This window comes from Actinomyces sp. oral taxon 849 str. F0330 (genome assembly GCF_000239715.1).
GTDB lineage: Bacteria > Actinomycetota > Actinomycetes > Actinomycetales > Actinomycetaceae > Actinomyces > Actinomyces johnsonii.
Window position 1 is genome coordinate 221,568 of the sequence record NZ_JH470350.1, and the last position, 57,671, is coordinate 279,238.

Consider the following 57,671-nt stretch of genomic DNA (forward strand, 5'->3'; position numbering starts at 1 on the left):
CGACGCTCACCCGCAGCGACATGAGCCCTCCCAGGCTGTGCGCCACGACGACCGGCGGCTCCGAGAACAGGGCCAACGTCTTCTCAAGGTCCTCTTGCATGGTCTGCGGCGCCCGGGCCAGGGTCTCGTCATCCCACCGCGGGGATGCCCCGTGCCCCCGCTGATCGATCGCGAGGACGTGATACCGGGAGGACCAGCGGGCCACAGCGTCAGGCCATGCGGTAGCCGATTCAGTCAGGCCGTGGACTAAGAGCAGCGGCGGATCCGCCGGAGCGCCCCACTCGTGCAGCGCAAGCATCGTCACCTCATCGAGTGTAGGCGAAGAGCGCGCACGAACTCCGTGCTCACGTCGGTCCCGGCTGAGTTCATCGATTCCGATGAGGGCAAGTCTTCTTGGGCCTGAGGCGAAAGTCGTCGAGTTCGGTGCTTCCCGGGGGCCGAGGCCCCCGGGAGCATCCGCGACGCCGGGATCAGCACCCCATCCGCAAGTCTCAACCTGACGACGCGACCTCCGAACTCAGCTCTGCTTCATCCCGTCCTCTTTGCCCTGCACCGCAGAGCCGGACTCGTCGTCCGGGACGGCGTCGACCCCGGCCTCCTTGCGCTGCTCGGGCGTGATCGGGGCGGGAGCCTCGGTCAGCGGGTCGAAGCCGCCGCCGGACTTGGGGAAGGCGATGACGTCGCGGATGGAGTCGGCCCTGGTCAGTAGGGAGACGATGCGGTCCCAGCCGAAGGCGATGCCGCCGTGCGGCGGGGCGCCGAACTTGAAGGCGTCCAGCAGGAAGCCGAACTTCTCTTGGGCCTCCTGCTCGCCGATCCCCATGACGTTGAAGACGCGCTCCTGGACGTCGCTGCGGTGGATACGGATAGAGCCGCCGCCGATCTCGTTGCCGTTGCACACGATGTCGTAGGCGTAGGCCAGGGCGCCTCCCGGGTCGGTGTCGAAGGTCTCCAGGCACTCCGGTTTGGGCGAGGTGAAGGCGTGGTGGACAGCGGTCCAGGCGGACTTGCCCAGGGCCACGTCGCCGTCGGCGCGGGCCTCGGCGGAGGGCTTGAACAGGGGGGCGTCCACGACCCACACGAAGGACCACTCATTATCGTTGATGAAACCGCAGCGCTTGCCGATTTCCAGACGGGCGGCGCCCAGCAGGGCGCGCGAGGAGTCCACGGGGCCAGCGGCGAAGAAGATGCAGTCACCGGGCTCGGCTCCAGCGGCCTGGGCCAGGCCTGCCCGCTCGGCGTCGGTGATATTCTTGGCGACGGGGCCGCCGAGGGCCCCGTCCTCGGCGACGGTGACGTAGGCCAGGCCTCTGGCGCCGCGCTGCTTGGCCCACTCCTGCCAGGCGTCGAAGGTGCGCCGCGATTGGGAGGCCCCACCGGGCATGACGACGGCACCCACGTAGGGGTTCTGGAAGACCCGGAAGGTGGTGTCCTTGAAGTAGTCGGTCAGGTCCACCAGCTCGCAGCCGAAGCGCAGGTCGGGCTTGTCCGAGCCGTACTTCTCCATGGCGTCGTGATAGGTCATGCGGGCAATGGGCGTGGGCAGGTCGTAGCCAATGAGGGCCCACACCTCGCGCAGCACGTCCTCGGCGACGGCGATGACGTCGTCCTGCTCGACGAAGCTCATCTCCACGTCGAGCTGGGTGAACTCGGGCTGGCGGTCGGCGCGGAAGTCCTCATCCCGGTAGCAGCGGGCGATCTGGTAGTAGCGTTCCATGCCGGCAACCATGAGGAGCTGTTTGAACAGCTGCGGGCTCTGCGGCAGGGCGTACCAGGAGCCCGGTGCCAAGCGGGCGGGCACGAGGAAGTCGCGGGCTCCTTCCGGGGTGGATCGGGTCAGGGTCGGGGTCTCGATCTCGACGAAGTCGTGGGAGTCCAGGACCCTGCGGGCGGCCTGGTTGACCTTGGCGCGCAGCCGGATGGCGTGCTGCATGGGGCTGCGCCTCAGGTCGAGGTAGCGGTGGCGCAAGCGCGCCTCCTCCCCGACCTGCCCGGCGTCCTCGGCGTGATCAGAGACTTGGAAGGGCAGCGGGGCAGAAGCGTTGAGAATCTCGACGTCGGAGACGACGACCTCGATATCGCCGGTGGGCAGGTTCGGGTTGGCGTTGCCCTCGGGCCGGGCGCTCACCTCGCCGGTGACGGCCAGGACGTACTCGGCGCGCAGGTCGTGGGCGACCTCCTCGCGAATGACGACCTGGGCGATGCCCGAGGCGTCCCGCAGGTCGATGAAGGCCACGCCGCCGTGGTCACGGCGTCGATCCACCCATCCGGTGAGGGTGACGACCTGGCCGATGTCTGAGGCGCGCAGGGAGCCTGCGGTGCGGGTTCGCAGCACGGTGCTGGGTTCCTTCCGTGTGGGGCACTGAACCGGTGCCCGTCGGGGCGCACCACGAGACGGGTGGGCGCCGGCCGCAGTTTACAAGGAGCCCGGCACTCGGGCGTCAGGCGGCGCCGCAGCAGCCGCACACGCAGTGACTCGCCCTACGTCAGACCACGGCTCGACGGCGCTGGTAGGCAGCCATTCTGCGACGGTTGACCGCTACGAGCACCGAGAGCACGACCAGGATCATGCTGAGCGCGAGGATGGAGGCGCCGATGATCGGAAAGCCGGCCGGTTCCGCCCCTGGGCCGGCGGCCTGAATGCCCGAGGCGCTAGCACCTTTCGATCCGCCCGTTGCGGCCACCTGGTGGGGCGGCGGCGTCGGTGCCGCCGGAACGGTCGGAGGCGCGGCCCCTCCGATGACTGTGACACCCGAGACAGTGAAGTAGGGACTCTTGTTGGTGTAGTCCGCCGCGTTGCCCCCTTGCGCTCCGGAGACCCGGAAGCGCAGCCAGTGGTTGCCCTGCTCGACGTAATCGGGCAGCTCGAAGGATCCCGAGGCGGTGCCGTCCTCCTTGACCGTCACGGTGGTGACGACCTCGTTCTCCGGGGACTGGGAGCCGCCCGGCGTTCCGTCATCGATGAGAACCTGAACCGTTGCGCCGCTGGGGAAGCCCGAGATCGTGTACATGATCGTGCCCCCGACGGCAACTGTCGATGGGCTGACGGTTGAGGCCGTCCCCCTGGTGGAGGGGCCTGTCGTGGTGTCCGCTTCGGCAACGGGACCCATGGGAATCAGTGCCGCCAAGGAAGCGAGCAGGACTGAGCAGACGACGGCGAGCACGCGTGGCGCGCCCGCCGGGTGGCGGTCGTCGATCCGACGTCGATCGGTCTGCGTGCGCCGATCCGGCCGGACGAGCCGGAGCATTCGGATCATCTGCCCCTCACCTCCTTCGTGCCGCTGCATGTTCTGATCCCCTGACGATTTCGTTGACAACTTGCTGAAGCGCCTGCTCAGCGTCTGCGCGGCATCCGCGGTAGCCGGGGGGCTCGCGGAGCGCGAAGAGGCAGTCCTGAACGCGCGGCGACCAGCAGGCTGCCGGCGCCGATGACAAGCAGTCCTCCGGCGCCTCCTAGGAGCATGTCGTTGGCACTCAGGCTCATGGAGGTGGGGGCACCCTTGTCCGGGAATGTCAGAAGCTGGGCCTGGCCCGGGTTCTGAGTGTCGAAGGCTGCCGAGGTGATCTCCAGCTTGGCCCACCCCAGAAGGCTGTTCTCACGATCGGCCACCGCCAGTTCGTAGGATCCGGATTTGAATGTCGAGATATCGATGGAGACGCTGTTGGCGCCGTCGACCTGTACCCAGCCCTTGGTGGTGGCTCCGGGGAAGACGAATACCGAGACCCACTCCCCCGCTGAGACCTTGGCCTTGGGAAGGACGAGGTTGACGATATTGCCCTGGCGGGACCCGGACAGGGAACCGGCGTTGTCCGCGCTCAACTGCGCAGCGCTGGTCACCGGAGGTACGGGGGCCCTGTCAGGACGGACAGTCCTGTCCTCAGGGGCGGTCGCTTCGGCTGAGGCCTGCGCCGGGGCCTCGGAGTCGTCCGAGCCGGAGGAAGCGCTGGCACCGCCCCACCCACTGTCCTGAGTCCGCCCCTGGTCGGCGCCGGGCCCGGCCGGGATACCGCCGGCCGAGGAATCCGTCTGGGACCCGCTGTTGGCAGAAACGCCTCCACCGGAACCGCTACCGATACCTTCTGCGTCCGACTGGCTGCCGGGGTCCTCCTCATCACGGCCATCGGTGACGTTCACATGTGGCGTGGCTGCGGAGGGACCCGAGGTCTGCACCGAGTCCGGTGACTGCGTGCGCTGATCCGACGGAGCGGTTGAGGGCTGGACAGACGGAGCGGGGGACGGTTCTGATGTCGGCTCGTTGGAAGGAGCCGGTGAGGGGGCGGGCGCTGGGCTGGTCGACGGCGTCGGGGACGGCGAAGCAGACGTGGATGCCGAGGGTTCTGCCGTCGGCATCCGCGTTGGAGACGGCGTGGGCTCGGCTGTAGGACCGGCTGTAGGGGTTGGGGTCGGCTGCGGAGTCACCGGCGTATTGAGGACGAAGACGTTGGTGCTGGCCGTCAGCCCGGTATCGGCGGATGAGATCTGAAGATAGTAGCGTCCCTTTTCGGCTTTCCCTGCGGCGTAGAGCGCAGACAGGTTGAGCTGAGTATTGAAGGAACCGTTGCGGAAGGTGACGGGCACCGAGACGGTTCCCGGAACCGCGTATCCACCGTGGGCCATCATCTTGATCTCGACCGACTTCTCACCGTCGAGCACGGTTCCCTGTGAGCACCAGCCCGTGCCCGAGGCCCTGACAGCGATCTCAGGATCGTAGGTGGGCTCAGCCCCCTTGGGGTTTGAGCCATCGGGGTTGAGAACGGTGACGGTTGGCGCCGCCTTGCAGGTTGCGTTCGTCGGAGTCGGTGTGGGATCCGGCGTGAGTGTCGCCGTCGGCTGCGCAGAGGGTGTCGCTGTCGGCGACGGGCTCGGGGCCTGCGTCGGGTCCGGAACTGGTTCCGTCGTCGGTTTGGTGGTCGGCGCGGCAGTTGGCTCAGTGGTGGGCTCAGTGGTGGGCTGAGCGGTCGGTTCCGTCGTCGGCCCGGTTGTTGGCTCAGTGGTCGGCTCCGCTGAAGGCTCAGCACTGGGCTCGGTCGTGGGGTCTGGCGTGGGCTCCGGAGAAGGAGGATTGATGATGTCGGGATCCTGCTTGACGAAGGAGAACAGGCCCGTCGTCGCACTCACCGTTCCGCTGGTAAAGGTGAGGCTGAAGACCCGCGTGCCGACGTCCCAGCTCGTGTCGCCCGTGGCCTCTCGCATTCCTTTGACAAGGTAGTTGGTCGGAATGAAGACGTCCTGCTCGCCGTTGGCGGGAGCTGGGCGCTCGAGCTCGGCCTTGAGCCCCGGCAACAGGTGGGGAGTGACAGTCTTTCCCTCGACGACGTTGAGCGTGATGGAAGGATCCTCCAGGACCTCGCCGGCGGTGGCGCACCAGTCCGACAGGATCGACTCGACCCCCACACCGAACCCGGTCTCATAGACCGGCACCACGTACTCGGGCGCCGACTGGCCCTCGGGGTAGACCATTCTGGCTGCAGGGCGGCAGGCCGCGCCGCTCCCGGATTCCTCGACGGCCTTGCCCTCGTTCAGAAGGGGCATGGCAGCCACACCAGCGGTGGACAGAATAATGCCGAAGGCCGTCAGGACGGCAAGAATCGCGCGAGCACCGTGCATGGTAGAGGGGCGGGCCGCAAACAGCCGCTGAGCGTAGTGCATCAAGTGGTCTCGTTCGTGAGCAGGGATGAGGTGGACTTACTCGTTCAATCCGCAGCCGGTAGGCGAGGACAACGAGGAAAGGAACGCACCGGTCAACGGATACGACTGCCTTTCACAAACGATGATAGACGGACTACTCCCCTCTAAGAATCCACTATCTCCAGAAAACATCGGCTGCGACATCGAATCCGGATCAAGTATACACGGCGGTAACCCGACAATCGGTCGGAGCGAGATCAATCAGTTCCGGAATCACTGCGAAAACTCCTGCATTGGTAACGATAAATCGGGTAACGTGATCATGCTGTTGCCCAGGTTTCACTTCTGTCACGGTTTTATTGTGGAGAGGACTGGGGCCGTTCAACGCGTATTCCGCGTTGAACGGCCCCTGAGACGATCGGCCAGGGCTCCTCCTGCTCAGGCGTGTTGATCTGATCCGGGTGCAGGCCAGTCGGGCACGACGACGGACGCGCGCCAGCAGCGCTCCGACTCGCGTCAGAGGTCAGTGGCGCAATGACTGGCAGGCAAACGTTGGCGACGTTGTCTTGTTTTATAGACGAGTGAGACTGCGGTCACCTCGGCGCCGCTATCCACGTCCTGAGGAAAGGTCCTGCTCATGAGCGTCGAGCCCCCAGGACAGCCCGTGCCGCCACCAGGCGTAGTCGTGACCGCCGCGCTCCTCGCGATACTCGAGCAGAACCCCCTCGGCCGCGAGAAGACCCGCGGCCGTGCGCGCCCCCTGACGCAGGACCTCCTCGTGGACGCCGCATTGAATCACCAGTCGCGCCTCCAGCGGCTCAGCAGACTTCAGCTCGGCCCTACTGCGCAACCAGGAAAGCAGTTCCCCCTCCCCCTCGCCCCGGCGGCCTGACCCCAACCAGAAGGACGCCGACTGGACAATAGCGCGACTGGCGATATCGGGCCGGTGCGTGACGAGATCCGCTGCGGCCACGCCCCCCAGGGATTGACCGGCCACCACCACCCGCCGCGGGCTCCACGGCCGCCGGCCGACTCGAGCCGCCTGCAGGCACCTGCTCAGCAGCTCTCTGCTGCGGCGCGGATCCGCCAGGTCACGGGTGCGCATGGACAGGTCTCCGGAGTCGATGAGTAATAGGTCCCAGGACGCCGCCCTGGCGCCAAGACGGCGGACGACGTCGTTGCGGCGCCAGATCTCTCCGTCGAGCAGAACCAGCAGTCCGCGCTTCTTCTCGGCCTTTTCCCCGCGTTGTCCGCCGCCGACGGGCTCCTGCAGCCACAGGGTGATGCGTCGCGAAGAATCGCCGGGGGCGTCGAAGCCCTCGAGCGCAGCAACACCACTGAGCTCTGTACTGCCGGAGTACCCGCCGCCATTGAACGCCGAGTCGTCCCCGGGGCACGCCGCAGCCAACCATTCCGGGTGGGTGGCGGCGCCCGGTCCCTCCCACAGGGAGGAGACGAAGCCGAAACCATCGTGCAGGCGATCGGGATTGAAGGGATCTGGGCGCCCTTGCTCGTGAACATGCTTCCAGCTCTCCCGACGGGTCCCGGCGTCGTCGGGCAACGGCTCGCGGGTCACAACGATCCGGTATCCCAGGAGAGCGTCCTGAGGCAGGAGGAGGTGGTGCACCCACCAGCTGGTCCCGGCAACTCGGACGGCGAGCGCCGGGGCGATGTGAGTGCGATGGTTGTCGGTCAGCGTGTTGAGATGGATGAGAACGCTGGGCACGGGACCATGCCGCTGGTCGTCGCACCACAGGAAGGTCACCTCGCGCATCTCGACACCTGCAACGATACGGGACTCCCCCAGGACGGGGGTGCCGCGAGCCGCAGCGGCCGCCAGGGCGTCATCGTCGGGATGGGACGGCCACCATACCGGAGTCGAGCGAATCAGACTCCCATCCGGGCCCAGAGGGGTGGGGGCCAGCTCCCGCCACCGGGTCCGCTGCACCAGAACATCGTCAGGGCGGGTTCCGCTCACACCGGAGACCATATCGGACCCCCTCCGCCCCGCCCCCACGAGGCACAGACCGATCGAGACGGACCGCCTGGGAGGAGAAACGAACTTGCATTCTTCCGGCTGATATGGCGTAGGGTGGCGCTCATGACGCACATCGCTCTGACGACCACCACCGCCCCCGGCGCACAGGCGCTCGCGGTCATGTGTGGTACGCGAATGTGCTGTTGTTGTCAGCCTTGTTGATTGTTCGTCCAATGTGCCGCCCGGGAAACGCGGTGACTTCTCGGTAAGGGGCAACCACTTCGGAGCTGGCGGCGCGATGCGCAGTCGGGCCCCGCTTCCGGTCTCTCATTCTCGCGGGCCCTTGACGGGTTATGCGCGACCGTCCCTCAGAGTTCCGTGACCGGATGATCTGAAGACCGTGCGAGGATTCATCACCCTTTTTCGTCTTATTTGTCTTTCCCGCAGGTAATCGCCGCGTCGGCGGCCGAGTCTCGTCTCTCAACGACGCTGCTTTCACACCTATTCGGTTCTATATCCCCTCCGTAGGAGACACCATGTCGAAGACCGTTCCCTCTCCCTCCTCCGCCTCATCCCCGTCGGGTGCTGAGTCTCCCGGGGACAACGAGGTCACTGCCGATAACGCGGCGGAGATCCTCGCCGCCGATGACGATCCCAGCATCTCCGAGGCAGACTCATCTGGCCGCAGCAAGCCGTCGCGGCGGGCGCTGCTGACGGTTGGAGGTCTTGCGGCTGCTGCAGTGGTCGGCACCGGCGCGTACCTGACGATCCGGCGCACCAACCAAGGCGTGGTCGGCGCCCATGAAGCGCTGCCGCTGGTCATCGGCGGCGACATCTGCGCCGCACCGCTGTACGCCGCCTACCACCAGGGCTTCTTCGATGATGCCGGGCTGAAGGTCACACTCGCACGCACCCAGCAGACCGAGGACACCAAGGACGGCGTGGGCGCCGGCAAATACATCGGCGCACCGGGAATCTTCTTCTCCTGGCTGGAACCAATCTACAACGGGCTCAACGCCAAGCTCACTGCGGGTCTTCACGCCGGCTGCCTGCGTCTGGTGGTGAACAACGACTCCCCCTATCAGAGCCTGGCTGATCTCAAGGGCTCTACGATCGGCGTACCATCACTGTCCTCGTCCGCCTTCGCCTACTTCGCGATCGGACTGTCCGAGGCCGGTATCAACGTCGACCCGGACGGGGGCGACATCACCTGGCGCACGGTTGATGCGGATTCCTTGGGGACCGCTCTGGCAGACGGGCAGGTGGACGCCATCATGGGATCCGATCCCGCGCCGCTGCTCCCCGTCTTCAATGGCACAGCCCGAGAGCTGGCCAACAACGACGCCGAGGAGTTCTGCTGCTCCGTAGCCCTCAACGGAGACTTCGTGAAGAAACAGCCTGTAAGGGCCAAGGCGCTGACGCAGGCGTGGTTGAAAGGTTCGGCCTACGTGCCCGATCACATCGAGGAGATCGCCAAGCTCGAGGTCGACAACGACTACGTCGCCGCGGATCAGGACGTCGTCGTGCGGGTGCTCAAGACATACGGTTTCAAGGCCTCGGCGTCCAGGTTCCGTGCCGCAATCGAGCCCGGTATTGAGAAGTTCAAGACGACCGGATTCATCAAGGCCGACGTCTCCGCCCAGAGTCTGACCAACGCCGTCGTCGCCGATCTCGGTATCAAGGACTGATTGATAATGTCCGCAACGTCCCTCGGCGCACCAACCGAAATCTCCGACGAGAAACAGCGGGAACAGAGCTCCTCTCAGCCTGAGCGCGGCGTATCGAAACACGATCGCCCCGCCCCGGGTTCTCTTCTGAGCGCCATAGCACTGTTCTTGTGGCCGGCCTATTTGGCCATCGTCATCGGTGTTCCGGAGGCCGACCTGCTCCGCCGGGCATCGACCACTCCAGTCATTCTCCTTACCGGCGCATGGATCGTCGTTCTGATCGGGTGGACCGCGACCTCACGAATCAGGCCAGGCTCCTTTGCGGCGAAGTCGTTGACGCATTTCCTGCCTTGGATCACCGCCGCCGGCGCATGGTTCATCGTCTGGCAGCTGTCAACCTCGAAGCTCGGAATTCTCACGCCTCCGTACTTCGCCGCACCGGAGGTGCTCATCGCCTCTTTCGCGCACGACTGGAGGCTGCTACTCAGCTGTCTGGGAGCCTCGGCGCTGCTCTTCGCCATCGGGTACACCGTGGGGTCTCTGCTGGGCTTCCTCACAGGACTGCTCATGGGCTGGTCGAAACGCGCCGACTACTGGCTCCACCCGCTCCTCCAGACTGTCGGGCCCGTACCCGCGGCCTCGCTCCTGCCTCTGGCGCTGCTACTGCTTCCGACGACATACGCTTCAGCGGCCTTCATCGTCGGCTTCGGCGCCTGGTTCCCCATGGCGACCATGACCCGTGCAGGCGTGCGCTCCGTACGCCGCGACTACATCGACATGGCCCGCACACTGGGAGCCGACGAGTTCTTCCTCATCAGGCGGGTGGCCGTGCCATCGGCCCTGCCCGACATGCTCACCGGCTTGTTCACGGGCCTGGGCACATCACTCGCAGCGCTCATGACCGCCGAGCTGACCGGCGTCGACAAGGGGCTGGCCTGGTACATCAACTGGGTTAAGGGCTGGGCGGACTACCCCAGGATGTATGTGGGCCTCATCATTCTGGTGGCCTTCTGCCGCACCCTCATGGTCCTCCTGTTCAAGATCCGCTCCTCGCTGCTGGCATGGCAGCAGAACCTTGTGAGGTGGTGAACCGATGTCCGCCGGTTTTGCAACAGCCGAGGGCTCGCCACAGGCCGCGGCCCCGTCCGTCCCCCGCGGCGCGCAGGTGGCTCTCAAGGGCGTCACGCACCGCTATCCCCTGTCCCGCGACCTGGACCATGGCTGGCTCCACTTCCTGCTTCGCCGCCTGTCCCCCGCCGCCAGAGCGCGCCACGAGGCTGAGGCCGCGAAGCCCAATCAGCTCCCCGTGCTCGATGACATCGATCTGACGGTGGCGCCCGGAGAGTTCGTCTCACTGGTGGGTCCCTCCGGCTGCGGCAAGTCGACGATCCTGCGCCTGCTGGCCGGGCTAGAGGAACCTGTCGAGGGCGTCGTCGAAGTCGACTCCGACGCCGTGACCGGGCCGTCGCCGCTGCGCGCCCTGGCCTTCCAGGACGCCACACTCCTGCCCTGGAGGACGGTGCGCGACAATGTCGCCCTGGGCCCCGAGGCGAGACACCGACTGGAACAGGACCGGCGCCGGGTGGAGGCGGCCCTGCAGATCGTGGGACTGCGGGACTTCGCCGAGGCCTACCCCGCCACGCTCTCGGGGGGCATGGCCCAGCGGGCCTCGCTGGCGCGGGCATTGGTCAACCGGCCCCGGCTCTTCCTCCTGGACGAGCCCCTGGGCAAGCTCGACGCCCTGACCCGCCTCCAGCTCCAGGATGAGATCGCCAGGCTATGGGACTCCCAGCGCTTCACAGCCGTCCTGGTCACCCATGATGTCGATGAGGCACTGCGTCTGGCCGGTCGGGTGATCGTCTTATCCGAGCGGCCCGCGCATATCGTCGCCGACATCAAGGTGCCCCAGCACGATGAGTCGGCCGATGATTTCCGCGAGCTGCGCCGTCAGATCCTCGGCCTACTGGGGCGTTGAGAGTCTCACGAGACCGACCTCACCTGTGATCCAGCTCGTGGAGGGGGAAGGTGCCGCGATTCTCCCGTAGCCTGGGCCCAGGAGCGAACCGTTCCCTGTTGACCCCGTTCGGGTCTTGCTGCACCTGGTGTGCGGCAAGTGCTTCCCGTGAGTCTGTGCGTGTTAGCCCATGAGTCACCCGGCCATTTCCGGGTGCTGGGCGAGTGTGGTGGGCCAGGTACGGCAAAGAGTGGAGGACAAAGGGTCCTCCCCCACACTCCGCCGCGGTCCCCAGTTACTTCAAGGGGACAGATATGGGAAAACTTCATGACTACCTCCTCCAGCAGCACTGTGCCCGGCGCCTCCGACGACGCTCAGAGCAACGGGCCCCTGAGTCTTGACGCGCTCTTCTCCGCCGAGCTCTCCGGCGGCCGACCGGCCGACACAGCCGGCGGCGACGCCGTTGCCGCGCCTCACCACTCCGATGACGCGGCATCCTCCCCGGAGGACTTCGCCACCCCTGCATCCTCCGACTCCCCTGAAGACCCCGAGGACGTCGATCACGAGGACGAGGCCGACGACGTCGACCGGAACCTGCCCGAGGCGGACCCCGAGGACGAGGCCGACGACTCCGAGGAGGACGACGGCGTCGATATCGAAGAGGACGAGGTCGACGGCCATGCCCCCTTCATCGACTCCGACGTTGATTCCGATGACGGCCAGCGCGACAACGGCGAGAACGCCAAGACCCCGCGCGGCAAGGACAAGCGCGAGGTGGTAGGCGACCAGCAGGACGACGAGATCACCTTCGCCGACCTGGGTCTTCCCGGTGACCTGCTCAAGGCTGTCACCGATATGGGTTTCGTAACCCCCACCGCCATTCAGAAGGAGGCGATTCCGGTCCTGCTGGCCGGCCGTGACGTAGTCGGCGTCGCCCAGACCGGAACCGGCAAGACGGCAGCCTTCGGGCTGCCGCTCCTGGACGCCGTCGACTCCCGTGACGGCGTGGTCCAGGCCCTCGTACTGGCTCCCACCCGCGAGCTCGCCCTCCAGAGCGCCGAGGCCATCACCGACATGGCCTCCCGCTCCCGTGGGCTGGACGTGGTGGCCGTCTACGGCGGCGCCCCCTACGGTCCCCAGATCGGCGCGCTCAAGGGCGGGGCACAGGTTGTCGTCGGCACCCCCGGACGCGTCATCGACCTCATCGATAAGGGCGCACTCCAGCTTGACGACGTGCGCTACTTCGTCCTGGACGAGGCCGACGAGATGCTGCGCATGGGCTTCGCCGAGGACGTTGAGACGATTGCGGAGTCCCTTCCCACCGAGCGGCGCACCGCCCTGTTCTCGGCCACGATGCCTCCGGCCATCCAGGCCGTGGCCCGCCAGCACCTCCACGAGCCCGTCCAGGTCGAGGTCTCCAGGCCCGCCTCCACCGTCGCCACCGTCCACCAGACCTACGCGGTGGTTCCCTTCCGCCACAAGATCGGCGCCGTCTCCCGGGTCCTGGCCGTCACCGATGCCGAGGCTGCCATCGTGTTCGTGCGCACCAAGTCCACGGCCGAGGACGTCGCCATCGAGCTGGCGGGTCGGGGCATCCAGGCCGCCGCAATTTCCGGTGATGTGCCTCAGCGTGAGCGCGAGCGTCTGGTGGAGCGCCTTCGCGCTGGCACTCTCGACGTGCTCGTGGCCACCGACGTCGCCGCCCGCGGGCTGGACGTGGACCGTATCGGCCTGGTCGTCAACTTCGATGTGCCCCGCGAGGCCGAGGCCTATGTCCACCGCATCGGCCGCACGGGCCGCGCCGGTCGCCACGGCGAGGCCGTCACCTTCCTGACTCCCAAGGAGAAGGGCAAGCTCCGCCAGATCGAGCGCCTCACCGGCAGCCGGCTGGAGGAGATCACCCTGCCCTCCCCCGCTGATGTCTCCGAGCACCGGGCACGCAAGCTGCTGTCCAGGGCCGCCGCCCGGCACGAGCGCGGTCGCCTGGACATGTACCTGCCGCTGGTCAGCGACTCCGCCCGGGAGCTGGACATCGACGTCGAGGAGCTGGCAGCCACGCTTCTGGCCCTTGCCGTGGGCGACGAGGGACCGCGCAGGCGCGAGGACCGGGGCGGCGACCGCCCCCAGCGCGCACGTCGCGAGGAGAACCTCGACTCCGAGGGAACCTTCCTGTCGGCCTCTTTCGAGGGCGGGCGCGAGAAGAACCGTCGCGGTGATCGTGGGGACCGGGGCGAGGGGCGTCGTTCAGCCATGCGTTCCGGGCGCCGCGAGCACGAGGGTCCAGGAACCGTCTACCGCATCGAAGTGGGCCACCGAGACCGGGTCCTTCCCGGCGCAATCGTCGGCGCCCTGGCCAACGAGGGCGGCATCGAGGGCTCTGATATCGGCAAGATCGACATCCTTCAGTCCTTCTCACTCGTCACCATCTACGCCGATCTGAGCCCCGAGCAGCTGTCCGTCATGGGCAGGGCGACGTTCTCAGGCCGTGAGCTGCGCATCCGTCCGGATGAGGGGCCGGGCCACGGTTGGTCCGGTCCCAACGGTGGGGAGCGTCGTCCCAAGCGGCGCGACTGGGACGACCGTGGTGAGCGCGGCGAGCGCAGAGACCGTTCCGAGCGCGGCTTCCGGCCGCGCCGTGATGACGGTGAGCGTGGCTGGAAGGACCGTGACGGGCACGGCGGCAGGGGTGGTTACGACCGCTCGGACCGCGGGGACCACCGCGACAACCGCCGGTGGGACGAGCGCCGGGGCGGCCGTGGCTACGGCCGCGATGGCTACCGGGGTGACCGAGGCAGTGACCGTGGAAACGGCCGAGGCTATGGCGAGCGCAACCAGAACCGCTTCGGCGGCAACCGGGGCGGCTTCCGTGGGGGGCGCGGCGACCGCTGAGTCCCCGGCGGCTCACTGACACGATGGGTGGGGCGGCAACATACGTTGCCGCCCCACCCATCATTGCAGCAGGTCACGCGAGGCGATCGGCGCTGCGGGATCGTCTTCGCATACTGTGAGCACATGAGACTCAGACACGCCATCCTTGGGCTGCTGTCCCGACAACCGCAGAGCGGCTATGACCTCAACCGAGCTTTCAACAGCTCGGTCGTTTACTTCTGGTACGCCGACCAGTCCCAGATCTACCGCACCCTCGACCGCCTTGAGGCTGACGGCGCAATATCGACGCGAGTCATCCCTCAGAGCGGCCGACCGGATCGGCGGGTGCACAGCCTGACGGAGTCGGGACGCGCCGAGCTCGATGCCTGGCTGTTGAGCCCACTCGAGCCCAATACGGTTAAAGATCCCCTGCTGGCACGCATCTTCTTCGCCGCTCGACTGGGTCACGAGAGAGTCGATGCGCTCCTGTCCGAGGCCGAGAAGAGGTTCCGCCGGGAGCTGGAGGAACTGGAGGCGATCGACATCGACGTGGTGGATCTCGACACCGCCATGAAGGCCGCAGTCCTTCGCTGCGGGATCAACGGCACAAAGGCCCAGCTGGAGTGGGTCGCCCAAACCCGGTGCGCCATCGCCGCGGATGTCGGCGATACACAGTCGGGAACAGCTGAGGGGACTGAGACCGCTGATGAGGACGGTCACTGAGGAGACGTATCAACGCCATATGGTTGCGTAGTCCAATACTCGTATTGCATCATATGAGTATGACTGATGCACCTCCATCCGGCGGCGCACCCGCCGCGAGCTCCTTGACCCGTCTCGTCGTTTTCAGTGTCGTCGCCCTCGGCTCCGGCTGGATCGGGCTCCTCGTCGACGACGCCCTGGGCACCGCCCACTCCCTGCAGGAACAGGGGTCTCTCGTATGGATCATGACGCCGCTGCTGGTAGGTGCGGTCCTGGCTCTGAGCGACCCGTCACTGCGCCGCTCCTACGCCGTCTCGTGGCTGCCGGGCAGGCTGCGGGCCTACGGGGTGGCGATCGGCGTCTTCCCGCTGTCCTTCGCCGCTGCCATCGCCGTCGGCTGGGCGGCGGGGGTGCTCAGCCTCGGCGGGCTGGGGGCCTTCGGGAGCGCCGTCGCCGTGAACGTCCTACCGACCGTGCTCAAAAACGTCGCAGAGGAGGGGGCTTGGCGCGGCTACCTCACTCCCGCGCTCCTGCGTCGGCGGCTGCCCGACCCTGCAGTCTGGCTCGTCGTCGGAGTCGTGTGGGGCGTGTGGCACCTGCCCTACTACCTGTGGTTCCTGGACGAGTCGCTCCTCCGCTCGGTCTTAGACGTCCCTCCGCTCACCTACGCCCTCATCGCAGTTCCCGTCACGATCTGCTGGGCCCCCTTGTTCACCGAGCTTCGGATCCTCAGTGGCAGTATTTGGCCGGGCCTCATCGCGCACTCGATCGCGAACCTCAGCCAGATCCCCGTCAGTTTGGGCGGACTGCCGATCACGCCGGGCTGGGGACTGCTGGTCTCCCCGGTGGTGGGCATCATTCCGAACGCCATCGTCCTGGCGGCGGGCTTGGGGCTGTGGGCCCGGCGCACCGGCCGGCTCCGCCGTCGGCCTCGGTGATCCGCTCGAGCGCTGGACGGGGACCGGATCAGCGTTCACACCTTTCAGGCTCGACGAACCCGGACGGTCCCCATCTGGGCGCGAGCACGCAGCTCGAGGCGTCGCTCGAGGGTATCGGGGTGGTCCTGGCGAGGCAGATCGGTCGTCGCCTGACCGAACTCAGAACGGCAGTCGGCCAGGACCGCGGTGCCCTGGGGGACTCCCACCGACACGGTTCCCAGCTGACTGGACAGGTCCAGGAATCCTTCATACGCCTCGATGACCTTGACCGAGCCGGCCTCCGTATGGGCCGAGACTGTGCCGGTGGTCGACCGGATGCGCACCGAGCCCGCCTGGGCCCGCACGCTGCCTTCATGGAGGGACCCGATGATGATGGAGCCGGCGTCGGCGTGGACCTGGGCGCTCTTGCAGTCACCCAGTCGGATCGATCCCGCTGAGGCGTGCACCTGCACCTGGTCCCAAGGGTGTTCGGCGTTGATCGAGCCGGCGTCGATCCGGGCGTCGAGGCGCGCGCCTTCCGGCACCGTCACCCGTAACCGAGAGCCTTTCGGGCCCCATGGCCAGAGTCCCACGAATCGATCGCGCCCCACGAGCGCGATCTGCCGGATGGTCACGATCGCACCGTCGGCAGTGACGTCCAGGAGGGGCTCGAGAAACTCGTCGGCCTCAACGGTGATCGTGCGCCCCGTTCCGGGAGCGGTCACCACACTCAGGGAAGACAGGTCCAGGACGAGTCCGGGCTGAGTGTTCTCGGGAAGATCGAAGGTCCAGATCGGCATGGGTGGTCTCCTCAGGCTCGGTTGGGGTCAATGGGCCGCACTGAGATGGAGGCGGCGGCAGACGGGTGAGTGGACTCGGGGCGGATCGATAACGTGGCGACGCGGGCGGTGCGGCTCAGCCGAACCACCCCCTGAGCGTCCAGCCCGAGACCCGCCGCCCTTCTGGATCGACGGGTCGACCGAAGGGGCCTTCCGCGCCATCGCAGTTGTTCGCAGTACCGGAGGTTTCGTGTCCAGCGGCTCGGACGTCCGATGGCGACGTCTCTGCTGCCAGCGAGCGCCGGGCCGCCTCCACGAGCCAGGCGTTGACCGAGCGCCCCTGAGCTCGAGCCGCGGCATCGACCTGCCGCTTGAGGGACTCGGGCAGACGCAGCGTCGTACGAATCTCCGGTCCCTCCTGCACGTCCTCGGGTACCGGAGTTCCGGCTGGACGATCCGACGTCTGCGGGTAATCCGGACCCGGCTCGGAGGACGTCGAGGCCTGAGTCACCAGGAGGTGAGGCGTCGAGCCGTCCATGACGACGGCCACGTGCGCATCGTCGAGCTCACTGTTGAGCTCGTCGGCGATATCCGTGAGCATCTGCAGGGCCACGAGCCGTAGAGCCGGGTCGAACGCGGCGGTAAGAGAACGAGCGACCTCCTGGGTGCGCTCATCGCCCAGGGACGAGGTCTCCATGAGAGTCCGGCGCAAGGTGTCTATGTAGGCATCCATATGCATGACACCACTTTGACATCATTAATCGATTCCGTCTAGTCACTATGACACCATCATGGCATTGAATGCGGGATCTGATAACGCAGAATGATGTCAACTGATGTCGGTCGAAGTGATTCGGTTCAGAATCTGCGCGAGCTGCGCCCACCGGCACGTCTCGGTCCTGAGCGGCTCGACGAGCTCGGTGTCAACGACCTCATCGGTAGCCCGGCGCAGGCGGTGAGCGATCTGCTTGCCGTGATGCCCGGCTTGGACACGGGCCAGGAACGAGCCCAGACCGGCCAGCGCCAGACCGATCAGCAGGCTGCCGAGCAGGAGGATAGTGGGCCAGGGAACTCTTCCCCAGCGGGGGACGTCGATGCTGATGAGGAGGAGATAGTCCTCCAGTACGTGGATCACCACCAGCCACAGCCCACCGATCAGCGCGGTCAGTGCGGTCACCCACTGCAGCAGGTTGGCCACGGCCCACCAGGCCGGGCGCTTCCATGCTCCGTAATCCACCGCCGACACCGCCAGGTCCAAGGGGGCGGCGAGGTTCTCGGCGCGCTCGTCGCTGCGGAGGACGGCCTGCGCCGCCAGGTCTCCCGGCAGCCCGGAACAGGCCGTCAGGGCGTAGACGTGGGCGGTGTTGCGCAGGTTTCCGGTTGCCGCGGGGCCAGCAGGCGGAAGAGAGCCGAGGTCCGGCACACCCCGCCCTTGACCGGAGTCAGGATCGTCGGCGCCTTCGGACGCCGGGGAGGACGGGTGCCCGATTCCAAGGTGGAGTGCCCGCAACGGGTCGCGTCGCAGGTGCTCGATCCACCGCAGCCAGAACCAGCCCACCCGGGTGTGCGCCCGGTGCCGGTCGGATTCTTCCACAGCCCGCGCGACGAGGTCGACGCCGGCCACACTCGCAGCCGCCCGTCTGAGAGCGGTCAGGGACTGTTGATCCTGCCGATCTTGTCGAGTTCGGCCCCCTTCAGGTGGCCTCTCGCCGACAGTTGGAAGGGCCGAGTACATCAGCCCCGTCCGGTCCGCCAGCTCCCTGGCGGCCCGCTGGGCATGGGCGGCAAGACTACGGGCACTGGCCAGACGATCGGAGGCCACCTGGGCCACGGTGCGCGCCAGAGTCTCAACGCCCTCGCCGGTGCGGGCGCTGACGGGCACGACCGAAGCGCTTCCCAGCCCCTCGCGTTCAAGGATCCGTCTCAGATCCGTCACCACGGCGTCACGGCTGTCCGCATCGAGCCGGTCCACCTGGTTGAGGGCGACGACCATGACCTCGGCATGCGCAGCCATGGGGATGAGGAAGTCGCGATGGACGACGCCATCGGCGTACTTCTCAGGATCGAGGACCCACACCAGAACGTCGACCTTACCCGCCATGCGCTCCGCGATGGCTCGGTGCGAGGGCTCGTCGGAGTCGATATCGGGCAGGTCGACCAGCACGGTGGCCTCGCCCGGCGCCCAGCTTCCATCGACGCGCACCCGCTGGTCGATGGCGAGCCAGTCCAGCAGCTCTGTTGCCCCCGCGGCGGTGTCCGGCACGACGGCGATGGGCCGGGTGGTGGTCGGGCGAATGCGAGCGGTGCGGGTCACCTCGGTACCGGTCAGGGCATTGGTGAGGCTGGACTTGCCCGATCCGGTAGCGCCCAGAAGAGCCGCCACTGTGGTCTCCGGCGCGAGGCGCCTGCGGTGGGAGGTCTGTGCGAGGACGTCTCGGGCCCGGACGAGCTCGGCATGCATGCCGAGCTGCTCGCCCAGGCCGACGGCCTGCTCCAGCCCCTCGAGGATGGCAGTAAGACCGGGGGCGTCGGCATGGTCGGTCGTCACCGAGTCCTCCTCCTGGCGGGCCGACGGCTGGGGACGGCCGTGGCGCGCAGGGCGCTCGCATCCTTCTGACAGGTCTGGAGCTGCTCTCGCAACGTATCCGCACTGGGCGCCGGTACCGGAAGGGCGCCTGTGAAGCACTTCGCCTGGTTGGCGAACAAAGCGGTGGCGCGCTTGGTGAGGTCCTCTCGGGCTCTCCTGGTCATACCGCGCATCGCCTGATCTCCGAAGACGGCCTCCAGGACGCGTTGGGCCAGAATGGCGGTACCTCCTGCGATGCCCACCTCTCCCCCGGTCAGACCGCCGGTATGAGCGAAGACGAGGATCATGAGGACGACGCCGGCGCCGTTGACCCCCAAGGACAGCAGCCTGGCGGTGAGCCGCTTGTCGGCCCCCTCCGTCCGGATGAGCGTGAGCACCTCTCGTTGCCAGTCGTGGACGAGAGCCGCGGCGATGACCTCGAGTCCGGTCTGGGTGGGCACCTCCGCCAGAGCACGGTTGAGGGCCTGCTGGGATGTGCCAGCGCGTCGCCAGGAGCGTTCCGTGGCCAGGCAGGCCCGTTGGGACTCGGCGACGAGGAGCTCGACCAGGGAGGAGCCGATGGCCTGCTCGACGCGCTTGGCCGGCGCCGGGCGTCCCCTTAGAAGAGAGGTGATGCGGTCTCGTACCCGGCTGACCTGGACCTCCAAGGACCGGAAGAGGTCACCGGTTCCCACGAACTCCTGCCAGCGGGCCAGCACCTCGCCGTGCAGCATGGAGCCGTCCTCGGTGGCCTCGATGACGCGCTCCAGTGCTTCGTCGTGCTCGGAGGTGGCGGCGCGGCGGAGCTCGGCGTACTCGGCCTCCTGGGAGTCCAACTCGACGGCGAGCAGTTCGCTCTGCGCCAGAACGGCATCAATGGCGCCGGTCAGGCTGCGGTGGGCGATGTCCTGGCGGGCCGCCGCGTCGGAGGCCAACGCTCCCAGCCATTGGCGCACCGGGGAGACGCAGGACTCGGGCAGGAATCCGTCGTCGTCCAGAGGCGTTTCCGGGATGGCGAAGACGGGGGCCTCCCCCAGCCCCGAGGCCGCGAGCCGGCGCCGCAGGTCGGCCTCCACCTCACTCTCCGCACCGGCCGGCACCCGGTCCAGGACGATGGCGGTCGTGATGTGTCGCTGCGCCGCGGCACGCAGGTGCTCCCAGGGGATGGCGTCGGCGTAGCGCGCCGCCGTGGTGACGAAGATCCACAGGTCTGCGCCCGCCAGGAGAGTGGCGGCCAGGTCCCGGTTGTCTTCGACCACGGAGTCGACGTCGGGAGCGTCCACGATCGCCAGTCCCTCGGGCAGCTCCTGGCAGGAGCGCAGCTCGAGTTCCCTTGGTGTGTGGTCGGTGGGCGGGCTCGCGGGGGCGTCGGGGTCCACGCGCAGGCGCGACAGGGACCCCAGGACCCGGTCGGTGTCGAACCAGGCGGCGTCCGTCGGCGCGTGCAGCAGCAGGGGGCGGCGCGTGGTGGGGCGGATTGCAGATACCCTGGCCACGTGCCGGCGCACGAGCGAGGAGACGAGGGTCGACTTGCCCGCTCCGGTGGAGCCTCCGACGACGACCAGCAGCGGCGCGTCCAGGCTGGCCAGGCGCGGCAGGATGTAGTCGCCGAGCTGGTCGCGGGTGAGCGTGGCCCTGTCCGAGGCGGCTGCCGTTCCCTGCAGGACGTAGGGCATGGACAAGGCGGCCAGGCTGTCTCGCAACGCGGACAGCGCTCTGGTCGTCTCCTGGACCTTCTGGGTGCTGCTGGACTCGGCCCGGCTCCCGGTCATGAGGCTGAGTCGGCTCCGCTGAGGCGAGCCGTGATCCGTGGAGCGGCGTCGTCGCCCGGCGGCTGCCAGATGGCGGCGTCGGCTTCGACTTGTTCGCCGGAGCGGATGTCCTTGACCGAGTCGGGCCCGCCGTCGGCCCCCGGGAACCACACGAAGGGGATGGAGCGCTTGTCGGCGGCCTTGATCTGCTTGCCGAACTTGGCGGCGCTGGGGGCGACGTCGGCGCTGATGCCGCGGGCTCGCAGCGTGTCGGCTATCGCGTCGGAGGCGGAGCGGTGGGCCTCGTCGGTGACTGCCACGAGGACCACCGTGGGCACGGGGCGGCTGACCTCCACGAGTCCCTCGCCGATGACGCGGGCCAGGAGCCGCGACAGGCCGATCGAGATGCCCACGCCGGGGAAGGTGCGTTTGCCGTTGGTGGCCAGGGAGTCGTAGCGGCCGCCGGAGCACACCGAGCCGAGGTCCTCGTGGCCGGACATGAAGGATTCGTAGACGGTGCCGGTGTAGTAGTCCAGCCCGCGGGCGATCTTGAGGTCGGCGATGACGGCGCCGGGGCGGCGCCGACCGGCGACCTCCAGCAGGGCGGTCAGCTCGGTCAGGCCCTCCTCCAGGAGACCGGTGGGCTCGGCCCCGCCCAATGCTCGCAGAACCTGGTCGGAGACGTCCTGTCCGTCGGTTCCGGTGATGGCGGCGAGCCCAAGGGCCTGTGCCGCCTGCTGCGCGCTCGCGCCAACGCTCAGGGTGAGTTCGGCCGCCACCTTCTCCGGCCCGATCTTGTCGAGCTTGTCGACGACGCGCAGGACCTCGATGAGCAGGTCGGAGCCGATGCCGATGGACTGGTAGAAGCCTTGGGCCACCTTGCGGTTGGAGACGTGGATGGTGACCGGTGGGATCGGCAGGGCGCTGAGCGCCTCGTGCATGATGAGGGGGACCTCGACGTCGTGGTAGAGCGGCAGGGAGCCGTCGCCGACGATATCGATGTCGGCCTGGATGAACTCGCGGAAACGCCCCTCCTGGGGACGCTCTCCGCGCCAGACCTTCTGAATCTGGTAGCGCTTGAAGGGGAAGGCGAGCAGCCCGGCGTTGTCGACGACGTAGCGGGCGAAAGGGACGGTCAGGTCGAAGTGAAGGCCCAGCTGCTTGCGCGGGTCCGTATCGGCCTCGGACTCGCCGGGGTCGGCCTGCAGGCGGTTGAGGAGGTAGACCTCCTTGGAGGTCTCGCCCTTCTTCGTGAGCTCGACCAGCGGCTCGACGGCGCGGGTCTCGATACCGCTGAATCCGTGGAGCTCGAAGGTGCGGCGCAGGATGTCGACGAAGTGCTGCTCGACGATGCGGCCCGCGGGGAGCCACTCGGGAAAGCCGGACAGTGAGGAGAGAGCTTGTCGTGCCTGTGCCATGGACCGCATTGTGTCATGACGGGCGGCGCGGCGAGGCACCGTCCGCCCCCGGGGAAGCCGAGGCGATGCCGGTCGCACCTTGTCAGGCCTTGAGGTCTCCCCCGCGGATCTTGGCCTCGGCGAGGTAGGGATTGCCGTGGTGCTCGTGCTCCATGGTGGTCACCGCACCGTGCCCGGGCAGCAGGATCGTGGCCGGGTCGATGGCGGTGGCCAGGAACCGCAGGGTTGCGAGCATCTGTACCTGGTCTCCGCCGGGTAGGTCGGTACGACCCACGGATCCCTTGAAGATGACGTCACCATCGAGGGCCATGAGGTAGGCGTGCTCCTCGACGGCGCAGGGGTCGTCCTCGATGACCTCGGCCTCGTAGAGCAGGGCGTTGTCGACCAGCCGGGCCTCGAAGAAGAACAGGGTGGAGCCCTCCGAGTGGCCCGGTGCGGGGACCGCCCGCAGGGCGATGCCGGGGACGAGCTCGACGGCGCGGGAGAAACCGTCTCCGGGGAAGAGGCGGATGTCCGCCGGCTGCCTCCACGGGGTGCCGGCCATGTCGGTGAAGGTCATGCCGTTGGCGCTGATGCCGGTGGTGATGTCGGGCTCCTCGAGCCGGTACCGGTCAGGCTCGGGAATGTAGACCGGCACGTCGACGGTGTCGTCGCTGGCGAGCAGCCCCTCGCTGTGGGCGGCCTCAATGAGGGCCTGGGTGTCCCACACGTGGTCGGCGTGACCATGGGTGAGCAGGATCGCGCCCAGGGTGAGGCGGTTGGATCGCAGAAGGGCCAGAGCTCCGCGAACGGAACCGGCTCCCGGATCGACGACGAGGGCGGGCTCACCCGGGCCCGCGGCCAGCACGTAGCAGTTGGCTGCGAACACAGGTGCGATGGTGCGCTCCAAGATCATGCCCCCAGCCTACTTGGGCCGCCTGGGAACAGTGTCAATACGGGTAAAAGAGCTGCTCAGGTTCACAGGACCCGGCTGGCTCACCGAAGGTGAAGCCGCCGCCCCCACCAGTGCTCAATGAGCCAGCGGTCGTGGCTGGCGACGATGAGCGTGCCCGTCCATGTCCTCAGAGCGGCCTCGAGCATCTCGAGGGCGTCCAGGTCCAGGTAGTTCGTGGGCTCGTCGACGACAAGCACCTCAGGCCCAGCAGCAGCGGCCAGGGCCAGCTGAACGCGGCGCTGGTTGCCGTCGGAGAGCTCGCTAATGGGATGGTTCCACAGGCGCGGGTGCAGAGCTCCCCGGCCACGGTCCCCGATCCCCTTGGTCCACACGTTCTTATCCACCCCAGGGTCGCCGAGATTCGGCAGGTGCTGGGGTATCCGGAGCACCGAACCGGATACCGTGAGGCTGCCGACGGAGTCCTCCGTGGGTGCTGACCGCCTACCCATCCAGGTCAGAAGCGTGGACTTGCCGCTCCCATTGGCGCCGGTGACCAGCAGGTGCTCGCCTGCCATGACGTCGACCGTGACCGGTGCAAGGCGCCCGGGTACGGCGGCTGACCGGGCCGAGACCGCTATCCCTGTTCGCGGCGCCGGTTCAGTCAGACGCAGCTGCAGGTCGTAGGAGCGGGGCCTGCGCACCTCGGTACTGGCGAGCGCCTCCAGCCGGCGGTCGTCCTGCGTCTGGCGCCGGGTGGAGACGCGCTGGGCGCGGTCGGCGTAGAACTTCCGGGCTATGCGGGCCTCGGTCCGGGGCGCTGCCCCGCTGTGCCCAACGATCTCGGAGGCGCGACGGTGACGCGCGAGCTTGCGCCGCTGCTCCTGCTGACGCTGGTGAAGACTGTGGTGGGACGACCTGGCGTGCGCCTTCTCCACGAGGTAGTCGCTGTATCGCCCCGTGCACCGGTAGGCACCCATGGGGCCGCTGTCCCCGGAGGCGGTGGCGAGTGCCTGCCACGGCGCTGTGTCAAGGTCGACGACGGCGGTGGCCACCTCGTCGATGAAGGCACGATCGTGAGAGGAGAACAGGACCGGTCCGGGCCATGACGCCATCATCTCGCTCAGGTAGCTACTGCTACCGGCATCCAGGTGGTTGGTGGGCTCGTCGAGCACCAGCGCCTGACCGGCTGAAAGAAGCAGAGCGGCGATCTCCAGCCTCCCCCGTTGCCCCGGCGACAGGGAGGAGATAAGGCGGCCTGTATCCACGCGCCCCAGTCCCAGCCCGGCGAGCGCCTCAGCCCGTCGAGCCGGCAGGTTCCAGGCGTCGAGCGACTCAAGCCGGGTCAGTAACGAGTCGTATTCCTCAGCGAGGGAGCCGGCTTCAGCTCCGGCCTGGGCAATGGCCTCGCCCATGCGCTCGAAACGATCAAGCGCGTCCAGGGTCTCAGCGCAGACGGCGTCGAGGTAGCCCTCGATCGACGTTGCATCCGCCGAGTCGGTCGCCGGCGGGCCATGATGCTCGGGAATGCTGACAGCCCCGTGGTCAGGGGACAGCTCACCGGTGGCCAGGCGCAGGAGCGTGGACTTCCCCGATCCGTTGGGGCCGACGACGCAGACGCGTTCGTCGTCGGAGACCGTAAGGTTGATGCTCTCCAGCAAGGGGGCGGAGGTGTAGGAGAAGCTGACATGGGAGAAACTGATCGCAGGCATGACTCGTCCTTGGCATGAGGCGGTGGGGGCACAGGGGCGAGTCACGCGAGCATGGTCACATGCTAACAGCGCCAGCCGTCGACAAGGCCTGGGGAACCGACACCGGCCCGCTCGTGAGGGACATCGGCGGTCAACGAATCAACTGAAATCATTGGGGCCGGGGATGGTGGTTGCCGCCCGCAGGAACGTAGACTCTCGGCACGGCCGTCCTCCGACGGCACGTCACCACCACCCGGCTTGAGAGCCGGGCGCGAACGGAACGGAGCGGTCATGCCGCTCCCTCCCCGTCAACCCATGAAGGAGCATCCCGTGACTGAGCGGAACCAGCCCGACAACCGGCCTGACGACCAGCCCAAGGCTGAGCAGGCTGACCGGCCGACCGACCTGAACGAGTCGGCAGCGCCCATCCCGGCGGAGCAGGCATCTGAAGCCGGCTCCGCCCCCGCCACCGACGTAGCGGCCGACGTCGCCGCCCCGAAGGAGTCCGAGCCCAGCGAGCCTTCGGACCGGCCCACCGAGGAGTCCGCGCAGGCCGTCTCTGACGAGTCGGTCTCTTCGGCTTCCGAGGATCCCGCGCCGACCGAGCAGCCTGCCGAGGAGACTCAGAGGCCCGAGACCGAGACCTCGCAGGAGGGGGCCACACCGACCCCGGCCGAGGTCCCCGCCCCGGCCGTGGCTCCCGCAGTGCCCGCAGAGCCCGCCGTCGACCCGCAGGAGGCTATGGATGCCGCCAAGTGGGGGCGCGTGGACGGCGAGGGCCGGGTCTACGTCCAGGACGGCGGGACCGAGCGCGAGGTCGGTCAGTTCCCCGACGCTCCGATCGCCGAAGCCATGGCCTTCTATGTGCGCCGCTACTTGGACCTCAAGGCGACCATCGACCTGTTCGCCACCCGTTTGCCCCAGTTGAGCGTCCGTGAGATCGATACGACCCTGTCATCCATCTCCGAGTCCCTCACCGAACCCGCCGCCGTCGGCGATCTGGAAGGGCTGCGGGCCCGCTTCGCGGCCCTGAAGACCGTGGCCGCCGAGCGTCGCGAAGCCGTGGCCGCCGAGCGCGCCGCCGCCAAGGAGCAGGCGCTCAAGGAGCGCACCGCGATCGTCGAGCGGGCCGAGGCCATCGCCGAGCAGGATCCGGCCCGCACGCAGTGGAAGAACTCCGGCACCGAGCTGCGCGAGCTGCTCGAGTCCTGGAAGTCGGCGCAGCGGCGCGGTCCGCGCCTGGACCGCCCCACCGAGGACGGGCTGTGGAAGCGCTTCTCCCACGCCCGCACCACCTTCGACCGTCACCGCCGCCAGTTCTTCAGCGAGCTGGACGCCAAGCAGGCGCAGGTGCGCGCGGCCAAGGAGGCGCTCATCAAGCGCGCCGAGGAGATGCAGAACTCAACCGACTGGGCCGGCACCTCCGCGAAGTACCGTGATCTGCTGGCCGAGTGGAAGAAGGCCGGACGCGCTTCCCGCAAGGAGGACGACGCCCTGTGGGCCCGCTTCCGGGCCGCGCAGCAGGTCTTCTACGACGCCCGCCGTGCCAAGGACGAGGCCGTCGACGCCGAGTTCGCCGAGAATCTCAAGGTCAAGGAGGCGCTGGTGGCCAAGGCCGAGGCGCTCCTGCCGATCAAGGATGTCAAGGCCGCTAAGAAGGCGCTGCGTCCCATTCAGGACGCCTGGGAGGAGGCCGGTCGGGTCCCGCGCGGAGCCGTGCGCCGTATCGAGGGCCGTATGCGCGCCGTCGAAGACGCCATTCGCGAGGCGGAGAACGCCGAGTGGCGTCGTACCGACCCGGAGACCAAGGCCCGTGCCGAGGGCCTTGCCGGCCAGCTCCAGGACGCGATCGCGGGCCTGGAGAAGGATTTGGCTGCTGCCCGGGCTGCAGGCGATGCCAAGAAGATCGCCGAGACCGAGGCCGCGTTGACGGCCCGCCGTGCTTGGCTCGAGCAGGTGCTGCGCTCGGCCAAGGCGTGACCCGAGCACGTTCGGCTCAGTTCTGAGACCTAAAGAGCGCCTGAGGCGGGGCCGACACCAACCACCCACTGGTGTCGGCCCCGCCTCGTATCTCGTCCTGGCGTCCCTCGTCGGGAGATCTGCTACTCCCAGGTGGCGGTCGCGGGGTCCACTCCTTCAGACCTGGCGCCGGCGTCGATAACGTCCTTGAGCCAGGCCGCCAGCCCTGGCGCGCGTTTGTCGTAGTACCGGGCGAAGCGTTCGTCCGCCACGTAGCCGCGGGCGATGAGCACCTGCTTGGAGATGGAGACCTCGAACCACCGGTTGAAGTCCTTGCGATGCCACCGCGCCAGGGCATTGGCCTCGGGGCTGCCCGGCTCGACGCCGCTGCGCATCGCCTCGGCCAGTGCGGTTTCCAGGGCTACCGTCTCCTCGTGCGCCCGTTCCCAGTCGGCGCGCGTCATCCGGGCCTTACGCCGGTAGGACTCTGCCCAGTCCTCAGTGTCACCCCACCGGGCCTGAGCCTCCTCAACATAGACAGGATCCCAGTCGGTCCCCCAGATCTCCGCCATCTCAGCTACAGAGATCCTCGCTCCAGACTGATGGATCTCCATCACCATGTCGATCGAGCTGAGCATCTGCTGCAGGTGGGAGATCTGTCCTTGCACCAGCTCACGCTGACGGCGCAGGTGCGTCATGGCATCCGTCTCCGGCTCGTCAAGGACCGTCTTGATGTCGGCCAAGTTCATGCCGGTCTGCCGGTAGACGAGGACCTGCTGGATGCGCATGATGTCTGCCTCGCAGTAGAGCCGGTAGCCGGCGGCACTGCGTCGAGATGGATGCACCAGACCGGTCTCGTCCCAGTGGTGCAGCGCCCTGACGCTGATGCCCAGGAGCATTGAAACCTCACCGACCGTCATGGCGATGTCCGCGTCGTCGGACACGGCGTCGACCGCGGTGTCGGCTGCTATATCGCGCCTCCCGGCTCCGTCATGACGCTGTTGAGATTCCTTCACTGTGTCTCCTTCCTCAGCAGCGTCTGCTCCGCTGGTAGGTGTCCTGGCGCGTGTCGTCCACCTTGATGCCTCTCGCCGCGTGAGGGGCGGCAATTCCTCGCACACATGACAAGGTTATCCACAGGCGGCCAGTTCACTGTGGCGCCGGAGGCCAAGAGACGTCCACGATGGAATATGACTCGTTTCGTTCCGGTACCGGGTCACGCCGCCGTGGCTCATCTGTCGGCCCGTCCCCTCTCCCCCGTCCTGGGCGCGCTTCCGCCCCAGGACATGGAGGTGCTGCGGTGCGCGGGACTGGACTCCCGGCTGCTGGTCTGCGTTCTGGGAAGACCGCAACCGGTCGATCTTCTTCGCTCCAAGGAGGGGCGCCTGCGAGCCATTACCGCCGCTCTGCCCTGCAAGGGCGTGCTCCTGGCGAGCACCGCCCTGTGGGTGCATGTCGGCGGACCGCCCCCCGACACCTTGGAGGTGTGTCTGCCCGGGGGTCGCCGAAGCCGGATGTCATACCTGGTGACCAGGCGGGGCAGACTGCCCCGCTCCGACACCACCGTGATCAACGGCGTCCCCTGCGCCACCATCGCGCGAGCAGCCGTCGACGTCGCCCGCCTGGGGCCGCCGGTGGCCGCCGTCCAGGCCATCATGACCGCCCGCGATCACGGGGTCAGCCAAGTTCGACTGCTGCTGACACTCAACCACTGCCAAGGGGCGGCCAGCCGGGGGCGTCCACGGGCGCAGCACATCATCGAGGCGGTCATGTCCGGCGCGTCATACTCAGCGGCCACCCCGCCGGTGCTCGGGACAGGCGCCTGAACCCGGGTGTCAACTGGAGCGCCGGGCTGCGGACAGGCTCCTACGCGCCTCGAAGACGCCGTCGATGCGCCGCAGGGCCGCCAGCGTATGGTCCAGGTGGCCGACCTCCGCCAACTCGACGACGAACCGCCCGGTGACGACCCGGTCGCGGCTGGTCGCGATGTTCGCGCTGACGAGGTTGACGTGGCTGTCCGCCAGTGCCCGGGTGACATCGGCGAGCAGCCCTCCGCGGTCGAGAGCCTCCACCTCCACCTGCACCAGGTAGGCGGACTGGGCGTGGTCCGCCCAGGAGACGGTGATGAGCCGCTCGGGCTCGCGCTGGAGCTGGTCGACGTTCTGGCAGTCCGCCCGGTGCACCGAGACGCCCGAGCCCCTGGTAATGAATCCGACGATGGGGTCGCCCGGCATGGGGGTGCAGCATCGCGCCAGTTTGACGTAGATGTCGCCCTCCTCCATGCCGGCGACGACGACTCCGGCGTCGGCCGTGCGCGGACGCCGGTGCGCCGTCGCCCGGGTGGGGAGGACCCCCTCTGCGAGGGTCTCCTCGGCGCCGTCCTCCCCGCCCATGGTGGCCACGAGGGTGTCCACGACGTGCTGGGCGGAGACGTGCCCCTCTCCCACGGCCGCGTAGAGGCCGTCGATGTCGACCTTGTCGAGGGTCTTGGCCACGTTCATGAGGGTCTCGTGGCTCATGAGGCGCTGAATCGGCAGGTTCTGCTTGCGCAGAGTACGGGCGATGGCGCCCTTGCCCTCCTCGATGGCCTCCTCACGGCGCTCCTTGGAGAACCAGGAGCGGATCTTGTTGCGGGCGCGCGTGGAACCGACGAAAGTGAGCCAGTCGCGCGAGGGACCGGCGTTGATGGCCTTGGAGGTGAAGACCTCGACCGTGTCGCCGTTCTCCAGGCGCGTGTCCAGGGGCACCAGGCGGCCGTTGACACGCGCGCCCACCGTGCGGTGACCGACCTCGGTGTGGACGGCGTAGGCGAAGTCCACCGGGGTCACCCCCGCGGGCAGGGCCAGGACATCGCCCTTGGGGGTGAAGACGTAGACCTGGTCCCCGGCCATCTCGTAGCGCAGGGCGTCGAGGAACTCGGAGGGATCCTGGGTCTCCTTCTGCCAGTCGACCAGCTGTCGCAGCCAGCCCATGTCTCCCTGGTCGGAGTCGCCGGGCCTGCCGCCCAGGGCGCTGGGACCCGAGGCATTGGGGTCCTCCTTGTAGCGCCAGTGCGCGGCCACGCCGTACTCAGCCATTCGGTGCATCTCGTGAGTGCGGATCTGGATCTCCACCGGTTTACCGCCCGGCCCCACGACCGTGGTGTGCAGTGATTGGTAGAGGTTGAACTTGGGGACGGCGATGTAGTCCTTGAAGCGCCCGCTCATGGGTGTCCAGCGCGAGTGCAGGGAGCCGAGCACCGCGTAGCAGTCCTGGACGGTGTCGACGATGACCCGCACCGCCACCAGGTCGTAGATGTCGTCGAAGTCCTTACCCCGTACGATCATCTTCTGGTAGATCGAGTAGTAGTGCTTGGGTCTGCCGGTGACGGCCCCTTTGATCTTGTTGACCCGCAGGTCTTCCTCGATCTGGAGGCGCACCTGGCGCAGGTACTCTTCACGCGCCGGGGCACGCTCGGCGACCATATGCTCGATCTCCTCGTACACGCCCGGATAGAGGGCCTTGAAGGAGCGGTCCTCCAGCTCCCACTTGATCGTATTCATTCCCAGGCGGTGAGCCAGAGGCGCGTAGATCTCCAGGGTCTCCTTGGCCTTGCGGGCGGCGTTCTGAGCGGAGACGTACTTCCAGGTGCGGGCGTTATGGAGGCGGTCGCCGAGCTTGATGACCAGGACCCGGATGTCCTTGGACATCGCGATGATCATCTTGCGCACGGTCTCGGCCTGGGCGGCCTCACCGTACTGGAGCTTGTCGAGCTTGGTGACGCCGTCGACGAGCAGGGTGATCTCGTCACCGAAGTCTGCCCGCAGGCGGTCAAGGGTGTAGTCGGTGTCCTCCACCGTGTCGTGCAGGACGGCGGCGGCCAGAGTCTGGGCCGTCATGCCGAGCTCGGCCAGGATCGTCGCCACCGCCACCGGGTGGGTGATGTAGGGTTCCCCGGACTTGCGTCGTTGGCCGGCGTGGGCCTTCTCGGCGACTTCGTAGGCACGCACGATGAGGCTCGTGTCCGCCTTGGGATGATTGGCGCGCACGGCGCGCAGCAGTGGCTCGATGGCCGCCGGCGTGGAGTGTCCACGGGAACCGAACCAGGCCAGACGGCTGCGCACGCGCGAGCCGGGGACAACGCTGTCACCTGACGTGCCTGGGCTGCTCTTCGTCTCCGTCATTGACGCATCATATAGCGGCCCGTGCCCCGAGGCCCGCCACGGTCACCGACATTCGTGCGATGTCGCTATTTCAGAAGACGACGATCGAGTCGACCTCGCGCTCCTGAAGCTGACGCCGGCCACCAAGGTCAGCCAGCTCCAGGAGCATGCAGATGGCCTCCACCGTGGCGCCGGCCTGCTCGATGAGGGAGATGGAGGCCGCGGCCGTCCCCCCGGTGGCCAGGACGTCGTCGATCACCAGGACGCGTGATCCCCGGGTGACGGTCTCGGGGCGCAGTTCCATGCGGGCCGAACCGTACTCGAGGGCGTAGTCGACACCGATGACCGGGCCGGGGAGCTTGCCGCCCTTGCGCACGGTGATCATCCCGATGCCGAGCCTGACCGCGAGGGGCGCCGCCAGGATGAAGCCGCGCGACTCCAGCCCCGCTACAGCGTCGATCCGACCGCGGTAGTGGTCGGCAAGCCCGTCGACGAGTTCGGCGAAGGCCGCTCCGTCCGCCAGCAACGGGGTGATGTCCCGAAAGAGGACCCCGGGCTCGGGGAAGTCGGGGATCTCCCGCAAGTGGCTCACGACCAGCCTGGTCAGGGACTCGGGCACCGTCTCGGAGTGCGCCGCGGAGGTGGTCGTCATCTGCGCTTCTTCTTCCTCTTGGGCTGAGCCGCCACACCGAGATGGTGGCCGGGGGTGACAGGCGAGGCGGCAGGGGCCGCGTCAATCTTAGCCAGTTCCTCGACATCGTCGCCCGCCTCCTCGCGGCGCTGCTGACGCGCCGCGGCGACCTTGTCGGCCTGATCCTTGATGGCCTTCTCGCGCGAGCGCAGATCCACCAGCAGCGGGGTGGCCAGGAAGATCGAGGAAAGGGTACCGGCGATCATGCCGATGAACAGGGTCAGGGCGATGTCGCGCAGAGTCCCTGCCCCCAGGATGAAGGCGCCGACGACCAGCAGTGAGGCAACCGGGAGCACACCGACCACAGAGGTGTTGATCGAGCGGATGAAGGTCTGGTTGACCGCCAGGTTCGCGAGCTCGGCATAGGTGGATCGGCTCTGAGCCTCGAAGCCGTCGGTGTTCTCACGGATCTTGTCGAAGACCACCACCGTGTCGTAGAGGGAGTACCCCAGGATCGTCAGCACACCGATGATCGTGGCCGGAGTGACCTCGAAACCGGACAGGGCGTATACGCCCACTGTGACGACGATGTCGTGGCACAAGGCCAGCAGGGCCGCCACGGCCATCTTCCAGGTTCTGAAGTATGCCCAGATGAGCAGACCGACGAAGATGAAGAACAGGACCAGGCCGCGGGCGGCCTTCTTGGTGACGTCGGATGACCAGGTCGGCCCCACGGTCGTGGCCGACACGTTGGAGGCGTCGGTCTTATAGGCGGTGGCGAGTTCGCCCGCCAGCGAGTCGAGGCGTTCCTTGCTCAGCTGGCTGGTCTGGACCCGCACCGAGGACGAGCCCATGGTCGTCACCGAGGATCCGGCCGTCATGTCCTCCTTGGACAGCACCTCATTGGCGGGGCGCTCCGAGGGCGAGGACAGACCCGTCACGGTGATCTCCGAACCGCCTTTGAAATCGATTCCCGGCGTGAGTCCCACCAAGGCCAGGAGTGCGGCCGAGCCCGCGATGACGACGACGGCGATGAGGTACCAGATCCGGCGTTTACCGACGAAGGGAATGGACGTCTTGGCCGAGTAGAGCTCGTTACCGAGCGTCGCGAGAGACTTCACTTCGTCTCACCATCCTTTCCGCTGTCGGCCGTGACATCGACCGCGTCATCCTCCTCCTGCTCGGCCGCCTCATCGACGGCGTCGTCCGCAGCCTTCTCCGGGTTCTCGGCGGCCCTGCGGGCCTCGGCCTTGCGACGCGCCAAGGAACCCGCCACGCGGTCGGCGATGGCCTCGCGCCCCTTGCCGTAGGTGGACGAGGAAGTGGCCCCGAGGTGCTCGGGATCGAGTCCCGAGAGCCGGTGCCCCTCGCCGAAGAAGCGGAAGCGGACGATCCACTCCATGAACGGGTGGGTGAAGAAGATGATGATGGCCAGGTCCACGCAGGTGGTCACTCCCAGGGTGAAGGCGAAGCCCTGGACTCCGCCGACGGCGAGGAAGTAGAGCACGACCGCGGCCACGAGGTTGACGGCGTCGGAGACGAGGATCGTGCGTCTGGCGTGCTTCCATCCCTCATCGATCGCCGTCTTGAGGGTCCGTCCCTGACGCACCTCATCGCGGACGCGCTCGAAGTAGATGATGAAGGAGTCGACCGTGATACCGATGGAGATGATGAGTCCGGCCACGCCAGCCAGGGACAGGCGGTAGCCCATGGAGGCGCTCAGCGCCGCGATGACCAGGTAGGTGCCCGCTGCGGCCACCACCAGCGAGGCCACCGCCACCACCGCCAGGCCTCGGTACTGCCAGGCGAGGTAGAGGATGATGAGTCCGAACCCGATCAGTCCGGCGATCAGGCCGTTGCGCAGCTGCTCGGTACCCAGAGTGGCGGAGATCTGCTGCTCGGACTGGACCGTGAAGCTCAGCGGCAGCGAGCCGAAGGAGAGCTGATTGGCCAGCGTGTTGGCCTGGTTCTGGTTGAAACCGCCTGTGATCTGGACGCGGCCGTCAGTGATCGGCGAGTGGACGTCCGAGTTGAAGCCTGAGGCCATGATGGTCAGACCGTCCAGAACGATGGCGAACTGGGCCTTGGCCTGGCTGTCCTGGTTCTGAGCGCCTTGAGCCCCCTGGGCGCCGGCGGCGGTCGCCTGGTCGCGGTAGGCCAGCAGCCGCTTGGACAGCTCGGAGAACTTCTTGGTGCCGTCGGGGTTGAAGGCCAGTGAGACGATCCACTTGTTAGTCGTCTGTCCCCGCGAATCGGTCTCCAGACCGGAGTTGGCGCTCTTGAGCTCGGTGCCAGTGATGTCGGCGGGACCCAGGATGTAGGCGCCGTGCTGCTGCGATCCGGCGTCCTTGGAGCAGGAGATGACGGCGACCTTGGGGTCCTGCGTCTGACCCGTGAGGTTCTTCGGGTCGGAGCAGTCGGTCATGTAACCGTCGTAGAGGAGCTGCTCGGTGATCCAGGAGTCGGAGGAGTTGTCCTGGGAGGTGGCGGGCAGCGGGTCGGAGGAGATGACGCCGTCCTGGTTGACGTCCGCCAGCCGCTTGGCGATCTCCTCCGGAGTCTTGGGCTGCTCCGTGCTCTGGGCGGTGGGTTGCGAGGTGGCGGCGGGCTCTTGGGCGGCAGCGCCGTCCTGCCCCTCCTGGCCAGCCGTCTGCCCGCCCTCGCTCGAGCCGCCCTCGGTGTCTGCGGAGTCCTCGGCCGGCTGGGTGGCCTCTTGGCCGGCGTTCGGGTCGGGCTGGGCCTGGGCGGTGGGCTGATCCGCGGGGGCGGGTGTTGCAGCGGCGGAGGGGTTCTGGCTGGCGATGTTCTTCGCCGCCTGCTGGGCACTGCCCGGCAGAATGCGGATGACCGGCCGGAAGTACATGACAGCGGAGGTGCGCACCAGCTCCAAGGTTGCCTGGCTGGGCTTTCCGGGCAGCGAGACCACGATGTTCTGCCCGCCCTGACGAGAGATCTGGGCCTCGGAGACGCCGGAGGCGTCCACGCGCTGACGGATCACCTCGATGGCCTGCTCAACATCGTTGTCGCTGATCGCCGATCCGTCCGACGTCGTGGGCGTCAGAATGATCTGGGTACCGCCCTCGAGGTCGAGGGCGAGCCCGGGCGTCAGCGACGCCTTGTGTCTCATGGTTCCCACCACCAGTGCGCCGAAACCGATGATGATGACGAGGACGAACATCAGGAGGCGGCGCCCGGGCCGCATTCGCTGCTTGCTGGACACGTGGTCCCTTCCTGGGTGGGGTGTGTTCGGGCGCGCGGCCCGAAGGCGAAGATGGGGGTGTATGTGTGCTGCTGAGCACCGCGGTGGTATGGGCCGGGCTTGGTGCACTCAGCGCGGGAGGATGATGCCGCTCGGCTGAGCCGGGCCCGCAAAGGGCCATGACGCGCGGTGGAGCCGGCGCCATCGGCTCGTCGAATCGCGACTTGCCGATCCGGGTGCCCTGCGCCGGCCGGCGAGATATCAGGGATGCGGCTCGGCCGCGTCCTGCTCGGACTCGCGAGCACCGTCGTCCTGCTCGGCGTCGTCGTCCTCAGGTTCCACCTGAGCACTGGCCGAGCCGAAGGGGGGCTCCTCGATGGCGGCGATGGCCCGCTTGCTCCACAGGGTCTCGTCGCCCAAGGGCGTGGCCAGGGTGACCACGTCGCCGTCGACCTCCACGACCGTGCCGTAGAAGCCGCCGATGGTGCGCACCCAGTTGCCGGGCACCAGGCCCTTCTCGGTGCGGCGCTGCTGCTCCTCCTGCATCGCGCGCTGCCTACGACTGACGAACCACATCATCAGGAGCATCCCGATGAGTAGGATCCAGAGGAAATGCTGCGGCATGGAGGCTTCTCCGTTTCGACTAGGCAGTCTCGGTTGATGCGGACCCACGACTGACACAGGCCGGCGGTGGCGAGTCTAAGACACGTAGGCAAGAGCGTTACCTACCACTGGCGAGTGATCGGGCACAACTGGGTACCAACCGGTCACGAAATGATGACAGTACCCGGCGGCCAATCAGAAGAACAATGCTCCATCTGTAGGAGGCTCGAGGCCCAGGTGGGTATAGGCCGCCGCAGTGGCCGCCCTTCCCCGCGGGGTGCGCACTACCAGACCCTCACGCACCAGATAGGGCTCGGCCACGGTCTCGACGGTCTCCGGCTCCTCCCCCACGCTGACCGCCAGCGTCGTCAGTCCCACGGGTCCGCCCCCGAAGCGGGTGCACAGGGCGTCGAGCACCTGGCGGTCCAGTCGGTCCAGCCCCAGGGCGTCGACCTCGAAGACATCCAGGGCGCCGCGGGCGGCCGTCAGGTCGAGGTGGCCGGGCCGCCCGTGAACCTCCGCCCAGTCCTGAACCCGGCGCAGCAGCCGGTTGGCGATACGGGGCGTGCCGCGCGAGCGCGAGGCCAGCTCCTTGGCGGCGTCCGCATCCAGGTTCACCCCCAGCAGGCCCGCGCTGCGCGCGAGGATCCGGGTGAGCTCGCCGGGCCCGTAGTAGTCCAGGTGCCCGGTGAATCCGAAACGGTCCCTCAGCGGAGCGGGCAGGAGGCCCGCCCGGGTGGTGGCGCCCACGACGGTGAAGGGCGGCAGGGACAGGGGAATGGAGGTGGCTCCCGGCCCTTTGCCCACGACGATGTCGACGCGGAAATCCTCCATCGCCAGGTAGAGCATCTCCTCGGCGGTGCGGGCCAGTCGGTGGATCTCGTCGATGAACAGCACGTCCCCCTCCTCCAGGGAGGACAGGATGGCGGCAAGGTCACCGGCGTGCTGGATGGCGGGTCCCGAGGTCAGGCGCAGGGAACCGTCCACCTCGGCGGCGATGATCATGGCCAGGGTGGTCTTTCCCAGCCCGGGGGGTCCGGAGAGCAGAACGTGGTCGGCCGTCACGCCGCGAGCCAGGGCGGAGCGCAGGACCACCGAGAGCTGGCCGCGCACCACCTCCTGGCCGGTGAAGTCCTCCAAGCGCTTGGGCCGCAGGGCTGCTTCGGCGGCCCGCTCGGTGGCATCGGCGCCGCCGCCGACCAGGCGCCCCCCGCGGTCCTCGTCCATCTCAGCCACGGTGCCCACCTCCCAGCCATCTCAAGGAGGCCCGCAGCAGAACGGCCGTATCGGGGCTCTCGCCGGCCTCGGCGTAATCCGCCTCGACGGTGGCAACGGCCTGGCGGGCGCCGGCCTCATTCCAGCCCAGCTGGACCAGGGCCGCTACGACGTCGGCATTGGGCGCAGTATCGTCGGCGGAGGTCTCGAGGGCTTCGTCGCCTGCGGCCCTCAGACCGAGCGGCGGGGCATCGTGGTCGTCTCCGGTGACGGGCCCGAGCCTGTCCGCCACGTCCAGGATGACGCGCTGGGCGCCCTTGGGCCCGAGCCCGGGAACCCTGGTGAGGGCCGCGACGTCCTGAGAGGCGATGGCGCGTCTGAGCGAGTTGGGGGTATGGACGGACAGCATCGCCAGCGCCAGCTTGGCCCCCACCCCTTTGGCGCTCATAAGCGTACGGAAGCTGTCGCGCTCGTCAGCGTCGGCGAACCCGAACAGCGTCAGCGAGTCCTCGCGGACGACCATGTCGGTGTGAATGAGGGTCTCCTCGCCAACCCTGAGGCCGGACAGCGTCGTGGGCGTGGCCTGGATGCTCATGCCGACACCGCCGGTCTCGATGACGGCACCGGTCAGACCGACACTGAGGACAGTGCCGCGCAGCGAGGCGATCATGGGCAGCTTCTCCTGGACGTTCTCAGAGAGTCGGCCGGACTCGGGCGGACTCAGACATACGGGAATGCGACTCGAACAACTGTTCGCATCCTAGCAGCCCTTCGTCGCCGACGCCGTCAGCGCCGCATCCGCCGCGGGTCGACGGCGCCGGTCCGACGGGCGGCGGCCTGGGCAGCGGCCCACTGACGCTGAGCAGGAGTGCGTGCGGAGACGCGCACCGCTCCCCCTGCGGAGACCATCTCGGTGGCGTCGTCCGTCCCCGTTCCGCCACCGCGCCAGCCGTGGCAGATCGCCTGGGCGAGAGCGTCGGCGGCATCGGCCGGCCGGGGCGGCGCGTCGAGACCGAGGATGCGGGTGACCATGGCCTGGACCTGGGCCTTGTCCGCAGTTCCCGAACCGGTGACGGCGGCCTTGGCCTCACTGGGGGTGTGCTGGGCGACCTCCAGTCCCGCGCGCGCCGCGGCGGCCATGGCGGTGCCCATGACCTGGGCGACCCCAATGACGGAGCGCAGATTGTCCTGGGCGAAGACCCGTTCGATGGAGACCACCGAGGGCCCCAGGCGGGCGATCCAGTCCTCGATGGCCTCGGTGATGGTCAGCAGCCGCAGCTCGGGGCTCTGCGAGGGCGGGGTGCGCACGACGCCGACCTCCACCAGGCGGGCCCGGCGACGGGGATCGACGTCGACGCATCCCAGACCGCAGCGGGTGAGCCCGGGGTCGATCCCCAGGACCCGCTGCTGGGCGACGACGGCGTGAGCCGATCGCGCCCGCGAGCCGGTGGTGCTCAGGGGCTCAGTCCTCGTCGGTGGCGAATTCGGCGGCGACCTCGGGGCTGAGGTCCACGGAGGTGTAGACGTTCTGGACGTCGTCGGAGTCCTCCAGCGCGTCGATGAGGCGGAAGACCTTGCGCGCGCCGTCGACGTCGACCTCAACCTTGGTGCCGGCGACGAACTGGACTTCGGCGGAGTCGTAGTCCATGCCGGCGTCCGTCAGAGCGGTGCGCACGGCGACGATGTCACCGGGCTCGGAGTAGATCTCGAAGGACTCCCCCATGTCCTCGACCTCCTCGGCTCCGGCGTCCAGAACGGCCATGAGAATGGAGTCCTCATCCACGCCGTCGGCCTTGGCGACCTCGACGACGCCCTTGCGGGTGAAGTTGTAGGCCACCGATCCGGGATCGGCCAGGTTGCCGCCGTTGCGGGAAAAGGCCACGCGCACGTCGGAGGCGGCCCGGTTGCGGTTGTCCGTGAGGCACTCGACAAGGAAGGCGACGCCGCCGGGGCCGTAGCCCTCGTACATGATGGTCTGCCAGTCGGCGCCGCCGGCCTCCTCACCGCTGCCCCGTTTGACGGCGCGGGTGATGTTGTCGGCCGGGACGGAGTTCTTCTTGGCCTTCTGGATGGCGTCGAACAGGGTGGGGTTGCCGGTCGGGTCACCGCCGCCGGTGCGGGCGGCGACCTCAATGTTCTTGATGAGGCGCGCGAAGAGCTTGCCGCGCTTGGCGTCGATGGCGGCCTTCTTGTGCTTGGTGGTGGCCCACTTGGAGTGACCCGACATATGTGCTCCTTGGGAGTCGATGATGAGGGCGCAGCCAGGCGGTACTCAGACCCGGCGCGTCACCATGGAGACGAAGACGTCGTGGACCCGATGGTCGCCTCCGACCTCCGGGTGGAAGGACGTGGCGAGCAGGGCACCTTGACGAACCGCGACGATCCTACCGCCGTCGACACCTCTGACCCCAGCCGCTCGTCCCGCGCGGGTCGTGGCGAGAATCTCGACGCCTTGGCCCACCTCCTCCACCCAGGGGGCCCGGATGAAGACGGCGTGCAGGGGCTGGTCCCGCCCCGCGCCCAGCGCCGGGGCGATGAGGTCCTCTTCGTAGGAGTCGATCTGGCGTCCGAAGGCATTGCGGCGCACGGTCATGTCGATGCCGCCCAGGAAGGCCTGGCCCTCCTGCGCCCCCTCGACCCGATCGGCCAGCATGATCATCCCGGCGCACGATCCGTAGGCGGGCAGACCCGCACCGATCAGCGTGCGCAGGGGCTCAAGCATGGCGAAGGAGGTCAGCAGAGTGCTCATCGTCGTCGACTCCCCACCAGGGATCACCAGGCCGTCGAGCCGGTCGCCGGGGGTGCTGCCCAGGTCGGCGGCGCGGCGTACGACGACGGGGCGCGCGCCCGCCGCCTCGAGGGCCAGACAGTGCTCGCGCACGTCGCCCTGGAGCGCCAGGACACCGATCGTGGGGCGGGAGTCGGCGGGCGCGGGTGCGGGGAAGAGCGCCCGTGGATGGCGCGCGTCCATCGTGTGGGCCAGGCGGTGGGAGCGGTTCGGGCTAGTCATCTGCAGCCTTGGGCGGGTTGGGACGGAACGTTTGGGCGGGAGACGGTGAGCTCGGTCAGGATGTCGGCGTCCATCGGATCGGTGAAGTCGATCGGCTCGCCGCTCCAGCCGGCGGCCAGCTCCTCCGCGAGCGCGGGCAGGCGCACCGGGTAGATCTCCCGGCCCGACTCCTGGGCGACCCGCAAATCATGGGGGCTCCACCACGCGATGGAGTCGACGACGTCGCGCTCCAGGTCGGTCCAGCTCTCCCTGTCGACGGGGCACCTGGCGGGCAGGCGCAGGAGGAAGAAGATCTCGTCCTGTCGGCAGGTGACGGTGGCGAAGCGGAAGACCGCCTCCCGGTGGGCGACGGGACCCTCGAGATCTGAGGGAGCGACGTCGATCCCGGACTCCTCGGCCAGTTCGCGCACGGCTCCGGCGCGCGGGTCCTCGCCGGGTCGGAGCCCGCCTCCCGGAGTGAAGACCCAGGTGTGATCCGGGTCGGCGGCGTCGTGACCTACCAGAAGCAGCATGTCCGCCTTCCGGGTGACGACCAGGACCCGCGCGGCCGTCCTGAAGGGCAGGCCGTCGCCTCCCAGACTCCACTCGGAGGCGTTGAGGTACTGGTCCCAGTCCTCGGGGACCAGTACCGGGTGACGGCCGTCGGAGGTCAGCCGTCCGGGGACCGCAGGAGTGCCCGCTCCGTCAGTGCGCTCGGTGCGGCGATCGGTGGCGCGATCGATACTGCCCGGTGCGCCAGTCACCAGCCGCGTTCCGCCAGACGGTGGGGTTCAGGCAGCTCGTCGACGTTGATCCCGACCATGGCCTCCCCCAGGCCGCGCGAGACCTCGGCGATGACGTCGGGGGCGTCGAACTGGGCGGTGGCGCGCACGATGGCGGCGGCGCGCTTGGCGGGATCTCCGGACTTGAAGATGCCCGAGCCCACGAATACGCCCTCAGCGCCCATCTGCATCATCATGGCGGCGTCGGCCGGGGTGGCGATGCCACCGGCGGTGAACAGGACGACGGGCAGGTGCCCGGTGCGGGCGACCTCGGCGACGAGCTCGTAGGGGGCGGCCAGTTCCTTGGCGGCCATGTAGAGCTCGTCCTGGGGCAATGAGGTCAGGCGACGGATTTCGTCGCGGATCGTGCGCATGTGGGTCACGGCGTTGGAGACGTCCCCGGTACCGGCCTCCCCCTTGGAGCGGATCATGGCCGCGCCCTCGGTGATGCGTCGCAGCGCCTCGCCCAGGTTGGTGGCCCCGCAGACGAAGGGGACGGTGAAGGACTGCTTGTCGATGTGGTGGGCGTAGTCGGCGGGGGTGAGGACCTCGGACTCGTCGATGTAGTCCACGCCAAGGCTCTCGAGCACCTGGGCCTCCACGAAGTGGCCGATGCGGGCCTTGGCCATGACCGGGATGGAGACCGCCTCGATGATGCCCGTGATGAGGTCAGGGTCGCTCATGCGGGCCACGCCTCCCTGGGCGCGGATGTCGGCGGGGACGCGCTCGAGGGCCATGACGGCGACCGCTCCCGCGTCCTGGGCGATCCGGGCCTGCTCGGGGGTGACGACGTCCATGATGACGCCGCCTTTGAGCATGTCCGCCATGCCGCGCTTGACGGTGAGGGTGCCGGTGCTGGGGGTGGTCTGCTCTGTGCTCAATCGTGGTCCTCGGTTCGTGGGCCGTCGTCATCCGCGCCGGGGCGGGGCCGACGGCTCCGTGAAAAGATGCTGACACTGCGCATGCTACTCCTCGGTCCGCAGGCGGCCCGAGACGCTCGTGCTGTGAGACCCGGACCGTCTGCGGGCGCCTTCACGGCTCCTACTCGGCGCCGATGAAGGTGCGGCGCGCCGAGGTGATGCGGTCGAGCAGCTCGGTCTCCCTGATGGAGAAATCGCCTTGGGCGTGGCCGTCCACGGCCTGCTGACGCAGCTGTGCGAGCTCTGCGGAGCTCTTCTGGAAGACCCTCATCGCGTATGCCGCCTGCGGCCCCCGGGTGGTGGCCCAGCGTTTGCCCGCCTTCCGCCCTCCGCCTGTGGTGAGCATCTGGACCTCGGCCGGTGCGAACCAGCCTGCGCGGGCGTAGTCGTCGAGCCTGTTGCGCATGGTCATGCGTTCGGCCCAGCGCAGCCACGCCACGATCCCCATGCAGACGATGAAGATCGGAAGGCTCACCAGGATGAACATCGCGAAGGGGTTTCCGCTGGCTGCGATGACTCCGTTCCAGATGGCGTGGAGGGTGATCGCGCAGACCAGGCCGATCGGGGTCATCCAGACCCAGGCCGCCGGCGAACGGCGCCTTGCGGACATGCCGATTGCTAACCCCGTGCAGGCGGTGAAGGTCACGTGGGCGAAGGGCGAGAACAGGCCCCTGACGATGAAGATACTGGTGATGGAGTCCCAGAACCTGATGAAATAGCCGATGTTCTCGGCGAAGGCGAAGCCTGCAGCGATGACGGAGGCGTAAACGAGCCCGTCGACGGCCCCGTTGAAGGTACGTCTCCAGATGAGGAAGATGATGAGGACGCCGAGCCCCTTGGTGGTCTCCTCGATGAGCGGCGCCGAGACCACGGCCGAGATCTGGAAGGCCCCTTCCAGGCTGAGCGTCGACTCGGCCGCGGCGTAGAGCACCGTGGTGTTGACCAGCATGGAGATGGCGGTGGCCACACCGGCCCCCCATAGGAAGGCGACGATAAGAGTGGGAAGCGGCTCGGGCTCCCAGCGGTCGATCCAGAACACGACGACGAGCACGAGCCCCAGGGGGACGAGCGCCAGGAGAATCGCCGTGGACAGCACGGAGGAGTCCGAGGCCGACTGGGAGGCGATCCAGATGACGCCGATCATGAGGACGGCGCCGAATAGTGCGAGAACCAGACGTGCGATGAACTCGCCCGTTCTTCTCGCGGAGTGCGGACCTGGGCGGGTCCAGGCAGGCACGGCCTGCGGACCGGCTTGTCCCTCCGGAGCGAAGGGCGCGCTCTCCCGGTGGACCTGGTAGCGCTGTCCCGTCCCGGGAAGCGCGCTGGGAGCCGTGGAGGGCTGGGGCAGTCCGTTTGAGCGATGGTATCCGGGGCGGGGTGCCCAGGGGCTGGGAGTCGTACTCATCAGTTCACCTCGATTGCGCCTGGTCGTCGTGGGCCGGCTGCACCTCGGGGGTGGTGTCGTCGTCGGCGTCGAAGGTCTGGGGCATGGGGGCGCGCCCGGCCAGATGACACACTCGGACGAGCAGTCTGCCCCGTAATGCCTGGGCCTCGCTGACATGGGTATTGTGGAACCTGCGTGCCAGGACCAGGCGGGAGCAGGCCCGGTCGAGTCGGCCGAGCGCGGGCGCGCTCAACGGGTCCTCGGTGAGATCTCGGCGGGCGGACTCGCAGACCACCGTGCGCAGGACCCGGCTGAGGTCGGACTCGATGAGGGCCCGACTGCGGGTGGTCGGCGTGACGCCGCCGGCAGCGCCGTTGACGGGCGCGGCGTCGAGGCGCGGAGAGGGGTCCAGGCCGTCGTCGACGATGGGACCCTCGGCGTCCAGCGCCTCGCGGGCGGCCTGTGCTAATAGCAGGCTGGAGGCCGGGTCCAGGGCACGGGTGGTGGCCAGGTCCGCTGCAGCCTCGGCCCGGTGGACGAGCTGGGCCTCCAGAGTCGCCCGTGAGCCCAGGACCTGACGGTGCAGTCGGTCCACTCTCACCGCCCTGACGTACAGGGCCCATCCGATGACTGCGGCCAGTCCGACGAGCAGCACGACGACGCTCCACACCGGCACCGTTGCGGCAGGCGTCGTGGAGGACTGCGCCGCGAGGGCCGCAGTCGTGCCTGCGGGCAGGCCGATCGCTTCTGTCATGGCTGTCATTGTCGGTCCTTCATCACTCCTGAGATGGTCTTCGCCGGTCGTCATCGTTCGTCCGTCGCACGATCCCGCGCCCGCCGCGGATGCTAGTCGTCCAGGGCGTCGCGCAGTCGGCCCAGCATCGTACGTGAACCGGGCGCCGGCGCCACCCGGGTGTGGGCGGTGGACAGGGCCATGTCGTAGACGTCGAGGACCTGGTCGGTGACCGTGGACCAGTCATATCGCCCGACGACCTGGGAGGCTGCCTCCTGACGGGCCTGAGCGGCTGGGGCGTCCTGCAGGGTATCGATGATGACCCGGGCCAGGTCCTCCCCATCCTCGTTGCGGAACAGCGCCCCGTAGCGGCCTTCGGCGAGTACGTCTGAGAAGGCCTTGAGGTCGGAGGCGATGACCCGGGTGCCCGCGGCCATGGCCTCCACCAGGACGATGCCGAAGGACTCCCCACCGGTCTGCGGGGCCACGTAGCAGGTGGCCGAGGCCAGCATGGCGGCCTTGTCCTGATCGCTGACTCCCCCCAGGAAGACCACTGAGTCGCCGAAGCGGGCGAGCTCGTCGCGGATCTCCTGGGCCTGCCCGCGGCCGGCGATGAGGAAGCGGGCGCCCGGAACGGACGTCAGCACCGTGGGGATGGCGTCGGCCAGGACCCGCAGCCCCTTTCGGGGCTCGTCGAGGCGTCCCAGGAAGGAGATGGTGGGGGCGTCGTCCGTTCCCAGGAACCGGGGGTCGTCCTTGGGCGCGTTGGAGAAGGGGGAGACATTGACCCCATTGGGGATGACGACGGCGTCGCCGCCGTGGTACTGGATGAGGGTGCGTCGGGCCTCCTCCGAGACGGCGATGCGGGCGGAGAGTTTCTCCATGAGCGGCACCGTCGCCGGGCTCAGCAGCTCGCGGGTGAGCGAGCGGTCCATGGCTGCATGGAAGGTGCCCACGATCGGGCCGCCGGCGGCCTGGAGGGTCAGCATTCCGACACTGGGTGTGATGGGCTCGTGGATGTGGAGGATGTCGAAGTCACCGGCCTCCAGCCAGCGCCTGGCCCGCCTGGCGACGAGTGCACCGAAGTTGAGCCGCGCCACCGAGCCGTTGTAGGGGATGGCTATGGAGTCCCCGGCGCTGGTCACCCAGTCCGGCAGGTCGGTGTCCTGAGAGGCGGGCGCCAGGACTTGGACTTCGTGCCCTCGCCGGAAGAGCTCACCGGCCAGGTCCATGACGTGGACTTGGACGCCTCCGTGAGCGTCGAGGGAATAGGGGCAGACGATGCCGATCCTCATGGGTGCTCCTGCTGCTCGCGGGCGTGGCTGCGGGCAAGGCGGTCCTGGTCCAGGTCCGCATCGAAGACGGGTTGAAGCATGTGCCAGTCCGCCGCGTGCTCGGCGATCGACGGTCCCAGCTCGGCGACCCAGGCGCGGGTGTGCGCCACGACCCGCTCGCGTCCCTTCGGCCCCTGCGGTGCCGGGACAGGGCTGGCGGTCAGGACGAGTCCCCACGGCGAGGCCGCCCGACGACGGCGCTCGCCCGACAGGGGCGTCGTAGTGGATCGATACGGCGTACAGGGGGAGGTCCAGGCGCTGTGCGATCGCCGCGGGCCCGGCCGCCACTCGGGCGGTGGCCCCGCCTAGCTGCGCGGTGATTCCGGCTGATGACAGGTCCCGGTCGGCCAGCAGGGCGATGACGTAGTGGCCTTGGCCCGCAGTCTCAAGGAGACGGTCGAAGACCTTTTCCCCGTGGGCCTGGCCGATGATCCGCATCCCCAGTCCCTCCCGGAAGGCGACGAACTGGTCGAAGAGGTCGTCGGGCTCGAGGCGCTCGGCGACGGTCAGGACGGTGGCGAGCTCGCGGCAGGCCCAGGCGCCGACGAGGTCCCAATTGCCCATGTGCGGCAGCGCCATGACGATGCTGCCGGCGCGTACGTCGTCATAGAGCTGAGGGTCGACGTCGGCACGTACGCGGGCGAGTACCTGGTCCTGGGTCATTCCGGGCAGGGCGAAGGCCTCGTAGAAGTAGCGCATGTATGAGCGCATCCCCGCGCGTGACGTCCGGTGGAGCGAGCGCGGTGGCGTTCCCGGGGGAAGGATGCGGGACAGGTTGCGCTCGAGCTGTCCGACACCGGTGGTGGTGCGCCGGAGGCGGTGCCATGCCCACAGGGCGTCTGCGACCGTGTGCGCCAGACCGTATCCCAAGGGCGCGGGCAGGCGGCGCGTACCGCGCCAGGCCAGGCGGTAGGCGTCGGAAACCGTGGGCAGGCGCATCCTCATGCGGGCTCGCCCGCCTTCAGTAGTGTCTGCTGGTAGACGGTCCATACGCGCTGAACCACGGTGATGAAGGAGGCGATCGCCACGTAGATGAGTGCGCCGGCGAGTAACCACTGCGGCGCTCCCAGTCCCACGATGAAGGTGGCGCCGAGGGCCACGAGGAGCCGGTCGGTGCGCTCGGCGATCCCCACCTTGGCGGTGGCTCCGATGGACTCGGCCCGCGCCCGGACGTAGGGGACGGTGGCGCCCAGGACGATCGCCGCCAGAGCGGCGACCACCGTAACGGCGCGAAGCGTGCCGGCCGGCATGGTCAGTGCGGCCCAGGCCGCCAGGGAGCCCAGGACGGCGCCGTCGGCCAGACGGTCCATGGTGGAGTCGAGGAAGGCGCCGAAGACCGAGCTCTCACCGGTGGCGCGGGCCAGGATGCCGTCGAAGGAGTCCGCCGCTAGTACCACGAGCAGGACGAGCGGCCCGGCCACGAAGTGTCCTCGGGGCAGCAGGGTGACCGCCGCCGTCACCGACAGGACCGTCCCGGTGACGGTGAGCATGTTGGGAGTCACCCCGAGCCGGCCGAGCGCCAGCGCGGGGCGGGTGAACAGGGCCTTGGTCAAACCGCGGCCGTGGTTGCCGAGCATGGGGTCCTTAGATCTCGGGTGACGGAGTCAGGGAGACGATCGTTGAGACGCGCTGGGACGGGCACTGATGCGCTCAGCATGACGGTGATCGTCGAAGCGGGCCAGGGGTATCAGTCCCCAGGCTCCTGAACATGGATGGCCCAGGCGGAGGCGAGCATGTCCCGCTGCTCGCCGAGCAGCTGGGGCACGGGTTTGCTCCGCCCGATGATGGGCATGAAGTTGGCGTCTCCCTTCCAGCGCGGCACGATGTGCTGGTGGAGGTGTGCGGCGATCCCCGCGCCGGCCACCTCGCCCTGGTTCATGCCCAGGTTGAAGCCGTGGGGGTGACTCACCGAGCGCACGACGCTCATGGCCGTGGCGGTCAGCTCGCCGATCTCCTCCCTTTCGGCCACGGTGGCCTCGGTCCAGTCGGAGATGTGCCGGTAGGGGCACACCAGCAGGTGGCCGGTGTTGTAGGGGTAGAGGTTCATGATGACGTAGCCGGTCCGCCCCCGGTGGACGATGAGCGACTCCTCGTCGCCGCGTTCCGGTCCCGTGCAGAAGGGGCACTGGGCGGGGGTGTTGTCCGAGGGCTTGTTCTGGCCTCCGATGTAGACCATGCGGTGCGGGGTCCACAGGCGCTGGAAGGCCTGCGGAGCGCCCTCGTGGTAGAAAGGCGCTTCGGCCTGAACATTGTTTCCGACAGTCGCGTCGTCAGTCGTCTCACCTGTCACTGTGCAGCTTCTCCCCCGCCGAGTCGTTGATACGGGCGTCGATGACGCCGACGATGTGCGCCACGGCCTCCTTGACGGGCACGCCGTTGGTCTGCTCGCCGTCGCGGAACCGGAAGGAGACAGCACCGGCCTCGGCGTCCTCTCCACCGGCGATGAGGGTGAAGGGGATCTTGTCCTTGGAGGCGTTGCGGATCTTCTTGCCGAAGCGGTCGTCGGAGTGGTCCACCTCGACGCGCACCCCCCGGGTGCGTAGCTGAGCGGCGACGTCGTCGACGTAGGCGTCGAAGGCCTCGGCGACGGGGATGAGGCGGACCTGCACCGGGGAGAGCCAGGCGGGAAAGGCGCCCGCGTAGTGTTCGGTGAGCACCCCGATGAAGCGCTCCACGCTGCCCAATTTGGCCGAGTGGATCATGATGGGGCGCTGGTGGGTGCCGTCGGCGGCCGTGTACTCCAGGTCGAAGCGCTCGGGCTGGTTGAAGTCGTACTGGATGGTGGACATCTGCCAGGTCCGGCCGATCGCGTCCTTGACCTGCACCGAGACCTTGGGGCCGTAGAAGGCGGCGCCGCCGGGGTCAGGGACGACTTCGAGCCCGGAGGCGTCGCAGGCGTCCTGAAGGGCCTGCGTGGCGGCGGCCCAGTCGGCGTCGGAGCCGATGAACTTGTCTTTCTTGGCGCCGTCCTCGTCGCGGGTGGACAGCTCGAGGTAGAAATCGGTCAGTCCGAAGGCCTTGAGGATGGACAGGAAGAAGTCGATCTGAGCGCGGATCTCCTCACCGGCCTGCTCAGGGGTGCAGTAGGTGTGCGAGTCGTCCTGGGTGAAGCCGCGCATGCGGGTCAGCCCGTGGACGACGCCAGACTTCTCGTAGCGATAGTCGTGCCCCATCTCGAAGAAGCGCAGCGGCAGCTCGCGGTAGGAGCGGCCCCGGGAGCGGAAGATGAGGTTGTGCATCGGGCAGTTCATGGCCTTGAGGTAGTACTCCTGGCCCGCCTTGGTGATGTTGCCCTGTCCGTCGCGCTCCTCGTCGGCGAGCATTGGCGGGAACATGGTGTCGGCGTAGTAGGGCAGGTGACCCGAGGTGTGGAAGAGCCCGCCCTTGGAGATCTCGGGGGTGTGGACGAAGTCGAAGCCGTAATCCATGTGGCGATCGACGACGTACTGCTCGATCTGGTGGCGCAGCATGGCGCCCTTGGGGTGGAAGACCACCAGGCCGGGGCCGATCTCCTCGGGAAAGGAGTAGAGGTCGAGCTCAGCGCCGAGCTTGCGGTGGTCGCGCCTGGCGGCCTCGGCCAGACGGGTCTGATAGGCCTTGAGGTCGTCCTTGCTGGCCCAGGCGGTGCCGTAGATGCGCTGGAGGGAGTCGCCGGACTGGTCGCCCTTCCAGTAGGCCGATGAGGACTTGGTCAGTGCGAAGCCCTGCCCGATCAGACGGGTCGAGGGCAGGTGGGGGCCACGGCACAGGTCCGTCCAGGCGAGGCTCCCGTCGCGCCGGACGTTGTCGTACATGGTCAGCCCTCCGGCACCGACCTCGACCGAGGCGCCCTCGGCGCCCGCGCCCTTGGTGGTGATGAGCTCGAGCTTGTAGGGCTGGTCCGCCAGCTCCTCGCGCCCCTCGGCCTCGGTGATGTCGCGGCGCACGAAGCGCTGCCCCTCCTTGACGATCCGCTTCATGCGCTTCTCGATCTCGCGCAGCATCTCGGGGGTGACGGCGTCGATGGCGCCGAAGTCGTAGTAGAAGCCGTCAGTGATGAAGGGGCCGATGCCGAGATCGACCCCCGGGAACATCTCCTGAACGGCCTGCGCCATGACGTGGGTGGCACTGTGGCGCAGGATGTTCAGGCCGTCCTCGCTGGACAGGGTGATGGGCTCGACGACGGCGCCTGCCGGGACCTGGCGGTCCAGGTCCCAGGGCTCGCCGTTGACGCGCATCGCGACGACGCCGTCCTTCTTGACGGCGTCCTGCAGGAGGAGCGTTCCCGTGGTGCCCGCCTCGATGGTGCGCGGTGCGCCGTCGAGGGTGATATCGATCGTGGGCTTGTCTGACACGGGCTCGTCTCCTCTTGCATCGGTATGGGGCGCTGTACTGGTGCACCCCGGTTCGGCCGCGAGTCTACGTCGTGGGCGCGCGGACTCAGTGCTCCCGTGAGCCACGCCGCGCGCGCAGTGCGTCACGCAGGCGCTTGGCGGTGGCCATCCCGGAGTAGATGACCCGGGAGACCGGGACGTCCCAGGCGCCGTCGACCTCGGTGACGTGCTGGGCGTAGCGCTTCTTGTACTGACCCACCGTGTAGAGCGAGGGGACACGGGTGGAGCCGGCGCCCATGAGGTCCAGGCCGCGGTAGCCCTCCTGAGCGAGGGTGCAGGCGGCCCACCAGTCCAGGGCCTCGGCTCCGCGGAAGGTGCGCGACTCGTTGGAGGAGGCGCCGTAGTACGCCACGGAGTCCTTGCCGGAGGTGAGGATGAGGTCCCAGGCGTGGGGGACCCCGTCCTTGCGCAGGACGAACAGGCGAGCGTTCTTCTCCCCCAGGGCCGTCAACATGGTCCAGTAGACCTCGGCGTCGTGAGGCTTGAAGCCGTCGCGCTCAGCGGTCTCACGCAGGACCTCGTAGACCTTGTCGAACTCCTCACGGCTCAGACCGGTCTCGTCGCTGATGGTGCAGCCAGCCTCCCGGGCCACGCGCTCGGCGCGCTTGACCGCGCGGCGCCCGTCCTTGGGCATGACCGCCGCCATCTTCTCAGGCGTCTTGGGCACCAGGTCGATGACGTAGGTACGGTCGTAGGTGATGGTGGACAGCAGCTCTCGCAGGTCGGTGTCGCGGTAGCGGGCGTGCATGCGGATGAAGCGCACGGAGCGGTCGCGCTCCTTGACCACCGCGCGCAGCAGCCGACGCAGGTGCGCCTCACGCTCGGGCGACTGCTCCTTGAGCCAGACCGGACCGTGCTTGGCCCACAGGAAGGTCTGACCTCCCATCTCGTAGCGGTACAGGGCGATGGCGGCTACGGGCTTGCCCTCGTCCTCATAGAGGTAGCGCCCCCACAGGGGACGCCCCATGGCCTCCTCGAAGCGCTCCCAGGCCTCGGTCTGCTCGACCGGGAAAGGGCTGTTGCCCACGGCCAGGCGCATCTCGCGCCCGTCGACCCGCCGCAAGGTCTCGGAGCGGTCCGAGGTGGAGTGCACCGGCTCAGGGTGCGTGGGCCGAGAGGCCTTGGGTTTGTCGGTCTTGGCAGTCTTGGCAGACTTGGCAGACTTGTCAGTCGTGTCGACCTTCTGCTCGGGCTGCTCGGGCTCGCTGTCCTTCCGCCCCTTCTCGTTCAGCTGAGTCGTCTGAGCCTTCTCGGGGGTCTGTGCGGCAGTATCGGCCGTGGCGTCAGTCGTGGCGTCGGGGGTGGTGCTGTCGGGCATGTTCTCGTTCTCGGGCATTCAGCGGGACCTGTCGACTCGTTGCGGATAGTTGCGGGCGAACTTGCGGTAGTGGTTGAGGCGCTGGAGCTCGATCGTGACGCGCCGGCGAAGCGATCGCTCGGCCGGGTCGCGCAGCGGATCGATGCCCCGCCCCAGGCTCTTGGCCTTGCGGCGCAGCGCCTCATCGGACACGTAGCGTGCGATGACGCCGTCGGGAACCAGGGAGTAGAGGACCTGCCGGGTGACCTCGACGGGCTCGTCGCGCTGGTCCAGGACCAGGTCCTTGAGCATGACAGCCATGGGGTTGGCGCCGGCGGCGGTCAGGTAGAAGGAGTTGCGGCCGATACGGGGGTTGACCTCGAAGAACAGCTCTCGCCCGTCGCGGGGGTCCACCTTGATGTCGAGGTTGGCGAATCCACGGTACCCGGCGTGGCGCAGCAGACGGCTCGTGGCGTCCCACAGGTCGGGGAAGGCCTCGGTGATCATGGCGACCGGGTTACCGATCATGGTCGGGGCGTGGTCCTGCAGGAGAACTCGCGCCGAGCCGATGAGGCGCAGCTCGCCGGTGGAGTCCATGTAGGCGGTCACCGAGCGCATGGCGGTGTCGTCGCCGGGGATGCACTCCTGGACCAGGAAGGTGGAGCGGTAGCTGGCTTGCTTGAGGCTCTTCCACATGCCGGCCAGCTCAGCGGCGTCGTCAATGAACCAGATCTTGCGCTTGCCGGGGAAGGAGATGCGGTCGTAGTCGGCGCCGATGGCGGCCTTGGCCACGAGTGGGAACTCCAGGCCGAGTTCGGAGGCCGAAGCCGGGGGCTCACAGTCGGGGTCGGCCAGGTCGACGACGACCTCCCGGGGCGTGAGCACCCCCACCTCAGCGCACAGCCGGGAGAAGGAGGCCTTGTCGCTAACGGTATCGAGTACGTCGATGTCCGGGAATGGCAGGACATAGGTGGGCTCGAGATCACTGCGGTGAGCGGAGATCATGGCGGCCGCGGCGTCGGTGTTGGCCATGAGCACGGCGCTGCGGGGCTCTCGTCCCTGGACCAACCGCTGCAGGAGCGCAATCGTCCGCTCCGGTGGAGCCCCGGCCTCCTGGTGGACAACGGTGATGTAGGTCGACTCGGAGATCGCCACGATCGGATCCGAGGCCACGACCGTCACCGACGTGCCGGTGACCTCGTGAAGCTGCCGAGCCAGGGCGTAGGCGCCGATGTCGCCGCCGAGGACCACGGGCAGCAGGTGCCTGAAGCGTTCCGTCATAACCATCCGTTTCTTGCCGCAGGGACCAACTCCTCCCCAGATGGTAGAGCACACTGGGACACCCCGTTCCCGACCGTCGCGGCGAGGTCGCGATCCAGAGACGCAGTCGGCCCCAGCCACTGCGGAGCGGCGTCGCAGATCCGGCCGGAATCCGGGCGAATCCCGTCCCGACGGGACAGCGGGCACTCGACCTCCCGGTGACGCACACCACCAAGGGAGCCCCACGACGACGCCCGTCGCCCGGGATACGGAATAAGCCCGGAGCGGGCGCTCCGGGCTCGGTCAAACATTCAGTTCCGGTGGGCGATACTGGGATCGAACCAGTGACCTCTTCCGTGTCAGGGAAGCGCGCTCCCGCTGCGCCAATCGCCCGAGCGGATGACGGGACTCGAACCCGCGACCCTCACCTTGGCAAGGTGATGCTCTACCAACTGAGCCACATCCGCGTCACACCCTTGTGGGGTGCGGGAAGAAAGTTAGCAGAGGTATCCCCCGGAGGCAAAACCATCCCGTCATCGGATCTCCATGAGGTGTCTCACGCCCAAGGAGACACCTGTGAGCGAAATAGGAAGGCCCTGAGGGGAGACGGGCGAGGAGCGCACGGACGCGGGCGGGCTCTCATCGGCGCGCGGCGGAGCGACGTGACATGTCTTTCTCCCACACGCCTGCCTTCACACCTCAGTCGTGGCAGGGTTGTCCCTATGACCACGCCGACGACACCGACGCCCCGGGCCACTCAGGAACCTCAGGATTCTCCGCAGCGCCAGATCTGGCCCGGCCACCCCTATCCGCTCGGGGCGACCTACGACGGCTCAGGAACCAACTTCGCCCTCTACTCCTCGGCGGCCAGCGGCGTCGAGCTGTGTCTGTTCGACGCCGACGGGAACGAGGAACGAGTGGCCCTCGAGGAGGTCGACGGCGACGTCTGGCACGCCTATCTGCCCGGGATCTCGCCGGGCCAGAAGTACGGCTACCGGGTGGCGGGCCCCTACGACCCGGCCTCCGGGCACCGCTGCGACCCCTCCAAGCTGCTGCTGGACCCGTACGCCAAGGCAATCTTCGGCGAGGTGACCCCGTCCCAGACGCTGTACTCCTACTCCTTCGACAACCCGGAGGAGCGCAACGAGGAGGACTCGGCCGGTCACACCATGCGTTCGGTGGTCATCACCCCCTACTTCGACTGGGGCCACGACCGCCCACCGGGGCACGAGTACCACGAGACGATCATCTACGAGGCCCACGTTAAGGGCATGACCCAGCTGCACCCGCTAGTCCCCGAGAACCTGCGGGGCACCTATGCGGGCCTGGCCCAGCCCGCCGTCATCGAGCACCTCAAGACTCTGGGCGTCACTGCGATCGAGCTCATGCCGGTCCACCAGTTCGTCAACGACACCCACCTGCAGGAGAAGGGACTGTCGAACTACTGGGGCTACAACACGATCGGTTTCTTCGCCCCGCACAACACCTACGCCGCCTACGGCACCGAGGGGCAGCAGGTCCAGGAGTTCAAGTCCATGGTCAAGGCCTTCCACGAGGAGGGCATCGAAGTGATCCTGGACGTGGTCTACAACCACACGGCTGAGGGCAACCACCTGGGCCCCACCCTGTCCTTCCGGGGCATCGACAACAGCTCCTACTACCGGCTCGTCGATGGCTCTCCGGCCCACTACTTCGACACCACCGGCACCGGCAACTCGCTGCTCATGCGCTCACCGGCGGTTCTCCAGCTCATCATGGACTCGCTGCGGTATTGGGTCACCGAGATGCACGTGGACGGGTTCCGCTTCGACCTGGCCTCCACCCTGGCCCGGCAGTTCCACGAGGTCGACAAGCTCAGCGCCTTCTTCGACATCATCCACCAGGACCCCGTGCTCTCCCAGGTCAAGCTCATCGCCGAGCCCTGGGACGTGGGCGACGGCGGCTACAACGTGGGCGGTTTCCCGGCCCTGTGGAGCGAGTGGAATGGGAAGTACCGCGACACCGTGCGCGACTTCTGGCGCGGGGAGCCCTCCACGCTGGGCGAGTTCGCCTCCCGCATCACCGGATCCTCCGATCTCTATCAGCACGCAGGGCGCACCCCGGTAGCCAGCATCAACTTTGTCACCGCCCACGACGGCTTCACGATGCACGACCTGGTCTCCTACAACGAGAAGCACAACGAGGCCAACCTCGAGGGCAACGCCGACGGCAGCAACAACAACCGCTCCTGGAACTGCGGCGCCGAGGGGCCCACCGAGGACCCGGCTATCACGGAGCTGCGTCATCGTCAGACCCGCAACTTCCTGGCCACCATCCTGTTCAGCCAGGGCGTCCCCATGATCTGTCACGGCGACGAGTTGGGGCGCACCCAGAGAGGCAACAACAACGCCTACTGCCAGGACAACGAGATCTCCTGGATCGACTGGGATCTCGATGAGCAGGACAACGACCTGCTGGAGTTCACTCGCACGATCATGTGGCTGCGTCGGGACCATCCGGTGCTGCGGCGTCGGCGCTTCTTCACTGGCGATGCCGGGCGCGGAGGCGAAAGCGAGCTCGGCGAGATCGAATGGCTCACTCCTGCCGGGGAGTCGATGACCGACCAGGACTGGACCACCTGGTACGCCCGCGCCATGATGGTCTTCCTCAACGGCGAGGCGATCGCCGAACCCGATGAGCGCGGCCAGAGGATCGTGGACAACTCCTTCCTCGTCCTCATCAACGCCTCCGACGAGGACATCACCTTCACCCTCCCGGGCGAGGGCTACTCCCCCACCTGGAAGGTCGCTCTGGACACGGCTCCGGCAGTGGATGGGGACTCCGACCCGGTGCTGGCCGCGGACGACACAGTCACTGTTGAGGCCCGTTCGATGCTCTTCCTCATGGACGCTCCCGAGTCCGCCGCCACGACCGAGAGGCTCCAGCGCTAGGGGTCGGCGTAAACCGATACGGCCGGACGACAACGCACCGCACGGGGTGCACCAGACGAACTCAGGAAGTCAGATGACCGACGCAGTGGACGCAGCAGTGGATTCAGCGGATAGGGCCGCTTCGGCGGTTTCCGTGGACTCGGCGGAAACCCCCGCCTACGCCCCCTGGTCGGGGCACGTGCCGGCCCCTGAGCACCGTACCCCGGTGACCACCTATCGTCTCCAGCTGGGAGCGGATCTCACCTTCGCCGACGTCGAGGAACTGGTCCCTTACCTGTCCGACCTCGGGGTTACTGACCTCTACCTCTCCCCTGTCCTGGCGGCCGCACCGGGCTCCACCCACGGCTACGACGTCGTCGACCATCGCCGGATCAGCTCCGTCATGGGCGGACGCGCCCGACTGGAGTCCCTGGCCGCTGCGGCCGGTGCCCGTGGGATGGGCATCGTGGTGGACATCGTTCCCAACCACATGGCGGTGCCCACTCCCGGCTGGCACAACCTGCCCCTGTGGTCGGTGCTGCGCGAGGGTCCGGACTCCCCCTACGCAGCCTGGTTCGATCTCTCCCTGGACGAGCCCATCCTCATGCCGATCCTGGGCAGGCGCATCGGCGCCGTCCTGGCCGACGAAGAGCTCACCCTGGAGCAGGTGGTGGTGCCCGGCCAGGAGGAGCTGGGCGAGCAGTGGGTGCTGCGCTACTACGACCATGCCTTCCCCGTCGCCCAGGGCACCGAGGCCCTGCCGATGCACGTACTCGTCGAGCGCCAGCACTACCGGCTGGCCTACTGGAAGGTCGGCGATGAGGAGATCAACTACCGACGTTTCTTCGACGTCGGCACGCTGGCCGCGATCCGGGTCGAGAACCCCGACGTCTTCGCAGGCAGCCATGGCCTCATCCTGGAACTCATGGGGGCAGGGGTCATCGGCGCCCTGCGAGTGGACCATCCCGATGGTCTGGCCGACCCTGGCGGCTACCTCGCCCAGCTGGCCGAGGCCACCGGGGGGTCGTGGATCGCGGCGGAGAAGATCCTCGCCCCCAGTGAGTCCCTGCCCACCTCCTGGCCGGTGGCCGGGACCACCGGCTATGACGCCGCCTGGAGGATCGACCAGCTCCAGGTGGATCCCGCCGGTGCCGCCCGGCTGGGTGCGCTCATGCAGGAGCTCACCGGCGATGCACCGGTGGACTACGACCGCATCGTCGAGGAGGCCAAGCGCGAGGTGATCGCCGGGTCGCTGGCCGCGGAAGTCGACCGTCTGGCCCGTATTCTGGACTCCCTGACGTCCCAGGACGTGCGTCTGCGCGACCACACGTTGCGCGATCTGAGGGCCTGTGTCGTCGAGCTGCTGGTGGCCGCCGACCAGTACCGAGTCTACGTCGTCCCGGGAACGCCGCCCGGCCCGGAGACCGCCGCCGTCCTGCATGCCGATGCCGAGCGCGCCCGTCAGCGCCTCGAGCCGGACCAGGGCGAGACCCTCGACCTGGTGGTCGCCATCCTCCTGGGCGAGCCAGTCGGGTCCGAGGGCCTGTCGGAGTCCCCGGAGCGCGCCGAGGCCATCATCCGCTTCCAGCAGGTGTGCGGAGCCGTGACCGCTAAGGGCGTGGAGGACACGGCCTTCTACCGCTGGACCCATCTGACCAGCCTCACCGAGGTCGGGGGCAACCCGGCCGGCTTCGCGCTGAGTGCCGATGAGGCCCATGCCTGGGCCGACCGGGTCCAGAACATCTGGCCCGACACGATGGTCACCTCCACCACCCACGACACCAAGCGCGGCGAGGACGTGCGCGCACGCCTGGACGTGCTGGCCTCCTACGCCGATGAGTGGAGCGACCTCGTCCATCGCCTGCGCGCCATGACCGCCCAGGAACGTCCCCTGGACCTCGACGGACGCAGCGAGAACCTGCTGTGGCAGACGCTGTGGGGCACCTGGGCGCCCGAGAGCGCCGACCCCATGGACCCCGAGCGCCTGAGCGCCTACCTCATCAAGGCCTCCCGGGAACAGAAGATCTGGACCACCTGGACCGCCCCGGACCTGCCCCGTGAGCAGGCCCTGACCGACTACGCCACGCACCTGCTCACCAATGAGGAGGTCTCCCACGAGCTCGAGGCCTTCGCGACTCTGACGGCCAAGGCCGTGCGCACCGCCATCCTGGCCAACAAGGCGCTCGCCCTGACCTGGATGGGGGTCAGCGACATCTACCAGGGCAGCGAGACCACCCGCACCTCTCTGGTGGACCCCGACAACCGTCGCACAGTCGACTACGCCGGACCCGGCGGCCTCGTCAGTCTCCTGGAGCGCCTCGACTCCGGTGCCACCCCCCGCAACCTCGACGAGGACAAGCTTCTCCTCACCTCCCGTCTGGCGCGCCTGCGCGCCTCGAGACCCGATACCTTCGTCGGGCCCCGGTCGGGCTACCGGGCGATCCCGGTCACCACATCCTTCGCCTTCGCCTACGCCCGCCTGCTCGACGAGGTCCCCGACGTCGTCGTCATCGTCAGGCGCCTGTCTAAGCGCCTCGAGCAGCTGGGCGGGTGGCGCGAGGAGAGCGTCGTCCTTCCGGAGGGGACCTGGGAGGATGTCCTGCACGGCGGGACCGTGGAGGGCGGCAACCAGCCCCTGGCCGACGTGGTCGCAGACGCACCGGTGGTCGTCCTGGCCAAGGTCGCCTCTCAGACCTCCCCGACCACCGAGTCCGCCCCGTTAGTCCAGCCCGCTGAGGAGGCCGCCCCATGAGCCCGACGCCCCGAACCTGGACCTCCCCCGCCCTTCCCGTGGGACCGCGGGTGCCCGTGTGGGCCCCCGCGGCGCAGACTGTCGAGCTGCACCTGCCGGGCCAGGACCGCCTGGTCGACATGATCCCCGCCCCGGGCGGCTGGTGGACCGCCCCCCTCGACCTGGAGCCGGGCACCGACTACGCCTTCCGCGTCGACGGCTCGCCGAATCGCCCCGACCCTCGCAGCGCCCTGCAGCCCGACGGAGTCCACGGCCCCTCGCGCACCGTGGACCCGGACGCCTGGCAGTGGACCGACCAGAATTGGGCGGGCAAGGACCTGCGCGGCTCGGTCATCTACGAGCTTCACGTGGGCACCTTCACCCCCGAGGGCACCCTGGATGCCGCCATCACCCGTCTG

At 68.1% G+C, this 57,671-nt stretch carries 44 protein-coding genes, 2 tRNA genes and 1 pseudogene (2 of these 47 cut by a window edge); 11 read left to right on the forward strand and 36 right to left on the reverse strand.

What is annotated here, in order from left to right:
* The 5 genes from HMPREF0975_RS04880 to HMPREF0975_RS04900 all read right to left on the reverse strand — a co-directional run.
* On the reverse strand, window positions 1–298 hold the start of the coding sequence (locus HMPREF0975_RS04880) for an alpha/beta fold hydrolase (protein ID WP_009233032.1). It extends 470 nt beyond the left edge of the window; only the first 298 of its 768 coding nucleotides appear in the window; its start codon is at window positions 296–298; its stop codon lies off the left edge, out of view.
* A gap of 219 nt (window positions 299–517) precedes the next feature.
* On the reverse strand, window positions 518–2,335 hold the full coding sequence (gene aspS, locus HMPREF0975_RS04885; protein ID WP_009233033.1) for an aspartate--tRNA ligase: 1,818 nt from the start codon (window positions 2,333–2,335) through the stop codon (window positions 518–520).
* 151 nt (window positions 2,336–2,486) lie between these two features.
* Window positions 2,487–3,257, reverse strand: coding sequence for a hypothetical protein (locus HMPREF0975_RS04890; RefSeq protein ID WP_009233034.1), 771 nt, complete (start codon window positions 3,255–3,257; stop codon window positions 2,487–2,489).
* Between the two features lie 77 nt (window positions 3,258–3,334).
* A complete protein-coding gene (locus HMPREF0975_RS04895; protein WP_009233035.1) occupies window positions 3,335–5,650 on the reverse strand; it encodes a hypothetical protein in 2,316 nt (771 codons plus the stop codon).
* Window positions 5,651–6,236: 586 nt separating this feature from the next.
* On the reverse strand, window positions 6,237–7,607 hold the full coding sequence (locus tag HMPREF0975_RS04900; protein ID WP_232212464.1) for an enterochelin esterase domain-containing protein: 1,371 nt from the start codon (window positions 7,605–7,607) through the stop codon (window positions 6,237–6,239).
* A 536-nt stretch (window positions 7,608–8,143) separates the two neighbouring features.
* Between HMPREF0975_RS04900 and HMPREF0975_RS04905 the strand changes: the two genes are divergently transcribed.
* From HMPREF0975_RS04905 to HMPREF0975_RS04930, 6 genes are all read left to right on the forward strand, one after another.
* Window positions 8,144–9,295 (forward strand): ABC transporter substrate-binding protein, encoded by a 1,152-nt coding sequence (locus HMPREF0975_RS04905; protein ID WP_009233037.1) that lies wholly within the window; start codon window positions 8,144–8,146, stop codon window positions 9,293–9,295.
* Between the two features lie 6 nt (window positions 9,296–9,301).
* Complete coding sequence (locus HMPREF0975_RS04910) at window positions 9,302–10,363, forward strand: ABC transporter permease (protein ID WP_009233038.1); 1,062 nt, start codon at window positions 9,302–9,304, stop codon at window positions 10,361–10,363.
* 4 nt (window positions 10,364–10,367) lie between these two features.
* Complete coding sequence (locus tag HMPREF0975_RS04915; RefSeq protein ID WP_009233039.1) at window positions 10,368–11,249, forward strand: ABC transporter ATP-binding protein; 882 nt, start codon at window positions 10,368–10,370, stop codon at window positions 11,247–11,249.
* 306 nt (window positions 11,250–11,555) lie between these two features.
* Entirely contained in the window at window positions 11,556–14,117 is a 2,562-nt protein-coding gene (locus tag HMPREF0975_RS04920; protein ID WP_009233040.1) for a DEAD/DEAH box helicase, read from the forward strand.
* A gap of 123 nt (window positions 14,118–14,240) precedes the next feature.
* Window positions 14,241–14,819: a PadR family transcriptional regulator gene (locus tag HMPREF0975_RS04925; protein WP_009233041.1), complete on the forward strand. Its 579-nt coding sequence runs from the start codon at window positions 14,241–14,243 to the stop codon at window positions 14,817–14,819.
* 59 nt (window positions 14,820–14,878) lie between these two features.
* Window positions 14,879–15,736: a CPBP family glutamic-type intramembrane protease gene (locus HMPREF0975_RS04930; RefSeq protein ID WP_156808184.1), complete on the forward strand. Its 858-nt coding sequence runs from the start codon at window positions 14,879–14,881 to the stop codon at window positions 15,734–15,736.
* A 44-nt stretch (window positions 15,737–15,780) separates the two neighbouring features.
* Here HMPREF0975_RS04930 and HMPREF0975_RS04935 read toward each other — a convergent pair whose 3' ends face one another.
* The 7 genes from HMPREF0975_RS04935 to HMPREF0975_RS04965 form a co-directional block, all read right to left on the reverse strand.
* A complete protein-coding gene (locus HMPREF0975_RS04935; RefSeq protein ID WP_009233043.1) occupies window positions 15,781–16,515 on the reverse strand; it encodes a DUF4097 family beta strand repeat-containing protein in 735 nt (244 codons plus the stop codon).
* A 115-nt stretch (window positions 16,516–16,630) separates the two neighbouring features.
* Window positions 16,631–17,233: a CopG family transcriptional regulator gene (locus HMPREF0975_RS04940; protein WP_009233044.1), complete on the reverse strand. Its 603-nt coding sequence runs from the start codon at window positions 17,231–17,233 to the stop codon at window positions 16,631–16,633.
* Between the two features lie 90 nt (window positions 17,234–17,323).
* A complete protein-coding gene (locus HMPREF0975_RS04945; RefSeq protein ID WP_009233045.1) occupies window positions 17,324–19,042 on the reverse strand; it encodes a GTPase family protein in 1,719 nt (572 codons plus the stop codon).
* Entirely contained in the window at window positions 19,039–20,832 is a 1,794-nt protein-coding gene (locus HMPREF0975_RS04950) for a dynamin family protein (RefSeq protein ID WP_009233046.1), read from the reverse strand. The genes HMPREF0975_RS04945 and HMPREF0975_RS04950 overlap by 4 nt, the downstream gene beginning before the upstream one ends.
* The gene (gene hisS, locus HMPREF0975_RS04955) at window positions 20,829–22,238 is read right to left on the reverse strand and encodes a histidine--tRNA ligase (protein WP_049939449.1); all 1,410 of its coding nucleotides are present in this window, start codon (window positions 22,236–22,238) and stop codon (window positions 20,829–20,831) included. Before hisS ends, HMPREF0975_RS04950 begins: the two co-directional genes overlap by 4 nt.
* Before the next feature lie 73 nt (window positions 22,239–22,311).
* The gene (locus HMPREF0975_RS04960) at window positions 22,312–23,124 is read right to left on the reverse strand and encodes an MBL fold metallo-hydrolase (RefSeq protein WP_009233048.1); all 813 of its coding nucleotides are present in this window, start codon (window positions 23,122–23,124) and stop codon (window positions 22,312–22,314) included.
* 80 nt (window positions 23,125–23,204) lie between these two features.
* The gene (locus tag HMPREF0975_RS04965) at window positions 23,205–24,812 is read right to left on the reverse strand and encodes an ABC-F family ATP-binding cassette domain-containing protein (protein ID WP_009233049.1); all 1,608 of its coding nucleotides are present in this window, start codon (window positions 24,810–24,812) and stop codon (window positions 23,205–23,207) included.
* Window positions 24,813–25,106: 294 nt separating this feature from the next.
* Here HMPREF0975_RS04965 and HMPREF0975_RS04970 point away from each other — a divergent pair, with 294 nt between their 5' ends.
* Window positions 25,107–26,771: a DUF349 domain-containing protein gene (locus HMPREF0975_RS04970; protein ID WP_021609023.1), complete on the forward strand. Its 1,665-nt coding sequence runs from the start codon at window positions 25,107–25,109 to the stop codon at window positions 26,769–26,771.
* A 122-nt stretch (window positions 26,772–26,893) separates the two neighbouring features.
* Here HMPREF0975_RS04970 and HMPREF0975_RS04975 read toward each other — a convergent pair whose 3' ends face one another.
* Window positions 26,894–27,766 carry a MerR family transcriptional regulator gene (locus tag HMPREF0975_RS04975; RefSeq protein WP_009233051.1) on the reverse strand — a complete coding sequence of 291 codons (873 nt, stop codon included), beginning with the start codon at window positions 27,764–27,766 and terminating at the stop codon, window positions 26,894–26,896.
* Window positions 27,767–27,940: 174 nt separating this feature from the next.
* On the opposite strand from HMPREF0975_RS04975, the gene HMPREF0975_RS04980 reads away from it, so the two are divergent.
* Window positions 27,941–28,576, forward strand: a complete 636-nt coding sequence (locus HMPREF0975_RS04980; RefSeq protein WP_009233052.1) for a hypothetical protein — start codon at window positions 27,941–27,943, stop codon at window positions 28,574–28,576.
* A 9-nt stretch (window positions 28,577–28,585) separates the two neighbouring features.
* Here the strand turns inward: HMPREF0975_RS04980 and HMPREF0975_RS04985 are convergent, their stop codons facing one another.
* From HMPREF0975_RS04985 to HMPREF0975_RS05095, 23 genes and pseudogenes are all read right to left on the reverse strand, one after another.
* Window positions 28,586–30,913: a RelA/SpoT family protein gene (locus HMPREF0975_RS04985; RefSeq protein ID WP_009233053.1), complete on the reverse strand. Its 2,328-nt coding sequence runs from the start codon at window positions 30,911–30,913 to the stop codon at window positions 28,586–28,588.
* A gap of 70 nt (window positions 30,914–30,983) precedes the next feature.
* The gene (locus tag HMPREF0975_RS04990) at window positions 30,984–31,544 is read right to left on the reverse strand and encodes an adenine phosphoribosyltransferase (protein ID WP_009233054.1); all 561 of its coding nucleotides are present in this window, start codon (window positions 31,542–31,544) and stop codon (window positions 30,984–30,986) included.
* Complete coding sequence (gene secF, locus HMPREF0975_RS04995; RefSeq protein ID WP_009233055.1) at window positions 31,541–32,644, reverse strand: protein translocase subunit SecF; 1,104 nt, start codon at window positions 32,642–32,644, stop codon at window positions 31,541–31,543. Before secF ends, HMPREF0975_RS04990 begins: the two co-directional genes overlap by 4 nt.
* Complete coding sequence (gene secD, locus HMPREF0975_RS05000; protein WP_009233056.1) at window positions 32,641–34,743, reverse strand: protein translocase subunit SecD; 2,103 nt, start codon at window positions 34,741–34,743, stop codon at window positions 32,641–32,643. Before secD ends, secF begins: the two co-directional genes overlap by 4 nt.
* 240 nt (window positions 34,744–34,983) lie before the next feature.
* Window positions 34,984–35,346, reverse strand: a complete 363-nt coding sequence (gene yajC, locus HMPREF0975_RS05005) for a preprotein translocase subunit YajC (protein ID WP_009233057.1) — start codon at window positions 35,344–35,346, stop codon at window positions 34,984–34,986.
* A 174-nt stretch (window positions 35,347–35,520) separates the two neighbouring features.
* On the reverse strand, window positions 35,521–36,552 hold the full coding sequence (gene ruvB / locus HMPREF0975_RS05010; RefSeq protein ID WP_034473094.1) for a Holliday junction branch migration DNA helicase RuvB: 1,032 nt from the start codon (window positions 36,550–36,552) through the stop codon (window positions 35,521–35,523).
* 1 nt (window position 36,553) lies between these two features.
* The gene (ruvA, locus tag HMPREF0975_RS05015) at window positions 36,554–37,210 is read right to left on the reverse strand and encodes a Holliday junction branch migration protein RuvA (RefSeq protein WP_009233059.1); all 657 of its coding nucleotides are present in this window, start codon (window positions 37,208–37,210) and stop codon (window positions 36,554–36,556) included.
* Between the two features lie 116 nt (window positions 37,211–37,326).
* The gene (locus tag HMPREF0975_RS05020) at window positions 37,327–37,932 is read right to left on the reverse strand and encodes a crossover junction endodeoxyribonuclease RuvC (RefSeq protein WP_197274147.1); all 606 of its coding nucleotides are present in this window, start codon (window positions 37,930–37,932) and stop codon (window positions 37,327–37,329) included.
* A gap of 70 nt (window positions 37,933–38,002) precedes the next feature.
* A complete protein-coding gene (locus HMPREF0975_RS05025; protein ID WP_009233061.1) occupies window positions 38,003–38,767 on the reverse strand; it encodes a YebC/PmpR family DNA-binding transcriptional regulator in 765 nt (254 codons plus the stop codon).
* 45 nt (window positions 38,768–38,812) lie between these two features.
* Window positions 38,813–39,550 carry a pyridoxal 5'-phosphate synthase glutaminase subunit PdxT gene (gene pdxT / locus HMPREF0975_RS05030; protein ID WP_009233062.1) on the reverse strand — a complete coding sequence of 246 codons (738 nt, stop codon included), beginning with the start codon at window positions 39,548–39,550 and terminating at the stop codon, window positions 38,813–38,815.
* Window positions 39,547–40,293 (reverse strand): NUDIX hydrolase, encoded by a 747-nt coding sequence (locus HMPREF0975_RS05035; protein WP_009233063.1) that lies wholly within the window; start codon window positions 40,291–40,293, stop codon window positions 39,547–39,549. The genes pdxT and HMPREF0975_RS05035 overlap by 4 nt, the downstream gene beginning before the upstream one ends.
* A complete protein-coding gene (pdxS, locus tag HMPREF0975_RS05040) occupies window positions 40,290–41,192 on the reverse strand; it encodes a pyridoxal 5'-phosphate synthase lyase subunit PdxS (RefSeq protein WP_009233064.1) in 903 nt (300 codons plus the stop codon). The genes HMPREF0975_RS05035 and pdxS overlap by 4 nt, the downstream gene beginning before the upstream one ends.
* Window positions 41,193–41,352: 160 nt before the next feature.
* A complete protein-coding gene (locus HMPREF0975_RS05045) occupies window positions 41,353–42,636 on the reverse strand; it encodes a PrsW family intramembrane metalloprotease (protein WP_009233065.1) in 1,284 nt (427 codons plus the stop codon).
* Window positions 42,637–42,640: 4 nt separating this feature from the next.
* A complete protein-coding gene (locus HMPREF0975_RS05050) occupies window positions 42,641–43,378 on the reverse strand; it encodes a hypothetical protein (RefSeq protein ID WP_009233066.1) in 738 nt (245 codons plus the stop codon).
* 83 nt (window positions 43,379–43,461) lie between these two features.
* Complete coding sequence (locus HMPREF0975_RS05055; RefSeq protein WP_049939451.1) at window positions 43,462–44,643, reverse strand: glycosyltransferase family 4 protein; 1,182 nt, start codon at window positions 44,641–44,643, stop codon at window positions 43,462–43,464.
* A pseudogene (locus tag HMPREF0975_RS05060) lies at window positions 44,640–45,627 on the reverse strand (phosphatidylinositol mannoside acyltransferase). Before HMPREF0975_RS05060 ends, HMPREF0975_RS05055 begins: the two are co-directional and overlap by 4 nt.
* On the reverse strand, window positions 45,624–46,259 hold the full coding sequence (gene pgsA, locus HMPREF0975_RS05065) for a phosphatidylinositol phosphate synthase (protein ID WP_009233068.1): 636 nt from the start codon (window positions 46,257–46,259) through the stop codon (window positions 45,624–45,626). The pseudogene HMPREF0975_RS05060 and the gene pgsA overlap by 4 nt, the downstream one beginning before the upstream one ends.
* 110 nt (window positions 46,260–46,369) lie before the next feature.
* Window positions 46,370–46,972, reverse strand: a complete 603-nt coding sequence (locus tag HMPREF0975_RS05070) for an HIT family protein (RefSeq protein ID WP_009233069.1) — start codon at window positions 46,970–46,972, stop codon at window positions 46,370–46,372.
* Window positions 46,962–49,016 carry a threonine--tRNA ligase gene (thrS, locus tag HMPREF0975_RS05075; protein WP_009233070.1) on the reverse strand — a complete coding sequence of 685 codons (2,055 nt, stop codon included), beginning with the start codon at window positions 49,014–49,016 and terminating at the stop codon, window positions 46,962–46,964. The genes HMPREF0975_RS05070 and thrS overlap by 11 nt, the downstream gene beginning before the upstream one ends.
* Window positions 49,017–49,101: 85 nt before the next feature.
* Window positions 49,102–50,391, reverse strand: coding sequence for a lipid II:glycine glycyltransferase FemX (locus tag HMPREF0975_RS05080; RefSeq protein WP_009233071.1), 1,290 nt, complete (start codon window positions 50,389–50,391; stop codon window positions 49,102–49,104).
* Window positions 50,392–51,633 carry a carboxylate--amine ligase gene (locus tag HMPREF0975_RS05085; RefSeq protein ID WP_009233072.1) on the reverse strand — a complete coding sequence of 414 codons (1,242 nt, stop codon included), beginning with the start codon at window positions 51,631–51,633 and terminating at the stop codon, window positions 50,392–50,394.
* Between the two features lie 300 nt (window positions 51,634–51,933).
* Window positions 51,934–52,005: transfer RNA gene (locus tag HMPREF0975_RS05090), tRNA-Val, on the reverse strand.
* A 1-nt stretch (window position 52,006) separates the two neighbouring features.
* Window positions 52,007–52,079, reverse strand: a tRNA-Gly gene (locus HMPREF0975_RS05095).
* A gap of 255 nt (window positions 52,080–52,334) precedes the next feature.
* On the opposite strand from HMPREF0975_RS05095, the gene glgX reads away from it, so the two are divergent.
* The 3 genes from glgX to treZ all read left to right on the forward strand — a co-directional run.
* A complete protein-coding gene (glgX, locus tag HMPREF0975_RS05100; RefSeq protein WP_009233073.1) occupies window positions 52,335–54,542 on the forward strand; it encodes a glycogen debranching protein GlgX in 2,208 nt (735 codons plus the stop codon).
* 73 nt (window positions 54,543–54,615) lie between these two features.
* Window positions 54,616–57,273 (forward strand): malto-oligosyltrehalose synthase, encoded by a 2,658-nt coding sequence (gene treY / locus HMPREF0975_RS05105; RefSeq protein WP_009233074.1) that lies wholly within the window; start codon window positions 54,616–54,618, stop codon window positions 57,271–57,273.
* Window positions 57,270–57,671, forward strand: partial view of a malto-oligosyltrehalose trehalohydrolase gene (gene treZ, locus HMPREF0975_RS05110; protein WP_009233075.1) — the start only. The gene runs 1,386 nt beyond the window's last position; the window shows 402 of its 1,788 coding nt (coding positions 1–402); its start codon is at window positions 57,270–57,272; the stop codon falls past the right edge of the window. The genes treY and treZ overlap by 4 nt, the downstream gene beginning before the upstream one ends.

Coding starts and splice junctions, on each gene's coding strand:
- HMPREF0975_RS04970 (WP_021609023.1), top strand. CDS start 25,107: ATGAAGGAGCATCCCGTGACTGAGCGGAACCAGCCCGACAACCGGCCT.
- HMPREF0975_RS04895 (WP_009233035.1), bottom strand. CDS start 5,650: ATGCACTACGCTCAGCGGCTGTTTGCGGCCCGCCCCTCTACCATGCAC.
- pgsA (WP_009233068.1), bottom strand. CDS start 46,259: ATGCTCGGCAACCACGGCCGCGGTTTGACCAAGGCCCTGTTCACCCGC.
- HMPREF0975_RS04980 (WP_009233052.1), top strand. CDS start 27,941: ATGACTCGTTTCGTTCCGGTACCGGGTCACGCCGCCGTGGCTCATCTG.
- HMPREF0975_RS04910 (WP_009233038.1), top strand. CDS start 9,302: ATGTCCGCAACGTCCCTCGGCGCACCAACCGAAATCTCCGACGAGAAA.
- HMPREF0975_RS05025 (WP_009233061.1), bottom strand. CDS start 38,767: ATGTCGGGTCACTCCAAGTGGGCCACCACCAAGCACAAGAAGGCCGCC.
- HMPREF0975_RS04960 (WP_009233048.1), bottom strand. CDS start 23,124: ATGATCTTGGAGCGCACCATCGCACCTGTGTTCGCAGCCAACTGCTAC.
- HMPREF0975_RS04985 (WP_009233053.1), bottom strand. CDS start 30,913: ATGACGGAGACGAAGAGCAGCCCAGGCACGTCAGGTGACAGCGTTGTC.
- HMPREF0975_RS04930 (WP_156808184.1), top strand. CDS start 14,879: ATGACTGATGCACCTCCATCCGGCGGCGCACCCGCCGCGAGCTCCTTG.
- hisS (WP_049939449.1), bottom strand. CDS start 22,238: ATGCGGTCCATGGCACAGGCACGACAAGCTCTCTCCTCACTGTCCGGC.
- HMPREF0975_RS05055 (WP_049939451.1), bottom strand. CDS start 44,643: ATGAGGATCGGCATCGTCTGCCCCTATTCCCTCGACGCTCACGGAGGC.
- ruvA (WP_009233059.1), bottom strand. CDS start 37,210: ATGATCGCCTCGCTGCGCGGCACTGTCCTCAGTGTCGGTCTGACCGGT.
- HMPREF0975_RS04925 (WP_009233041.1), top strand. CDS start 14,241: ATGAGACTCAGACACGCCATCCTTGGGCTGCTGTCCCGACAACCGCAG.
- ruvB (WP_034473094.1), bottom strand. CDS start 36,552: ATGGACGAGGACCGCGGGGGGCGCCTGGTCGGCGGCGGCGCCGATGCC.
- HMPREF0975_RS05050 (WP_009233066.1), bottom strand. CDS start 43,378: ATGACAGCCATGACAGAAGCGATCGGCCTGCCCGCAGGCACGACTGCG.
- glgX (WP_009233073.1), top strand. CDS start 52,335: ATGACCACGCCGACGACACCGACGCCCCGGGCCACTCAGGAACCTCAG.
- HMPREF0975_RS04915 (WP_009233039.1), top strand. CDS start 10,368: ATGTCCGCCGGTTTTGCAACAGCCGAGGGCTCGCCACAGGCCGCGGCC.
- HMPREF0975_RS05080 (WP_009233071.1), bottom strand. CDS start 50,391: ATGCCCGAGAACGAGAACATGCCCGACAGCACCACCCCCGACGCCACG.
- HMPREF0975_RS04940 (WP_009233044.1), bottom strand. CDS start 17,233: ATGCATATGGATGCCTACATAGACACCTTGCGCCGGACTCTCATGGAG.
- HMPREF0975_RS04990 (WP_009233054.1), bottom strand. CDS start 31,544: ATGACGACCACCTCCGCGGCGCACTCCGAGACGGTGCCCGAGTCCCTG.
- treY (WP_009233074.1), top strand. CDS start 54,616: ATGACCGACGCAGTGGACGCAGCAGTGGATTCAGCGGATAGGGCCGCT.
- HMPREF0975_RS04905 (WP_009233037.1), top strand. CDS start 8,144: ATGTCGAAGACCGTTCCCTCTCCCTCCTCCGCCTCATCCCCGTCGGGT.
- yajC (WP_009233057.1), bottom strand. CDS start 35,346: ATGCCGCAGCATTTCCTCTGGATCCTACTCATCGGGATGCTCCTGATG.
- HMPREF0975_RS04950 (WP_009233046.1), bottom strand. CDS start 20,832: ATGACCGGGAGCCGGGCCGAGTCCAGCAGCACCCAGAAGGTCCAGGAG.
- HMPREF0975_RS04965 (WP_009233049.1), bottom strand. CDS start 24,812: ATGCCTGCGATCAGTTTCTCCCATGTCAGCTTCTCCTACACCTCCGCC.
- pdxT (WP_009233062.1), bottom strand. CDS start 39,550: ATGACTAGCCCGAACCGCTCCCACCGCCTGGCCCACACGATGGACGCG.
- HMPREF0975_RS05045 (WP_009233065.1), bottom strand. CDS start 42,636: ATGAGTACGACTCCCAGCCCCTGGGCACCCCGCCCCGGATACCATCGC.
- HMPREF0975_RS04920 (WP_009233040.1), top strand. CDS start 11,556: ATGACTACCTCCTCCAGCAGCACTGTGCCCGGCGCCTCCGACGACGCT.
- HMPREF0975_RS04890 (WP_009233034.1), bottom strand. CDS start 3,257: ATGATCCGAATGCTCCGGCTCGTCCGGCCGGATCGGCGCACGCAGACC.
- HMPREF0975_RS05085 (WP_009233072.1), bottom strand. CDS start 51,633: ATGACGGAACGCTTCAGGCACCTGCTGCCCGTGGTCCTCGGCGGCGAC.
- HMPREF0975_RS04935 (WP_009233043.1), bottom strand. CDS start 16,515: ATGCCGATCTGGACCTTCGATCTTCCCGAGAACACTCAGCCCGGACTC.